The organism is Streptomyces meridianus, assembly GCF_023703325.1.
Classification (GTDB): Bacteria; Actinomycetota; Actinomycetes; order Streptomycetales; family Streptomycetaceae; genus Streptomyces; species Streptomyces meridianus.
Genome location: NZ_JAMQGM010000012.1, coordinates 1 through 57,671, shown reverse-complemented (window position 1 = coordinate 57,671; position 57,671 = coordinate 1). Strand labels below are relative to the sequence as shown.

48 protein-coding genes and 1 pseudogene (1 of these 49 running past the window's edge) are annotated in these 57,671 nt (G+C 70.6%); 41 read left to right on the top strand and 8 right to left on the bottom strand.

The annotated features are described in order from the left end of the window. The 9 genes from M1E25_RS05225 to M1E25_RS05185 all read left to right on the top strand — a co-directional run. On the top strand, positions 1 to 778 hold the 3' portion of the coding sequence (locus tag M1E25_RS05225) for an enhanced serine sensitivity protein SseB (protein ID WP_251410308.1). It extends 101 nt beyond the left edge of the window; 778 of the gene's 879 nt are visible here — the last part of the coding sequence; its start codon lies beyond the left edge, outside the window; the stop codon is at positions 776 to 778. Between the two features lie 130 nt (positions 779 to 908). Beyond that, entirely contained in the window at positions 909 to 1,718 is an 810-nt protein-coding gene (locus M1E25_RS05220) for an enhanced serine sensitivity protein SseB C-terminal domain-containing protein (RefSeq protein WP_251410305.1), read from the top strand. A 294-nt stretch (positions 1,719 to 2,012) separates the two neighbouring features. Next, positions 2,013 to 3,011 (top strand): ABC transporter permease, encoded by a 999-nt coding sequence (locus M1E25_RS05215; protein WP_251410303.1) that lies wholly within the window; start codon positions 2,013 to 2,015, stop codon positions 3,009 to 3,011. Positions 3,012 to 3,079: 68 nt separating this feature from the next. Beyond that, a complete protein-coding gene (locus M1E25_RS05210) occupies positions 3,080 to 4,855 on the top strand; it encodes an ABC transporter substrate-binding protein (RefSeq protein WP_251410347.1) in 1,776 nt (591 codons plus the stop codon). Between the two features lie 117 nt (positions 4,856 to 4,972). Then, positions 4,973 to 5,971, top strand: coding sequence for an ABC transporter permease (locus M1E25_RS05205; RefSeq protein ID WP_251410344.1), 999 nt, complete (start codon positions 4,973 to 4,975; stop codon positions 5,969 to 5,971). Beyond that, complete coding sequence (locus M1E25_RS05200; protein WP_251410300.1) at positions 5,968 to 7,104, top strand: ABC transporter ATP-binding protein; 1,137 nt, start codon at positions 5,968 to 5,970, stop codon at positions 7,102 to 7,104. The genes M1E25_RS05205 and M1E25_RS05200 overlap by 4 nt, the downstream gene beginning before the upstream one ends. Before the next feature lie 14 nt (positions 7,105 to 7,118). After that, positions 7,119 to 8,240, top strand: coding sequence for an ABC transporter ATP-binding protein (locus tag M1E25_RS05195; protein WP_285830398.1), 1,122 nt, complete (start codon positions 7,119 to 7,121; stop codon positions 8,238 to 8,240). 42 nt (positions 8,241 to 8,282) lie between these two features. Further along, positions 8,283 to 8,945, top strand: coding sequence for a trimeric intracellular cation channel family protein (locus M1E25_RS05190; protein WP_251410294.1), 663 nt, complete (start codon positions 8,283 to 8,285; stop codon positions 8,943 to 8,945). 132 nt (positions 8,946 to 9,077) lie between these two features. Next, positions 9,078 to 9,926 carry a thioesterase family protein gene (locus tag M1E25_RS05185; RefSeq protein WP_251410291.1) on the top strand — a complete coding sequence of 283 codons (849 nt, stop codon included), beginning with the start codon at positions 9,078 to 9,080 and terminating at the stop codon, positions 9,924 to 9,926. A 16-nt stretch (positions 9,927 to 9,942) separates the two neighbouring features. Here M1E25_RS05185 and M1E25_RS05180 read toward each other — a convergent pair whose 3' ends face one another. Beyond that, positions 9,943 to 11,262: a hypothetical protein gene (locus M1E25_RS05180; RefSeq protein ID WP_251410288.1), complete on the bottom strand. Its 1,320-nt coding sequence runs from the start codon at positions 11,260 to 11,262 to the stop codon at positions 9,943 to 9,945. Between the two features lie 40 nt (positions 11,263 to 11,302). Further along, positions 11,303 to 12,136, bottom strand: coding sequence for an alpha/beta fold hydrolase (locus M1E25_RS05175; RefSeq protein WP_251410285.1), 834 nt, complete (start codon positions 12,134 to 12,136; stop codon positions 11,303 to 11,305). 95 nt (positions 12,137 to 12,231) lie between these two features. Here M1E25_RS05175 and M1E25_RS05170 point away from each other — a divergent pair, with 95 nt between their 5' ends. Continuing rightward, on the top strand, positions 12,232 to 13,401 hold the full coding sequence (locus tag M1E25_RS05170; RefSeq protein ID WP_251410282.1) for a cysteine desulfurase family protein: 1,170 nt from the start codon (positions 12,232 to 12,234) through the stop codon (positions 13,399 to 13,401). A 45-nt stretch (positions 13,402 to 13,446) separates the two neighbouring features. On the opposite strand, the gene M1E25_RS05165 is transcribed toward M1E25_RS05170, so the two are convergent. Beyond that, positions 13,447 to 14,091, bottom strand: a complete 645-nt coding sequence (locus M1E25_RS05165; RefSeq protein ID WP_251410279.1) for an N-acetylmuramoyl-L-alanine amidase — start codon at positions 14,089 to 14,091, stop codon at positions 13,447 to 13,449. A gap of 193 nt (positions 14,092 to 14,284) precedes the next feature. Here M1E25_RS05165 and mnmA point away from each other — a divergent pair, with 193 nt between their 5' ends. The 16 genes from mnmA to M1E25_RS05085 all read left to right on the top strand — a co-directional run bounded on the left by mnmA (position 14,285) and on the right by M1E25_RS05085 (position 31,407). Further along, positions 14,285 to 15,439: a tRNA 2-thiouridine(34) synthase MnmA gene (gene mnmA, locus M1E25_RS05160; RefSeq protein ID WP_251410276.1), complete on the top strand. Its 1,155-nt coding sequence runs from the start codon at positions 14,285 to 14,287 to the stop codon at positions 15,437 to 15,439. A 30-nt stretch (positions 15,440 to 15,469) separates the two neighbouring features. Next, a complete protein-coding gene (locus tag M1E25_RS05155; RefSeq protein ID WP_251410273.1) occupies positions 15,470 to 15,931 on the top strand; it encodes a prevent-host-death family protein in 462 nt (153 codons plus the stop codon). A 152-nt stretch (positions 15,932 to 16,083) separates the two neighbouring features. Continuing rightward, entirely contained in the window at positions 16,084 to 16,281 is a 198-nt protein-coding gene (locus M1E25_RS05150; protein WP_251410270.1) for a hypothetical protein, read from the top strand. Positions 16,282 to 16,370: 89 nt separating this feature from the next. Further along, complete coding sequence (locus M1E25_RS05145; protein WP_251410267.1) at positions 16,371 to 16,877, top strand: GNAT family N-acetyltransferase; 507 nt, start codon at positions 16,371 to 16,373, stop codon at positions 16,875 to 16,877. Positions 16,878 to 17,012: 135 nt separating this feature from the next. Further along, a complete protein-coding gene (locus M1E25_RS05140; RefSeq protein ID WP_251410263.1) occupies positions 17,013 to 17,810 on the top strand; it encodes a VOC family protein in 798 nt (265 codons plus the stop codon). A gap of 72 nt (positions 17,811 to 17,882) precedes the next feature. After that, positions 17,883 to 18,407: an LOG family protein gene (locus tag M1E25_RS05135; protein WP_251410260.1), complete on the top strand. Its 525-nt coding sequence runs from the start codon at positions 17,883 to 17,885 to the stop codon at positions 18,405 to 18,407. 49 nt (positions 18,408 to 18,456) lie between these two features. Continuing rightward, positions 18,457 to 19,146 (top strand): SDR family oxidoreductase, encoded by a 690-nt coding sequence (locus tag M1E25_RS05130; RefSeq protein ID WP_251410257.1) that lies wholly within the window; start codon positions 18,457 to 18,459, stop codon positions 19,144 to 19,146. 19 nt (positions 19,147 to 19,165) lie between these two features. After that, a complete protein-coding gene (locus tag M1E25_RS05125; RefSeq protein WP_251410254.1) occupies positions 19,166 to 20,176 on the top strand; it encodes a methionine synthase in 1,011 nt (336 codons plus the stop codon). 23 nt (positions 20,177 to 20,199) lie between these two features. Beyond that, entirely contained in the window at positions 20,200 to 22,380 is a 2,181-nt protein-coding gene (gene ligA, locus M1E25_RS05120; protein WP_251410251.1) for an NAD-dependent DNA ligase LigA, read from the top strand. A gap of 218 nt (positions 22,381 to 22,598) precedes the next feature. Beyond that, positions 22,599 to 24,716, top strand: a complete 2,118-nt coding sequence (locus tag M1E25_RS05115; RefSeq protein WP_251410248.1) for a putative bifunctional diguanylate cyclase/phosphodiesterase — start codon at positions 22,599 to 22,601, stop codon at positions 24,714 to 24,716. A 79-nt stretch (positions 24,717 to 24,795) separates the two neighbouring features. Further along, entirely contained in the window at positions 24,796 to 25,092 is a 297-nt protein-coding gene (gene gatC / locus M1E25_RS05110; RefSeq protein ID WP_251410245.1) for an Asp-tRNA(Asn)/Glu-tRNA(Gln) amidotransferase subunit GatC, read from the top strand. A gap of 5 nt (positions 25,093 to 25,097) precedes the next feature. Then, positions 25,098 to 26,591 carry an Asp-tRNA(Asn)/Glu-tRNA(Gln) amidotransferase subunit GatA gene (gene gatA / locus M1E25_RS05105; RefSeq protein WP_251410242.1) on the top strand — a complete coding sequence of 498 codons (1,494 nt, stop codon included), beginning with the start codon at positions 25,098 to 25,100 and terminating at the stop codon, positions 26,589 to 26,591. After that, complete coding sequence (locus M1E25_RS05100; RefSeq protein WP_251410239.1) at positions 26,588 to 26,830, top strand: hypothetical protein; 243 nt, start codon at positions 26,588 to 26,590, stop codon at positions 26,828 to 26,830. The genes gatA and M1E25_RS05100 overlap by 4 nt, the downstream gene beginning before the upstream one ends. A gap of 14 nt (positions 26,831 to 26,844) precedes the next feature. Next, on the top strand, positions 26,845 to 28,350 hold the full coding sequence (gene gatB, locus M1E25_RS05095; RefSeq protein WP_251410236.1) for an Asp-tRNA(Asn)/Glu-tRNA(Gln) amidotransferase subunit GatB: 1,506 nt from the start codon (positions 26,845 to 26,847) through the stop codon (positions 28,348 to 28,350). A 274-nt stretch (positions 28,351 to 28,624) separates the two neighbouring features. Then, positions 28,625 to 30,838 carry an MMPL family transporter gene (locus tag M1E25_RS05090; protein WP_251410233.1) on the top strand — a complete coding sequence of 738 codons (2,214 nt, stop codon included), beginning with the start codon at positions 28,625 to 28,627 and terminating at the stop codon, positions 30,836 to 30,838. 14 nt (positions 30,839 to 30,852) lie between these two features. After that, complete coding sequence (locus tag M1E25_RS05085) at positions 30,853 to 31,407, top strand: GNAT family N-acetyltransferase (RefSeq protein ID WP_251410230.1); 555 nt, start codon at positions 30,853 to 30,855, stop codon at positions 31,405 to 31,407. Positions 31,408 to 31,431: 24 nt separating this feature from the next. On the opposite strand, the gene M1E25_RS05080 is transcribed toward M1E25_RS05085, so the two are convergent. Both M1E25_RS05080 and M1E25_RS05075 read right to left on the bottom strand, forming a co-directional pair. Continuing rightward, on the bottom strand, positions 31,432 to 32,595 hold the full coding sequence (locus M1E25_RS05080) for a PQQ-dependent sugar dehydrogenase (protein WP_251410226.1): 1,164 nt from the start codon (positions 32,593 to 32,595) through the stop codon (positions 31,432 to 31,434). Between the two features lie 134 nt (positions 32,596 to 32,729). Next, a complete protein-coding gene (locus M1E25_RS05075; RefSeq protein WP_251410223.1) occupies positions 32,730 to 33,776 on the bottom strand; it encodes an aldo/keto reductase in 1,047 nt (348 codons plus the stop codon). Positions 33,777 to 34,063: 287 nt separating this feature from the next. Between M1E25_RS05075 and M1E25_RS05070 the strand changes: the two are divergent. The 6 genes and pseudogenes from M1E25_RS05070 (at position 34,064) to serA (ending at position 43,895) form a co-directional block, all read left to right on the top strand. Then, a pseudogene (locus tag M1E25_RS05070) lies at positions 34,064 to 34,988 on the top strand (2-hydroxyacid dehydrogenase). A 281-nt stretch (positions 34,989 to 35,269) separates the two neighbouring features. After that, positions 35,270 to 38,236 (top strand): putative bifunctional diguanylate cyclase/phosphodiesterase, encoded by a 2,967-nt coding sequence (locus M1E25_RS05065; RefSeq protein WP_251410220.1) that lies wholly within the window; start codon positions 35,270 to 35,272, stop codon positions 38,234 to 38,236. Between the two features lie 240 nt (positions 38,237 to 38,476). Continuing rightward, on the top strand, positions 38,477 to 40,330 hold the full coding sequence (locus tag M1E25_RS05060; RefSeq protein WP_251410217.1) for an acetolactate synthase large subunit: 1,854 nt from the start codon (positions 38,477 to 38,479) through the stop codon (positions 40,328 to 40,330). A 35-nt stretch (positions 40,331 to 40,365) separates the two neighbouring features. Further along, the gene (gene ilvN, locus M1E25_RS05055; RefSeq protein ID WP_251410214.1) at positions 40,366 to 40,890 is read left to right on the top strand and encodes an acetolactate synthase small subunit; all 525 of its coding nucleotides are present in this window, start codon (positions 40,366 to 40,368) and stop codon (positions 40,888 to 40,890) included. An 87-nt stretch (positions 40,891 to 40,977) separates the two neighbouring features. After that, entirely contained in the window at positions 40,978 to 41,976 is a 999-nt protein-coding gene (ilvC, locus tag M1E25_RS05050) for a ketol-acid reductoisomerase (protein WP_251410211.1), read from the top strand. A gap of 326 nt (positions 41,977 to 42,302) precedes the next feature. Continuing rightward, complete coding sequence (gene serA / locus M1E25_RS05045) at positions 42,303 to 43,895, top strand: phosphoglycerate dehydrogenase (RefSeq protein WP_251410208.1); 1,593 nt, start codon at positions 42,303 to 42,305, stop codon at positions 43,893 to 43,895. Between the two features lie 66 nt (positions 43,896 to 43,961). On the opposite strand, the gene M1E25_RS05040 is transcribed toward serA, so the two are convergent. Together M1E25_RS05040 and M1E25_RS05035 are read right to left on the bottom strand one after the other, a co-directional pair. After that, complete coding sequence (locus M1E25_RS05040) at positions 43,962 to 44,546, bottom strand: Uma2 family endonuclease (RefSeq protein ID WP_251410341.1); 585 nt, start codon at positions 44,544 to 44,546, stop codon at positions 43,962 to 43,964. Between the two features lie 144 nt (positions 44,547 to 44,690). Further along, entirely contained in the window at positions 44,691 to 45,875 is a 1,185-nt protein-coding gene (locus M1E25_RS05035) for a PucR family transcriptional regulator (RefSeq protein WP_251410205.1), read from the bottom strand. A 206-nt stretch (positions 45,876 to 46,081) separates the two neighbouring features. Between M1E25_RS05035 and M1E25_RS05030 the strand changes: the two genes are divergently transcribed. The 7 genes from M1E25_RS05030 to M1E25_RS05005 all read left to right on the top strand — a co-directional run bounded on the left by M1E25_RS05030 (position 46,082) and on the right by M1E25_RS05005 (position 54,331). Continuing rightward, on the top strand, positions 46,082 to 47,008 hold the full coding sequence (locus M1E25_RS05030; protein ID WP_251410203.1) for a proline dehydrogenase family protein: 927 nt from the start codon (positions 46,082 to 46,084) through the stop codon (positions 47,006 to 47,008). A 53-nt stretch (positions 47,009 to 47,061) separates the two neighbouring features. Then, positions 47,062 to 48,693, top strand: a complete 1,632-nt coding sequence (pruA, locus tag M1E25_RS05025; protein WP_251410200.1) for an L-glutamate gamma-semialdehyde dehydrogenase — start codon at positions 47,062 to 47,064, stop codon at positions 48,691 to 48,693. Between the two features lie 357 nt (positions 48,694 to 49,050). Then, the gene (locus M1E25_RS25570) at positions 49,051 to 49,182 is read left to right on the top strand and encodes a hypothetical protein (RefSeq protein ID WP_285830396.1); all 132 of its coding nucleotides are present in this window, start codon (positions 49,051 to 49,053) and stop codon (positions 49,180 to 49,182) included. Between the two features lie 153 nt (positions 49,183 to 49,335). Next, entirely contained in the window at positions 49,336 to 50,373 is a 1,038-nt protein-coding gene (locus M1E25_RS05020) for a 3-isopropylmalate dehydrogenase (RefSeq protein ID WP_251410197.1), read from the top strand. A 206-nt stretch (positions 50,374 to 50,579) separates the two neighbouring features. Further along, positions 50,580 to 51,668 (top strand): branched-chain amino acid aminotransferase, encoded by a 1,089-nt coding sequence (locus M1E25_RS05015; RefSeq protein WP_251410194.1) that lies wholly within the window; start codon positions 50,580 to 50,582, stop codon positions 51,666 to 51,668. A gap of 377 nt (positions 51,669 to 52,045) precedes the next feature. Then, the gene (cimA, locus tag M1E25_RS05010) at positions 52,046 to 53,659 is read left to right on the top strand and encodes a citramalate synthase (protein WP_251410191.1); all 1,614 of its coding nucleotides are present in this window, start codon (positions 52,046 to 52,048) and stop codon (positions 53,657 to 53,659) included. A 162-nt stretch (positions 53,660 to 53,821) separates the two neighbouring features. Next, the gene (locus M1E25_RS05005) at positions 53,822 to 54,331 is read left to right on the top strand and encodes a hypothetical protein (RefSeq protein WP_251410188.1); all 510 of its coding nucleotides are present in this window, start codon (positions 53,822 to 53,824) and stop codon (positions 54,329 to 54,331) included. A gap of 96 nt (positions 54,332 to 54,427) precedes the next feature. On the opposite strand, the gene M1E25_RS05000 is transcribed toward M1E25_RS05005, so the two are convergent. Further along, positions 54,428 to 55,045, bottom strand: coding sequence for a YceI family protein (locus tag M1E25_RS05000; RefSeq protein ID WP_251410185.1), 618 nt, complete (start codon positions 55,043 to 55,045; stop codon positions 54,428 to 54,430). Positions 55,046 to 55,585: 540 nt separating this feature from the next. Here M1E25_RS05000 and M1E25_RS04995 point away from each other — a divergent pair. Beyond that, positions 55,586 to 57,181, top strand: a complete 1,596-nt coding sequence (locus tag M1E25_RS04995; protein WP_251410183.1) for an acyl-CoA carboxylase subunit beta — start codon at positions 55,586 to 55,588, stop codon at positions 57,179 to 57,181. Positions 57,182 to 57,192: 11 nt separating this feature from the next. Beyond that, on the top strand, positions 57,193 to 57,405 hold the full coding sequence (locus M1E25_RS04990; protein ID WP_251410180.1) for an acyl-CoA carboxylase epsilon subunit: 213 nt from the start codon (positions 57,193 to 57,195) through the stop codon (positions 57,403 to 57,405). Positions 57,406 to 57,671 lie beyond the last annotated feature (266 nt).

The window sequence follows — 57,671 nt, the reverse complement described above, 5'->3', positions numbered from 1 at the left end:
CGCGTCGGTGCCGGCGGCCGGGGTTGCTCACGGACCGGCGGAATCGGGGTTCCCCTGCAACGAACTCGAGGAGGCGCTCGCCGCCTCGGTCGGTGTCCCCGGCGCCGGCCCCCGGCTGATCGAGGTACTCGGCCGCAGCCACGTGTGGGTGCCGCTGCCCAACGGCGGCGGACCGGACAGCCGCGATCTCGACCTGCCCACCACGGACGTCGGCGGCATGGCCTGCGTCCCGGTGTTCAGCTCCGAGGACCAGTTCCTCCGGATCGCCGGCTCCCACATGTCGTTCACGGTCGCTCCGGCCCGCGAGTTCGCCCGCGGCCTGCCGCCCCAGCTCGGTATCGCGGTCAACCCGGAGGGGACGGTCGGCCTGCCGCTGCCGCCGGAGGCCGTGGCCGAACTGTGCCGGACCGGCCGCAGCGAGCTGGACGGGCCGGCGTCCGGCGGCCGCGTCCGGCTCTTCGAGCCCGACTGGCAGGACGATCCGGTCGACTTCCTCACCGCCGCGGCGGAGGAGTTCGCCGGCACCGGCCTCGTGATCGGCGCCCGGCGCTGTCTCGCCAGTGTCGAGGGGGACGAGCCGGCCCTGTTCGTCGGAGTCGAACTCGCCCGCACCGAACCGGAGGACCGGACCGCGGTCCTCGACGCACTGGGCCGTGCGCTCGGCCGGGCCGGCGTCCGGTGGCCGGTGCAGCTCGTGTTCCTCGACGTCGCGGCCCACGATCCGGTCGGCGACTGGATGCTGGGGAAGCTGCGGCCGTTCCACACCGCCGGGCGGTGAACGGCACAGCCCGCGCACGGGGATCTGTCGGATGCCGCCCGTAACCTGGTTGGATGGCGGTACGGGGCGCACGGGTCGCCCCACCGGTGCGCCGGGGCCGGGAGCGGAGCTACAGAAGGGGCGGGAGCCAGTGAGCGCGGGAGGCGGCAGCGGACGGGTCGGGCAGCTGCTGCGAGAAGTGACGCCCGGGCGGTACGACGCCTACGAGACGCTGTTGCGGGCGCTCACCGAGGACCGGGTGCTGATGCTGCTCTGGCAGGGCGAGGCCGGCTCGCCCGACGCCCAGTACGGGAACATCGAGGTCGGCGGTCTCGGATACGCGCCGTGCGTCACCTCCCCCCAGGAGCTCTCGGCCTGCGGCTGGACCCGGGGACACGAGAACGTCGGCGGCGTGGAGATCGCGCAGACACTCTTCCCCGACCGCTGGGGCCTGTGGCTCGACCCGCACGCCCCCGGCGGCGGCGTCGGCATTCCGTGGGCCGATCTGCGGCGCGTGGCCACCGGACTGGAACGCTCGCCCGCCGGACCGCTGCGCATCGTCGAACCGGCCGTCGACGTACCGCAGTTCTGGGCGCTGCTGACGCAGAACGCCCACCGCACTCCCGCCGTCCGGTCGCTGCGCCGCGCCTGGGTGCAGCCGGCCCTGGGAGCCCCCTACCTCGCGATCGGGCTGGACCTCTACGACACCGGGCCGCAGAGCGTGGAGGCGGTGCGGGTGATGATGCAGCAGTCGGTCACGGCTGTTCCCGAGGGCCTGCCGGTGTCGACCGTCGCGATGTCCGACGAGTACGACCCGGTCGCCCTGTGGATGCGGGCCCAGGCCCGTCCCTTCTTCGACCGGGACGCCTACGGGGGCGGCGCCCAGCAGGCCACGGCCCCCGGCTACGGCTATCCGCCGCCCCAGACGTTCCCGGGCGCCGCGCAGCCGGGTCGCTGGTAGCCACGCGGTTGCCCCGACCTGCCTTTTCGAGTGACGGGCGCCGACCGGACCGCAGGGTCCGGTCGGCGCCTTCTTCGTCCGGGCAGTCGCACCGGCTGTCCGGATAACGGAAGACCTCTGGTCACATCACAGTTGCGCATCCTTTCCCTGGGAGGTCTGGCGAGCGCTCGCGGACGGCATGAAGACTCGCGCCGCAAGGGCCATCGGTCCTGCGTACGACCGATGTGAACGAGCCGCTGTCCGCGGCAGGCACTGGCCGGCCAACCCGCCCGGCCGAGAGGGGTCTCCACCACGATGACGGCACCCATGCACGACACGGTCCCGGTCGAATCCGGGGATGCCGTTGCTGCCGCTGACGTCACCAAGAAGGATGTCGAGGGCCGTTCGCTCGGCCGCATCGCCTGGAACCGCCTGAAGCGCGACAAGCTGGCGCTCGCCGGCGGCGTGATGGTGATCGTTCTCGTCCTGGTCGCGGTGTTCGCTCCGTTCATCACCAGCGTCCTCGGGCACGACCCGGACGTGCGCAACGAGGATCTGATCGACCCTCTCTTCCAGACTCCGAAGGGCGCCTGGGGCGGCATCAGCTCCGAGCACCTTTTCGGTGTGGAGCCGGGCAACGGCCGCGACATCTTCAGCCGGATCGTCTACGGCGCCCGGATCTCGCTGCTGGTCGGTTTCCTCTCCGCCGTGGTCGCGGTCGTCATCGGCACCGTGCTGGGCATCCTGGCGGGCTACTTCGGCGGATGGCTCGACGCGGTGATCAGCCGGGTGATGGACATGCTCCTCGCCTTCCCCCAGCTGCTGTTCATCATCTCGCTGATCTCGGTGATGCCGAACCAGCTGATCGGTCTGCACGGCACAGGCGTTCGTCTGCTCGTCATGATCATGGTGATCGGGTTCTTCGGCTGGCCCTACGTCGGCCGCATCGTCCGCGGGCAGACGCTGTCGCTGCGCGAGCGGGAGTACGTGGAGGCGGCCCGCAGCCTGGGCGCCGGGCGGCGTTACATCCTCTTCAAGGAGCTGCTGCCCAACCTCATCGCGCCCATCACCGTCTACGCGACGCTCATGATCCCCACCAACATCCTCACCGAGGCCGCCCTAGGCTTCCTCGGAGTCGGCGTGAAGCCTCCGACGGCTTCCTGGGGAAACATGCTCTCCACTGCGGTGAGTTACTACGACTCCGACCCGATGTTCATGATCATCCCGGGTCTGGCCATCTTCATCACCGTCCTCTCCTTCAACCTCTTCGGCGACGGTGTGCGCGACGCACTTGACCCGAAGGGCTCCCGATGACCACCCCCCTGCAGGACCCGGCCCGGCGCAGCCGTGCGGGCCGCGACGAACACGGAGGATCCGAGATCGTGACAACTCAACGCACCCCGAGGCGCAGACTGGCCGCCATATCGGCCATCGTGGTCGCGACCCTGGTGTCCACCGCGGCGTGTGGCGGCGGCGGCACCGACGGCAGCGGTGGCGGCGGCGAGGCCGCGGGCTTCAACGCCGGCATCGAGAAGGTCGCCAACGCCTCCACGAAGAAGGGCGGCACCCTCAAGTTCATCGGAACCCAGGACGCCGACTCCTGGGACCCGACCCGCGGCTACTACGGCTTCGCGTGGAACTTCATGCGGTTCTACACGCGTCAGCTCGTCACCTCGGCCGCCGCCCCGGCCGAGAAGGGCCTGGAGCTGAAGCCCGACCTCGCGCAGGACCTGGCCAAGGTCACGGACGGCGGCAAGACGTACACGTACAAGCTCAAGGACGACATCACCTGGGAGGACGGCAAGCCCGTCACCTCGCAGGACATCAAGTACGGCATCGAGCGCCAGTGGGCGCAGGACGTGCTCTCCGGTGGTCCGGTCTACATCAAGGACATCCTGGACCCCGACGGCAAGTACAAGGGCCCGTACAAGGACAAGTCCAAGGACAAGCTGGGCCTGAAGGCCATCGAGACGCCGGACGAGAAGACCATCGTCTTCAAGCTCCCGAAGCCGAACAGCGACTTCGAGGAAATCCTCGCGATGCCGTTCGCGTCCCCGGTGCGCCAGGACAAGGACACCAAGTCGAAGTACGGCCTGAAGCCGTTCTCCAACGGCCCGTACAAGTTCGAGTCCTACACGCCGAACAAGGGCATCAAGCTCGTCCGCAACCCGGAGTGGAAGAAGTCCTCGGACCCGATCCGCAAGGCCCTTCCGGACAAGATCAACGTCACGCTGATCACCAACGCGGACGAGATGGACAACCGCCTCCTCGCCGGTGACTACGACGCCGACCTGAACCAGACCGGCCTGTCGCCGGCCGGTCGCACGAAGGCCCTCAAGCAGCACAAGGGCAACGTCGACAACCCGGTCATGGGGTACATCCGCTACGCGGCCTTCCCGCAGACGGTGAAGCCCTTCGACAACATCCACTGCCGCAAGGCCGTGATCTACGGCGCCGACCACAAGTCGCTGCAGACCGCCCGCGGCGGCCCGATGGCCGGTGGTGACATCGGCACCAACATGCTGCCGCCGGTGGTTCCCGGTTCCGACCCGAACTACGACCCGTACGGCACGCGCAAGAACGACGGCGCCGCCAACGTCAGCAAGGCCAAGGAAGAGCTCAAGGCCTGCGGCAAGCCGGACGGCTTCAAGACCACGATCGCCGTCCGCAACAACAAGAGCGTCGAGGTGGCCACCGCCGAATCGCTCCAGGCGTCGCTGAAGAAGATCGGCATCCAGGTCGAGATCGACCAGTACGACGGTGCGCAGACCTCGGGCATCATCGGCAACCCGGATGTCGTCAAGAAGAAGAACTACGGCATCATCATCATGGGTTGGGGCCCGGACTTCCCGACCGTCCAGGGCTTCGGCATGCCGCTGTGGGACAGCAGCTTCATCCTGCCGAACGGCAACAACAACTTCGCCATGATCGACGACAAGTCGATCGACGCGAAGTTCGACGACTTCGTCAAGGAGCTGGACGACAGCAAGCGGGAGCAGATCGCCTCCGACATCAACAAGAAGGTGATGGAGGGCGCGTACTACCTGCCCTTCGTCTTCGAGAAGATCGTCACCTGGCGTTCCAGCCGGCTGACCAACGTCTACTCGACCTACACGTACAGCGGCCAGTACGACTTCGCCTCGCTGGGCGTCAAGTAATCGATTCGCCGGCGCACCCGCCGCTAGGCACGAAGGGCAGGTGAAGGCCGCGACGGTGGCCCGGTGACCCCCCGATTCCACTGGGGGGTCCACCGGGCCACCGGGGGCCCGAGAGCAGTGCTCACTTACATCATCAGGCGGCTGTTTGCCGCCGCAGTCATGCTGGTCGTCATCATGCTGGCGGTCTTCAGCATCTTCTTTCTGATACCCAAGTGGACCGGTGTGGACCCGGCCACCATGTACGTCGGCAAGCAGACCGATGCCGCCGCGCTCGAGGGCGTCCGGGAGAAGCTCGGGCTCGCGGATCCGATCCTGGTCCAGCTGTTCGAGTTCTTCAAAGGCATCCTCGTCGGCCGGGACTACACCGGCGGGGGAGACACCTACCACTGCTCGGCACCTTGCTTCGGGTACTCCTTCAAGACCGAGCAGGCCATCTGGCCCATCCTGGCCGACCGTCTTCCGGTGACACTCGGCCTCGCGGCCGGCGCAGTGATCATCTGGCTGCTGATCGGTCTCACGGCCGGCGTGGTCTCCGCCCTCAAGCGGGGGTCGATCTGGGACCGCGGCGCGATGATCCTCGCGCTCGGCGGCGTCTCACTGCCGATCTACTTCACCGGTCTGATCTCCCTGGCGGTCTTCTCCTACGGACTGGGCCTGGTGGCCCACCAGTTCACGCCGATCGAGGAGAATTTCTCCGCCTGGTTCAGCGGCATGATCCTCCCCTGGGTGACCCTGGCCCTTCTCTTCGGTGCGATGTACGCGCGCCTGACCCGGGCGACCATGCTCGAGGTCATGGGCGAGGACTACATCCGCACCGCCCGGGCCAAGGGGCTGCGGGAGGGTGTCGTCATCCGCAAGCACGCCATGCGCTCCACCATGACACCGATCATCACCCTGCTCGGAGTCGACCTGGGCGCCCTGATCGGCGGCGCGATCCTGACGGAGACCACCTTCAGCCTGCCCGGCCTCGGCCAGGCGGTGCTCAAGGCGATCGGCGAGCGCGACCTGCCGCTGATCCTCGGCGTCACGCTGATCACCGCCAGCGCCGTCGTCATCGCGAACCTTCTCGTGGACGTGCTCTACGGCGTGATCGACCCCCGAGTGAGGCTCGCATGACCACAGCATCCGTTCCCGGGGACGCCCCCGGCACCCCGACGGTCACCACCGGAGCGCTCGGAGAACCCGTGGCCGGCGGCGGTACCGCCGCGCCGCCCAGGGCATTCCTCGAAGTGCGGGACCTCAAGGTCCATTTCCCCACCGAGGACGGTCTCGTCAAGGCCGTCGACGGGCTCTCCTTCTCGCTGGAGAAGGGGAAGACGCTCGGCATCGTCGGCGAATCGGGTTCCGGCAAGTCCGTGACCTCGCTCGGCATCATGGGCCTTCACCGGGTCGGCCAGTACGGGCGTCAGAAGACGCAGCTCTCCGGTGAGATCTGGCTGGAAGGCAAGGAGCTGCTGTCCGCCGCGCCCGACGAGGTCCGCAAGCTGCGCGGCCGTCAGACGTCGATGATCTTCCAGGATCCGCTCTCGGCGCTGCACCCCTATTTCACGATCGGCCACCAGATCGTCGAGGCCTACCGGATCCACCACAACGTGGACAAGAAGGTCGCGCGCAAGCGGGCCGTCGAGATGCTCGACCGGGTCGGGATCCCGCAACCCGACCAGCGGGTGGACAGCTACCCGCACGAGTTCTCCGGCGGCATGCGCCAGCGGGCGATGATCGCGATGGCTCTGGTGAACAACCCCGAGCTGCTGATCGCGGACGAGCCGACGACCGCCCTGGACGTGACCGTCCAGGCACAGATCCTCGACCTCATCCGTGACCTGCAGAAGGAGTTCGGCTCCGCGGTCATCGTCATCACCCACGACCTGGGCGTCGTCGCCGAGCTGGCCGACGACATCCTCGTCATGTACGGCGGGCGCTGTGTCGAGCGCGGTTCCGCCGAGAAGGTGTTCTACGAGCCGCAGCATCCCTACACCTGGGGGCTGCTCGGTTCGATGCCGCGCATCGACCGCGAGCAGACCGAACGCCTCATCCCGGTCAAGGGCTCGCCGCCCAGCCTCATCAACATCCCGAGCGGCTGCGCCTTCAACCCGCGTTGCCCCTACGCGGACGTGCCCAAGGGCGGCATCACCCGCACCGAGCGTCCCGAGCTGCGCGAGGTCGACGGCAACCACTTCTCGGCGTGCCACATGTCGCCGGAGGACCGGGAGCGGATCTGGACCGAAGAGATTGCGCCGAAGCTGTGAGCGAGGACGAGACGATGACGACCCCCGAACAGCCCGGCACGGCCGGGCCTGCGACCGGGAGCGCCGGAACCTCTCCGTCGCCGGCGCCCGGTGAGTCCCTGCTCCGGGTGACCGGTCTGACGAAGCACTTCCCCATCACCAAGGGGCTGCTCAAGCGGCAGACCGGGGCGGTGCGGGCGGTCGACGGAATCGACTTCGACGTGCGGGCGGGCGAGACCCTCGGTGTCGTGGGCGAGTCCGGCTGCGGCAAGTCGACCATGGGGCGGCTGATCACCCGGCTTCTGGAACCCACGGACGGACGCGTCGAGTTCGAGGGTCAGGACATCACCCACCTGGGCACCGGCGGGATGCGCCCGTTGCGCCGCGATGTCCAGATGATCTTCCAGGACCCCTATTCCTCGCTCAACCCGCGGCACACGGTCGGCGCCATCGTCAGTGCCCCGTTCAAGCTCCAGGGGGTCCGCCCCGAGGGCGGGGTGAAGAAGGAGGTCCAGCGGCTCCTCGAGGTCGTCGGACTCAACCCCGAGCACTACAACCGCTATCCGCACGAGTTCTCCGGCGGCCAGCGGCAGCGCATCGGTATCGCCCGGGCCCTGGCGCTCAACCCGAAGCTGGTGGTGGCGGACGAGCCGGTGTCGGCCCTGGACGTGTCGATCCAGGCCCAGGTGGTCAACCTCCTCGACGACCTCCAGGACGAGCTGGGTCTCACGTACGTGATCATCGCCCACGACCTGTCGGTCATCCGGCACGTCTCCGACCGGATCGCGGTCATGTACCTGGGCAAGATCGTCGAGCTCGCGGACCGGGAGTCGCTGTACCGGGCTCCGATGCACCCGTACACCAAGGCCCTGATGTCGGCAGTGCCGGTGCCGGATCCCAAACGGCGTGCCGAGCGGGACCGGATCCTGCTCAAGGGCGACGTGCCCTCGCCGATCTCGCCGCCCTCGGGCTGCCGCTTCCACACCCGGTGCTGGAAGGCGACCGAGGTCTGCAAGACCCAGGCGCCGCCGATGCTGGAGCTGAAGACGGGGCACCAGGTGGCCTGCCATCACCCGGAGAACGCCCCGGACCAGAAGCAGGGCGACACCCCCCTGCCCGGTGCGGACGCGGCGGTGGTCCAGAAGTCCGACGGCTGAGACCGGTCCGACGTATCGGTGAGCACCCGGCACAATTGCCGGGTGCTCACCGATCTGTTCAGCCCCTCCGTCCAGCACTCGCTCGATCTCGCCGGCATCTTCGTCTTCGCGATCTCCGGCGGTCTGCTCGCCGTGCGCAAGAACTTCGACGTGTTCGGGATCGCGGTGCTGGCGGAGGCCACGGCGCTGGGCGGCGGGATCATCCGCGACGTGATCATCGGGGCGGTGCCGCCCGCCGCCTTCACGGATCTGGGGTACTTCCTGACCCCGCTGGTCGCCGCGGTGTGCGTGATCTTCCTGCATCCGCAGGTGGAGCGGATCAACGGCGCGGTCAACGTGTTCGACGCGGCGGGGCTCGGCCTGTTCTGCGTGGCGGGCACCACCAAGGCGTACGCGTACGGGCTGGGGCTGACGTCGTCGGTGGCGCTCGGCCTGGTGACCGCAGCGGGCGGCGGTGTCCTGCGCGACATCCTCGCCAACGAGGTGCCGTCGCTGCTGCGCTGGGACCGGGACCTCTACGCGGTTCCGGCGATCATCGGCGCCACGATCGTGGCCCTGCTGATCAGGCTCGAGGAGCTGACCGTGGTCACCGGCAGCGCCGCCGCGGCCACCGCCTTCGTGCTGCGGCTGCTGGCCATGCACTACGGCTGGCGGGCACCACGGGCCTACCACCGCCGTTCCTCGGCCACCGAGGAGCAGATCTGAGGGAGCGGTGGGGAGGGACCGACGGGCGGCCGACCGGATGCGAACCCGGTCCGTGGGCGGGGCCGTTGGGTGTGAGCAACGGCGCAACAGGTGCTCTACCGGCGAGTAACTTCGCGGTGTAGCGTTCGCCGCATGGCACAGGCATCCATCGGGAACAGCGAGTTCGACCGGGACACGGCCGTGGTCCTGCGGGAGCCCGGCGTCTACGACACCGACCTGCCCGCGGGCTGGACGGTCTTCAACGCCGTGAACGGCGGATTCCTCCTCGCGGCGGTGGGCCGCGCACTGGGCGACGCACTGCCCCACCCCGACCCGGTGACGATCACCGCGCACTACCTCACGGCCTCCGTCCCGGGACCCGCCGTGATCCGGACGGAAGTCGTCCGCTCCGGGCGCACCATGTCCACCGGCCAGGCGTCCCTCCTCCAGCACGACGAGGACGGCAACGAGGTCGAACGGATGCGCATCGTCGCCGGCTACGCGGATCTCGGCGCCCTGCCCGACGACGTCCGCACCACCGCCAAGCCCCCCGCCATCCCGCCCTACGAGCACTGCCTCGGCTCGGACGCGGCACCGGACGGTGCCCCGCCGATGGCCGATGCCGCGCCCATCATGGAGCGCCTCGACCTCCGGCTGGACCCGGCGACCGCGGGATGGGCCGTGGGCGCTCCCTCGGGACTCGGCGAGATGCGCGCCTGGTTCGGTCTCGCCGACGGCCGGGACAGCGACCCGCCGGCCCTGCTCCTCGCGGTGGACGCGCTGCCCCCGACCGCGTTCGACCTCGGGCTTTCCGGCTGGACGCCGACCCTCGAGCTCACCGTCCACCTGAGATGCCGGCCCGCGCCCGGGCCGCTCCGGGTCTCGGTGACCACCCGCAACCTCGCCGGCGGCTTCCTCGAGGAGGATGCCGAGGTCTGGGACAGCGACGACCGGCTCGTCGCGCAGTCGCGCCAACTGGCCCGGGCGCCCAGGGGGGCGTGAGCGGCCGGGCTCGGGGTCAGACCTGGGGCGGCGGCCCGAACCCGCCCTGCGGAGCCGGGGGCTGCGGGCCTGGCGGCTGCGCAGGGGGCGGCGGCCAGCCGTATCCGGGCGGGGTCTGCTGCGGAGGCACCGGGCCGGGCCGAGCGGGCTGCGGCTGCGCGGGCCCGGATTGCGGCGCTCCCTGGTCCGGCCCCCACGCCGGGGGGCCGGAGGGCTGCACCGCACCGCCGGGCGCGGGCCGTCCCCAGCCCTGCTGCCACCCCCCGGCACCCTGCTGTTGTCCCGGGAGAGCCCCGGCCGCTGCTCGCTGGAGGACCGGCGCCCCCTGCGCGTCGACGGGCGCCCCCGCCCGCCCCATCAGCACGAGTACGGCGACGCCTCCCACCAGGGCGACGAACGTCTGGAGCCGGCTCACGACCCCCGTCGCACCCGAGTTCCCCAGCTCGAGCAGCAGGCCCCGGTCGAGGTACCACACGGTGGTCAGGACACTCTCCGGAACCAGGAGCAGTGCGGCACCCAGGGTGAAACCCCGCGCCGCGGTGGACCGGGTGCCGGCCAGGACCGCGCCCATCCCGCACAGCGCCGCGAGCACCAGCCAGCGCAGCGCGGGCGGCACCGCGAGGACCGAGGCGACCGTGCCCGACCCGGTGAACATGCCGCCCCAGAAGCCGATCCCTCCCTGGGCCACCAGGTACCCGTTCCAGGCGAGGTTGGCCAGCGCGAGGAGGGCCAGGACGAGCGCCGAGACGACCGCGGCCGCACCGGCCGGTCGTACCGGCGCCTCGGCGGGCTCCGGTGCCTGCGGCGGCACGGACGGCGGACCGGGCTGCCCGGGCCACCCCGGGACAGCGGTGTCCACGGCGGGTGCCGGCGGCCACTGCCGGGTGCCGGCGATCAGCGCGATGCCGGCGGCCACGGCCAGCAGTACGGTGAGCACGGCCAGCAGGATCGCGGGGACCACGGCCGTGTCGTCGCCGGTCCCCGCGTACCAGGGATCGTCCGCGGTGTGGTTCCCGCCGATCCAGAGCACCGGCAGCCGGTACAGGAGTGTCGTGGTCACGGCGGCAGCCAGCAGGCCGCCGGCGGCCCGGGACGCGGTGAACGCGGCGAAGACCGCGCCGATCTGGAGCACCAGGAGGGCGAGGTCGGTGGCGGTGGTCGCGGGAATCGCGTCCAGCCTGCTCGCGTCCGTGGAACCGAGCCACAGGTCCCAGGCACCCGCGATGCCGAGTCCGCCCACGTCGTAGAAGAGCCAGCCGCACGTCTGGAGGGCGAACAGGCCGACGAGCACGCCGCCTGCAATCCGGCCCCCCTTGCCCAGTACCCGAATCGGCATCGTCCTCAATCCCCTCCGGCTCCCTGCCCGTTCGAAGGGTTCACTCTAGGCCGTGGAAGAACTCCAGGAGCTCGCCGAGCAGTTCGGACGGGGTGTCCTCCTGGACCAGGTGGCCGGCGCCCACGACGATCCGGAGCCGGGACCCCGGGACCGCCGCGTGCAGCTCGTGCGCCTTGACCACGGGGATCCAGGTGTCGTCCGCACCCCAGCAGATCAGAACCGGAACGCGGATCGAGTCGTAGCGGTGCTGGATCTCGTCGGTGAACCGCTGGTCGTTCTGCGCGATCTGCCGGTGGAACGCCGGACGTCCCTCGTCCCCGCACCACGGCTCGACCAGCCGGTCGAGGACCTCCGGCCGCAGACCCGGGCTGCTCGCGGAACTCACGTACTCCCGGACCAGGGCGCGGTGCAGTGCGGGAGGCAGGGCCGCGAAGACCTCCGCGTGCTCGCCGAGCAATCGGTACGCGGGCGAGCCCCAGGGCGCCAGGGCCACCGGGTCGGCCAGTGCGAGCCCCCGGTAGCGGGCCCCGTGCAGCAGGTGCGCCCGCAGGGCCACCGCGCCGCCGAAGTCGTGGGCGGCCACCAGCGGTTCGGACAGGCCCCAGTGGTCCAGCAGCTCGGTGAACACCCGCCCCTGGGAGGCCAGCGACACGTCCTGGCCGGCGAACTTCGCGGACGCACCGTAACCGGGCATGTCCCAGACGTGGACGTCGTACCGCCGGGCCAGGGCGCGGGCGGCGCCGCGCCACACATAGGAGGAGAACGGGGTGCCGTGCAGCAGGACGACGGGCGGCGCCCCCGGTTCCCCGAGGCGCGCCCACCGGACGTCGCCTGCGGAGCTCGTGAACGTGCGGTCCAGTGTCCAGTCGGTCATCGGGCGACGCTAACGACGCGCTCCCGTGGTGTCGAGGGGCCTGATGCACCGGCCCCGCACGCGTTCCCGCCGCGGCTCGTAGAATCGGTCCCACCATGGCCTACCTCGACCACGCCGCCACCACCCCGATGCTCCCCGAGGCGGTGCGGGCGATGACCGCCCAGCTGACCGCCGCCGGCAACGCGTCCTCCCTCCACGCGGCAGGCCGGCGGGCCCGCCGGACCGTCGAGGAGTCCCGCGAGAGCCTGGCCGTCGCACTCGGGGCACGACCGAGCGAGATCGTCTTCACCGGGGGCGGCACCGAGTCCGACAACCTCGCGATCAAGGGCCTGTACTGGTCGCGCCGGGCGGCCGACCCGCGCCGCACCCGGGTGCTCACCAGCCCGGTCGAACACCACGCGGTCCTCGACGCCGTCCACTGGCTGGCCGAGCACGAGGGTGCCTCGGTCGAGTACCTGCCCGTCGACGAGCTGGGCCGGGTCAGCCCCGACGCCCTGCGCGAGGCGATCGCCCGGGACCCCTCGGACGTCGCCCTGGTCACGGTCATGTGGGCCAACAATGAAATCGGCACGATCATGCCGGTCATCGAACTCGCCCGAATCGCCCGGGAGTTCGACGTCCCCATGCACGCGGACGCCGTCCAGGCCTTCGGTCAGCTGGAGCTCGACTTCTCCGCCACCGGTCTCGCAGCCCTGACCGTCTCCGGCCACAAGGTCGGCGGGCCCTACGGGATCGGGGCCCTGCTGCTGCGCCGCGAGTACGCCCCCGTGCCGCTGCTGCACGGGGGCGGTCAGGAGCGGCACGTCCGCTCCGGAACCCTCGACGTCCCCGCCATCGCGGGATTCGCCGTCGCCGGGCGGATCGCCGCCGAACGCCGCAAGGAGTTCGCCCGCGAGGTCGGCGCCCTGCGCGACGACCTGGTGCGGGCGGTGCAGACGGCCGTGCCCGACGCCGTCCTGGGCGGCGACCCCGACCCTGCGGGGCGCTTGCCCGCCAACGCACACTTCTCCTTCCCCGGCTGCGAGGGCGACTCGCTGCTGCTGCTCCTCGACGCCCAGGGCATCGAGTGCTCCACGGGTTCGGCGTGCACCGCCGGCGTCGCCCAGCCCAGCCACGTCGTGCTGGCGACCGGCAGCAGCGCAGACCTGGCCCGCGGCACCCTGCGGTTCAGCCTCGGGCACACCTCCACCCGGGTCGACGTGGACGCCCTGGCCGACGCCATCGGCCCTGCCGTCGAGCGGGCGCGTACCGCCGGACTCAGCTGAGCCCCGCCCCGAGGGGGCGCGTGGCGGCGCTCGGCGGCCTTCCGGTCAGGCCGTCCGGACCATCCGCAGATACCGGCCCCAGTCCCACAGCGGCCCGGGGTCGGTGTGGTCGGCCCCCGGGACCTCGTGGTGCCCGATGATGTGCCGGCGGTCCACCGGGATTGCGTACCGGCGGCAGATGCCTGCGGTCAGCCGTGCCGAGGAGCGGTACATCGTGTCGGTGAGGTAATGGGGACGGTCCACCCAGCCCTCGTGCTCGATGCCGACGCTGCGCTCGTTGTACTCGCGGTTGCCGGCGTGGTGGGCGACGTCGAGCTCGCGCACCATCTGCGCGACGTGCCCGTCCGAGGACCGCACCACGTAGTGCGAGGCCGCCCCGTGCCCGGGGTCCTGGAACACCTTCAGCGTGACCGGGTAGGTGGCCTGCGGCAGGTGCACGACGACCCGGTCCACCACGTAGTCCCACGGCCTGCTGGCCCGGCGCAGATTCGCGTCCGACGCAGGTATCCACTCCGCACCGGCGTGGTCGACGGCGCCCTCCGTACGCGGCTTGTCCGTGCCCGGCAGCCGCCAGTACCAGCGCTCGAGGTGGTCCGAGCCCAGGTGGCCGCCCACCCCCAGCCCGGCGGCCGCACCGCCCGCGACCAGCAGGCGCCTCCTGCTGATCCCCCGGCTCCGGCCCTGCGCCACGGCGCCCCCGTTCGGCTCTGCTCGTTCGGTTCCGTGCGGACGCGGGGCCGGGGTGCGGAGATTCCCGGGGCGGCGTCCCGGACGGGAAACGCGTGTGCGGCCCCGGATGGTTCCACCCGGCCGGAACCCGCCTGCACCCCGCCCCGACCGATCTGCACCCGGGGCTCGGGCGCCCCCGTACCCTGGTAGGGCTATGACTGACTTCCCCGGTGCTCCCACAGGTCCCCGCGAGGGACGCCGCCTGCGCGTTCTCGCCGCCATGTCCGGCGGTGTCGACTCCGCCGTCGCCGCCGCCCGCGCGGCCGAGGCGGGCCATGACGTGACCGGCGTGCACCTCGCCCTGTCCGCCAATCCGCAGTCGTTCCGCACAGGGGCCCGCGGCTGCTGCACCGTCGAGGACTCCCGCGACGCCCGCCGGGCGGCCGACGTCATCGGCATCCCCTTCTACGTATGGGACCTCGCCGAGCGCTTCCGCGAGGACGTCGTCCAGGACTTCGTCGACGAGTACGCGGCCGGCCGTACCCCGAACCCCTGCCTGCGCTGCAACGAGAAGATCAAGTTCGCGGCGCTGCTCGACAAGGCCCTCGCCCTCGGGTTCGACGCGGTGTGCACCGGCCACTACGCCACCGTCGTGCTGCGCGAGGACGGCAGCCGTGAGCTGCACCGGGCCTCCGACATGGCCAAGGACCAGTCGTACGTCCTCGGTGTTCTGGACGAGCGGCAGCTGGCCCACGCCATGTTCCCGCTCGGCGACACCCTCACGACCAAGGGCGAGATCCGCGCGGAGGCGGAGCTCCGCGGCCTGGCCGTCGCCAGGAAGCCCGACAGCCACGACATCTGCTTCATCGCCGACGGCGATACCCAGGGCTTCCTCGCCAAGCACCTCGGCGAGGCCGAGGGCGACATCGTCGACGAGGACGGCACGAGGCTGGGAACCCACACCGGCACCTACGGTTACACCATCGGCCAGCGCAAGGGGCTGCGTCTCGGTGTCCCGGCCCCGGACGGCAAGCCGCGCTACGTCCTGGACATCTCCCCGGTGAACAACACCGTCACCGTCGGCCCCTCCGAGGCACTGGACGTCACGGGCCTGACCGCGATCCGGCCCCGCTGGTGCGGAACGGCCCCCTCCGGTCCCGGCACCTACACCGCACAGCTGCGGGCGCACGGCGGTGAGACCGAGGTGACGGCCGAGCCCGTCGGGGAGGAGCTGCGGGTGGAATTCACGGAGGCCGTGCGCGGGGTCGCCCCGGGCCAGGCGATCGTGCTCTACGACGGCACCCGCGTCGTCGGTTCGGCCACCATCGCGACCACGGAGCGTGCGCGGGAGGCCACCCGCCCGATTTGAATTCGGAACACGTTCCGAATTACGTGAGGCATGTCCACTCCCACTGTCTCGTTCTCCGAGCTGTCGAAGAACTCGAAGCGCGTCGCCGACACGCTCGACCGTGCTCAGCGCGTGCACATCACGCGCCGCGACGGGGAGGACCTTTTCCTCACCACCGCGCGGCACGATCAGCAGCGCGAGGAGACCGCCGACGTCACGGCCGGGTTGTTCTCGGCGCTCATCGGCAAGGACGACGGCGCGAGAGCCGTACTGGTCGCGCTGCCGGTGGTCTTTCCTTGGGTTCGGCACCTGTCGGCGGAGGAGGTCCGGCAGTTCGTGCTCGACCTCGTCGATGCGACGCAGGACGCGGTCGAACTGGACGTGCACGCCAACCTGCACCGCGTCATCGTCGAATGGCGGGCCACGGCGCGGATCCTTGCCGACCCGGAACTGACCGCGAAGCTCACCCGCGAACTGCCTGCTGAGGATCACGGAGAGGTCGCCGCTCCGTGAGCCCGAAGCGCGGTGACGACGTCGCTCCACCCTGCATCGGCAACGAATGGCGGCTTCGGTTCGCAACCAATGAAGCGGCCGGCTGGGGTGACTTGGTCGCGGAAGCACCAGGAAATACGCGCTGCTGTTTCGAGGCATTGCGCACCGACTCCATGTCCACGTCCGATCCCTATCGGCAGCACCGTCTGCGGGGACGCCTGGCCACCGCTGTCCTGGGGGGCTTCGCGTATCCCCAGTGGGAGTACGAGGTGACGTCCGGCGGGCGGGTGCGTTACCTCGTGGATCAGCCGCATTGGACCGTTCACCTCGTCCAGGCGTCCACGCGGCATCCGAAGGACACCGACAGCTGACCCCGGACCGCGAATGATGTGACCCCGGGTCAGAATCGAGAAGCTGCTTTCGGGGTACCGAAACCGGCCAAGAGGGGTACGGTCGCGGGGTGATCGAGACCGAACGCCTTGTCCTGCGTCCGTTGACGACAGCCGATGTGGACCTGATCGTCGAGCTGCATGCGGACCCGCAAGTCCACCGCTTCGTCCCGCACTTCACCCCCGACCAGGCCCTGGAGCGGCTCACCCAGGTCGAGTTGCAGTGGTCCGGGCGCGGTCACGGTCTCTGCGCCGTCGAGTCGAAGGAGACGGGGGAGTTCCTCGGCCGGTGCGGGCTGCACTACTGGCGGCAGTTCGACGAGATCGAGATCGGCTGGGTCCTCAGGCCCGGGGCCTGGGGCAACGGGTACGCCACCGAGGCCGCCCGGGCCTGCGCCGAGTGGGGTTTCGACCGGCTGGACGCCGACTACTTCACTGCGATGATCGATCCGGCGAACCAGGCGTCGCTCAAGGTCGCCGAGCGCGTGGGGTTCTCCCAGCGCCGCATGGACACCCTGTTCGGCAAGAAGATCACGGTCCTGGGGCTGGAACGGGAAGCCGCCGCGGGCAGGGCCTGACCGTACCGGTACCCCCGCCACGGCCCGCCCGGCCCGGCTGTCCGAGCGCCCTCGTGACCCGATCGGACCGCATGACGGGCGCACCCCGGGGAGCGGTGCCAGGCTGCTCGTACCGCCACCGGGAAGGGAACCACCATGCTCTCGACCGAGTACGTCCCGGGCGCGCCCTGCTGGCTGGATCTGGGCGCTCCCGACGTCACCGCCGCGGCCGACTTCTACGCCGAGGTGTTCGGCTGGGAGCCCGAGTTCATGGAGATGGACGAGGGCCGGTTCGGCCTCTTCAGGAGCGGCGGACGCATCGTCGGCGGTGTCGGACCGCTCACCGAGAAGGGTGCGCGCTCGGCCTGGATGCTGTACTTCCACACTCCCGACGCGGACGCCGTGGCCGCCGCTGTGGAGCGGACGGGCGGCACGGTCCGGGTTCCGCCGACCGACGCCGACGGCCAGGGCCGCATGGCGCAGTTCAGCGACCCGCAGGGCGGGCAGTTCGCCGTGTGGCAGCCGGGGGAGACCCGGGGCGTCGAGAAGCTGAACGAGCCGGGGACGCTGTCCTGGACCGAGCTCTACACGACCGACGGCGAGGCCGCGAAGGCTTTCTACGGCGATCTCTTCGGCTGGACGTTCGACGGCATGCCGGTGCCGGGCGATGCCTCGACGACCTACTGGATGATCACTCCCCAGGGCCAGGGGCAGGAGTGGATGCAGGGAGGGCTCATGCAGGTGCCGGGGCAGGCGCTCGCCCCGGCCGGCGGCCGGCCGTACTGGCACCCGGTGTTCGCGTCCGCGGACTGCGACGCCACCGTCGCCGAGGTCACCGCGAACGGCGGCACCGTGCAGATGGGGCCGGAGACCGCGGAGGGCGTGGGGCGGCTCGCGGTCTGCCTCGATCCCTCGGGTGCCGACTTCGTCGTCCTCACCCCCGCGCGGAGGTGAGCCCCGCGGCGTGGCCGGTCCGTGCCCGGAGGCCGCGCACCGGCCCGGACGGCGGCTTCCTAGAGTGGCTGCATGAATATCACCGTCTTCTGCTCGGCCGCCGACCTCGACGAGCACTACGTGCGCCCCGCCCGTGCCTTCGCCGAACTCATCGGCAAGGCCGGCCACACCATGATCTGGGGCGGCTCGGACACCGGCCTGATGAAGGTGATGGCGGACGGTGTGCAGGCCGCGGGCGGCCGGCTGGCCGGCGTCTCCGTGGACTTCCTCGCCCACAAGGCACGCCAGGGCGTCGATGAGATGGTGGTCGCCCGCGACCTCGCCGAGCGCAAGGCCCAGCTGCTCGACCGGGCCGATGCCGTCGTGGTGATGGTGGGCGGCCTCGGCACGCTCGACGAGGCGACCGAGATCCTCGAACTGAAGAAGCACGGCCTGCACGGCAAGCCGGTGGTGCTGCTGAACGCAGCCGGCTTCTACGACGGTCTCCAGCAGCAGCTGCGACGCATGGACGCCGACGGATTCCTGCCGCTGCCGCTGGACTCCCTCGTGCACTTCGCCGACGACGGAGCCGAGGCCCTGACCCTGCTCGAGGCGTGAGCACACGGCTCGTGAAACCCGCTCCCGCACCGTGAGGCAAGCTGGGGACATGACTGCACATCTGATCACCGGAGCGGGGTCTGGCATCGGCGCCGCCGTCACCCAGCGGCTGGCCGAGCGCGGCGACGACGTCTGGCTGCTCGTCCGCGACGCCGCACGGGGCAAGGAGCTCAGGGAGCGTTTCCCCGCCGCGCGGACGCTCGTCGGTGACCTGGCGACCCCCGACAAGCTGTCCTGGGCGTTCGGCCACCAGGAGCTGCCGGACCGGCTGGACTCGCTCGTGCACTGCGCGGGCGTCGTGGACCTCGGCACGGTGGCGGAGCTGGCCCCGAGGACGTGGACCGCCCAGCTGGCCGTGAATCTCGTCTCCCCCGCCGAGCTGACCCGGCTTCTGCTGCCCCAACTGCGGCTTTCCCAGGGGCACGTGGTGTTCGTGAACTCCGGCGCGGGGCTGCGGGCGAACGGCCAGTGGGGCGCGTACGCGGCGAGCAAGCACGGACTCAAGGCGCTCGCCGACGCGCTGCGCCTGGAGGAGCACGACAACGGCGTCCGCGTCACCTCGGTCTACCCGGGCCGGACGGCCACCCCGATGCAGCAGAAGGTCCACCAGCAGGAGGGCAAGCCGTACGACCCGTCGCGCTGGATCCACCCCGGTTCGGTGGCCACCACCGTGCTCACCGCCCTGGACCTGCCGCGCGACGCCGAGATCACCGACCTCTCCGTGCGACCGGGCGGCTGAGAGCTCGTAGGCTTCCGGGGTGAGCGAGACAACCAAGCGCAATTGGGGGCCCGGCGCCGCGACCGGCGTGGGCTCGATGCCGGGCGGGGACGCCCGGGAGGCCGCGAAGACCGTCACCGGGTCGTTCGAGGCGTTTCCGTACCTGGCCGAGCTCCCGGGCCGCGGCCCGGGAGCGGACATGACCGGACGCAGCCTCGGCCTGCTCGTCGAGATGTACGGGCACGTCGAGCCCAGTGGCTGGCGCATCAGTGACCGGCCCGGGCGGGACACCCGGCGGTCATGGGCCTGGATGCGGGAGGACCTCGACGCCCTGGAGGAGTTCACGCAGGGGTGGACCGGTCCGCTCAAGGTGCAGGCCGCCGGCCCGTGGACCCTCGCCACCGCCCTCGAACTGCGCGGCGGGGAGGCATTCCTCTCCGACGCCGGGGCCTGCCGGGATCTGGCGGCCTCGCTCGCGGACGGCCTGCGGGCGCATCTGGCCGAGGTGCGCAGGCGGGTGCCCGGCGCCGACGTGGTGCTCCAGCTCGACGAGCCCTCGCTGATCGCGGTTCTGCGCGGGCAGGTGCGCACGGCCAGCGGCTACCGCACCCACCGCGCCGTGGACCGGGCGGTGGTCGAGGGCGCCATGCGCGACGTGATGGCGGTGTCCGGCGGACCTGTGATCGTGCACTCCTGTGCCCCGGACGTCCCGTTCGCCCTGATCCGACGGGCCGGAGCGGCGGGCGTCTCTTTCGACGCGTCGCTTCTCACCGAGCGTGACGACGAGCAGATCGGCGAGGCCGTCGAGGGCGGGACGACCCTGTTCGCCGGAGTCGTCCCGGGCACCGACACCCCGTTGTCGGACCCGGCCGGTAGCGTCATGGGTGTCAGGACGCTGTGGCGCAGGCTGGGGCTGTCACCGGGGACTCTCGCCGAGTCCGTGGTCGTCACTCCGTCGTGCGGGCTCGCGGGGGCGTCCCCCGCCTACGCCCGCGCCGTGCAGGCCCATTGCGTCCGTGCGGCGAGGTCGCTCGCCGACAACCCTGAGTGACGGTGGGAACGGGAGGACGTACGGTGGCCGGCGAACAGGACGCATCAGTCCCTGCGACGGAGCGGGAGCAGCACGCACGCCTCGCCGAGCAGGTCGAGGAGCACCGCTTCCGGTACTACGTGAAGGACGCCCCGGTCGTCAGCGATGCCGAGTTCGACCGGCTGATGCGCGCCCTGGAGGAGCTCGAGGCCCGGTACCCGCAGCTGCGCACCCCGGATTCGCCGACGCAGAAGGTGGCCGGGGCGTACGAAACCGAGTTCACGGCCGTGCAGCACCGAGAGCGCATGCTGAGCCTGGACAACGCCTTCGACCAGGAGGAACTCGCGGTCTGGGCCGAGCGCATCGCCCGGGAGCTGGCCGGCACCTCGTACCACTTCCTGTGCGAGCCGAAGGTTGACGGTCTCGCCGTCAACCTCACGTACGAGCACGGCCGGCTCACCCGGGCGGCGACCCGGGGCGACGGCCGCACCGGCGAGGACATCACCCCCAACGTGCGGACCATCGCGGACATCCCGAACCGGCTGACCGGGGAGCGGATCCCCGAGCTCGTCGAGGTCCGCGGCGAGGTGTTCTTCCCGATGGAGCGGTTCGAGGAGCTCAACGCCCTCCTGGTGGAGGCGGGCAAGCCGCCGTTCGCCAACCCCCGCAACGCCGCGGCCGGTTCGCTGCGCCAGAAGGACCCGAAGGTCACCGCCGGCCGGTCGCTGCGCATGGTGGTGCACGGCGTGGGCGCCCGTGAGGGTTTCGACATCGACCGCCAGTCGCAGGCCTACGACCTGCTGCGCGAGTGGGGTCTGCCGGCGCCCGGTCACAGCCGGGTGGTCGACTCGCTGGAGGGCGTGCGGGGGTTCATCGCCCACTACGGCGACAACCGGCACTCGCTCGAGCACGAGATCGACGGCGTCGTGGTGAAGGTCGACGAGATCCGCCTCCAGGGGCGGCTGGGCTCGACGTCGCGTGCCCCGCGCTGGGCGATCGCCTGGAAGTACCCGCCGGAGGAGGTCAACACCCGGCTGGTCGACATCCGGGTGGGCGTCGGCCGCACCGGCCGGGTCACGCCGTACGCGGTGGTCGAGCCGGTCACGGTCGCCGGTTCGGAGGTGGAGTTCGCCACCCTGCACAACCAGGACGTCGTCAAGGCCAAGGGCGTTCTCGTCGGCGACACCGTGGTGCTCCGCAAGGCGGGTGACGTGATCCCCGAAATTCTCGGGCCCGTCACCGAGCTGCGGGACGGCAGCGAGCGGGAGTTCGTCATGCCCGCCGAGTGCCCGGACTGCGGGACGGCGCTGCAGCCGATGAAGGAGGGCGACGTCGACCTGCGTTGCCCCAACGCCCGCTACTGCCCGGCCCAGCTGCGGGAGCGCATCTTCTACCTCGCGGGCCGCAAGTGCCTCGACATCGAGAACCTCGGCTATGTCGCTGCGGCCGCGCTGACCCAGCCCCTCGAGCCCGCCGAACCGCCGCTGAAGGACGAGGGCGACCTGTTCGACCTGGACGTCGAGCAGCTGCTGCCCATCAAGTCCCACGTGCTGGACCCCGACAGCGGGCTGCCCAAACGCGACCCGAAGACGGGGGAGGAGAAGGTCGTCACCTTCTTCGCCAACCAGAAGGGCGAGCCGAAGAAGAACTCCCTCGCCATGCTGGAGAACATCGCGGCGGCCAAGGAACGTCCGCTCGCCAGGATCATCACCGGCCTGTCGATCCGTCACGTGGGTCCGGTCGCCGCCGACGCGCTGGCCCGGGAGTTCCGGTCGCTGGACCGGATCGCGGAGGCGAGCGAGGAGGAACTCGCGGCGGTGGAGGGCGTCGGCGGCATCATCGCCGCCTCCGTGAAGGAGTGGTTCGCCGTCGACTGGCACCGCGACATCGTGGACAAGTGGCGAGCGGCCGGCGTGCTGCTCGAGGAGGAGGGCGCCGAGGACGAGGGCCCGCGCCCGCTGGACGGCGTCACGGTCGTCGTCACGGGGACGCTGCAGTCCTACACCAGAGATGGCGCGAAAGAGGCGTTGCAGAGCCGTGGAGCCAAGGTGACGGGATCGGTTTCGAAAAGAACCGGTTTCGTGGTCGTGGGTGACAGTCCTGGATCCAAGTACGACAAGGCGGTCCAGCTGAACGTGCCGGTCCTCGACGAATCGGGCTTCGCCGTGCTGCTCGAACAGGGTTCCGACGCCGCTCGGGAGGCTGCGCTTCCCGCACCCGAATGAGTGTCAGGTCTCACTCGTTCGGCCCGTACCAGATAGGACGGATTGCCGGGTCGTCATCCGGGCAACACCCTTCAGACGCTGCCTCTTTGGGCTCCGGCGGCTTACTGTGGGGAACGTGTGTGCGTCGTGCACGGATGCGTGCCGGACCTCGGACGTGATGGCATCGGATCGGATGTCATGAGAGGGCCCGGGCGGCGTCTGCTGTGAGAGGGACCGGAATGAAGCCGATCGAGAGTGCCGATCCGGCCTCCTGGCTGCGCCGGGCCGCGGCTCTCGCGTCCCCGGTGCTGCCGAACGCCGTGATCCTCGGGGCCGCGCTGGCGGTGGCGACCGCCCTGTGCCACGCAGTCGTCGCCGCCCCGGAGCCCTTCCTCGAGGCATCGGTCCTCTGGCCGCTCGTCGTCCTCATCGGCGCCGTGGTGGTGCACCTGCTGGCCCTGGGCGGTGCGCGCTCCTGGGGCGGCACGGGTTCCGCCGCATCCCTCACCCTCGGTGTCCAGTTCGCCTACGGGTGGCTGCCGGCCGTCTTCGTCGGTCTCGCCGTCGTCGTGCCGGTGGGCGTGGCCCGCCACCACCGCTGGCGCGAGAGCCTGCTGCACGGCTCGGTCGACGTCATGGGAACCGGCGCGGCGGCCCTCGCCCTGGCAGGATTCGGCACCGTCCCGAGTATCGCCCGGCCCTGGGACCCGGCCTTCTGGGACGCCTGGGTCGTCCCCGAGATCATCACGGCCGCCGCCTGCTATCTCGGGGTGACCCGCGCCCTCCTCTGGTACTGCACCCGGCCGCACGGCCGCCCGCTGCGCTCGGTTTCCCGCACCACTCTTCTCCGCCAGGCGCTCGTCGGTGTCGCCCTGATCGGCAACGCCCCGCTGATCTGTGTCGTCGCGATCAACAAGCCGGTCCTGCTGCCGCTGTTCGTCGTGCCGCTCATCGCCATCGACTCCACCCTGTGGATCGCCCGCGCCCGCGCCGAGGAGCAGCTCCGCGACCCGCTCACCGGACTGCCGAACCGCCAGTGGCTCCTCGACCGCACCCGGACCGCGCTCGGGGAAGCCGAACGGCAGGGCGTCCGCTCGGCGCTCGTCCTGATCGACCTCGACCGGTTCCGTTCCGTCAACGACACCCTCGGACACCTGGCCGGGGACCGGCTGCTGCTCCAGATCGCCGAACGGCTCCGGCGCGCCCTGCCCCGTGACGCCGAGTCCGCTCGCCTGGGCGGGGACGAGTTCGCCGTGCTTCTCCCCTCGGCCGGCTCCGCGACCAGCGCCAAGCGCGTGGCCCGCGAGCTCGTCGGCGCCCTCGGCTCTCCCCTCGACATCGACGGACTGACCCTGATGTTGGAGGCCAGTGCCGGGGTCGCCGTCTTCCCCGACGACGCCCTCGACCCCGAGGGCCTGCTGCGCCGCGCGGACGTGGCGATGTACCAGGCCAAGCGGGACCGCAGCGGTGTCGAGGTCTACGAGGCCAAGCGGGATGGCAACACACCCGACCGCCTCGGCCTCCTCGGCGATCTGCGCCGGGCGCTCGACGCCGGCGACGTCGAACTGCACTACCAGCCCAAGGTCGGCTTCGACGGCCGGGTCGCCGGCCTGGAGGCGCTCGTCCGCTGGGTGCACCCCGATCGCGGGCGGGTCAGCCCGGAGACGTTCATCGCGATCGCCGAGTCGTCCGGGCTGATGCCCCAACTGACCGACTACGTCCTGGAGAAGGCCCTCGGCCAGGTGGCCCGGTGGCGGGACGAGGGGCTGGACGTCCCGGTGGCCGTCAACGTCTCCCCGCGCGACGTGCACTCCCCGGGCTTCGCCGGATCGGTCGCGGCACGCCTGGCCCGGCACGGCGTACCCCCTGCCTCGCTCCAGCTGGAGATCACCGAACACGTCCTGCTCGAGGACCCGCAGCGGGCTGCCGACACCCTGGCCGCGCTGGCCGGGCACGGGGTGCGCATGTCCCTGGACGACTTCGGCACCGGCTACTCGTCACTCGTCCACCTGCGACGGCTGCCGGTGAGCGAACTCAAGATCGACCGTTCCTTCGTGGCACGCCTCGCGGTGGACGCGCAGGACGCGGAGATCGTCCGCTGCACCGTGGACCTCGCCCACTCCCTGGGCCTGCGCGTCGTCGCCGAGGGCGTCGAGGACGACGAGACCTGGGAGCGGCTGCGCGACCTGGGCTGCGACGCCATCCAGGGCTGGTTGGTCGCGGCCGCGATGCCCCCCGAGGAGGCGACCGCCTGGCTGCAGCTGCGGGGCGAGAGGGACCGTCCCCGCGGGGCCCGGGACGCGCGACCGCTCCGCAGCCGGAGGCAGGCCTCGGCGCTCCCGCCGGGCCGCAGCTGAGGCGACCGTTTCGCGAGGCGGGCCGCCGGAGCCATAGGATTGGCGGCGATACCCGAAAACTGACCCTGAGGATCGCTGCATGCCTGGCATCACGCGCGAGGAGGTCGCCCACCTCGCACGGCTGGCACGTCTGGAGCTGCAGGCCGAAGAGCTGGACCACTTCGCCGAGCAGCTCGACGACATCATCGGCGCGGTCGCCCGCGTTTCCGATGTGGCCGACGAGGACGTACCGCCCACCTCCCACCCGCTTCCGCTCACCAACGTGATGCGGGCGGACGAGGTCCGTCCGTCACTGACCCCGCAGCAGGCACTGTCCGGAGCCCCGGCACAGGAGCAGCAGCGTTTCAAGGTGCCGCAGATCCTGGGCGAGGAGTGACCGACATGACCGATCTCACCAGGCTCACGGCTGCGGAGACCGCTGCCAGGATCGCCTCCGGCGAGGTGACGGCCGTCGCGGTCACCGAGGCCCATCTGGCCCGTATCGACGCCGTGGACGAGAAGGTGCACGCCTTCCTGCACGTGGACCGCGAGGGCGCGCTCGCCCAGGCGCGTGCCGTCGATGCCAAGCGCGAGCGCGGCGAGGAGCTCGGGCCGCTGGCCGGCGTGCCGCTCGCCCTCAAGGACATCTTCACCACCGAAGGCGTGCCGACCACGGTCGGCTCCAAGATCCTCGAGGGCTGGATCCCGCCGTACGACGCGACGCTGACCAAGCGCCTCAAGGACGCCGGCGTCGTCATCCTCGGCAAGACCAACATGGACGAGTTCGCCATGGGGTCCTCCACCGAGAACAGCGCCTACGGCCCCACCGGCAACCCGTGGGACCTCACCCGTATCCCCGGCGGCTCGGGCGGCGGCTCCTCGGCCGCCATCGCCTCGTACGAGGCCGCGCTCGCCATCGGCACGGACACCGGCGGCTCCATCCGCCAGCCGGCGGCCGTCACCGGCACCGTCGGCGTCAAGCCGACGTACGGCGCGGTCTCCCGCTACGGCATGGTCGCCTTCTCCTCCTCCCTCGACCAGGGCGGGCCGTGCGCCCGTACGGTCCTGGACGCCGCCCTGCTGCACGAGGTGATCGCGGGGCACGACCCGCTCGACTCCACCTCCATCGACGCCCCGGTTCCGCCGGTCGTCGAGGCCGCCCGCAACGGCGACGTCGCGGGCATGCGCGTCGGCGTCGTCAAGGAGTTCGGCGGTGAGGGCTATCAGGCCGGAGTCATGCAGCGGTTCAACGAGTCCGTGGAGCTGCTGCGTGAGCTGGGCGCGGAGATCGTCGAGATCTCCTGCCCGTCGTTCGACCTGGCGCTGGCCGCCTACTACCTGATCGCCCCGTCCGAGTGCTCCTCGAACCTCGCCCGGTTCGACGCCATGCGCTACGGCCTGCGGGTCGGCGACGACGGAACCCGCTCGGCCGAGGACGTCACGTCGCTCACCCGCGCAGCGGGTTTCGGAGCCGAGGTCAAGCGCCGGATCATGCTCGGCACCTACGCGCTGTCGTCCGGTTACTACGACGCCTACTACGGCTCGGCGCAGAAGGTCCGCACCCTGATCACCCGGGACTTCGCCCAGGCCTTCGAGCAGGTCGACGTGCTGGTCTCGCCGACCACCCCGACCACGGCGTTCCCGATCGGCGAGCGCGCCGACGACCCGATGGCCATGTACCTTGCCGACCTGTGCACCATTCCGGCGAACCTGGCCGGCAACGCCGCCATGTCCCTGCCCTGCGGACTCGCTCCGGAGGACGGGCTGCCGGTGGGTCTCCAGATCATCGCCCCCGCCATGGCTGATGATCGGCTCTATCGGGTAGGCGCGGCAGTCGAGGCCGCGTTCCAGGCCCGCTGGGGACATCCGCTGCTCGAGGAGGCACCGTCGCTGTGAGCAACAAGCTGCAGAAGGCCAAGGGCTTCAAGAAGTCCAAGCCCGGCCTGTACCTGTCCATCGGCACCTCGCTGTTCGGGGCGGTCAGCGTCGTGAAGCAGGTCAAGAACGCCCGTGCCGAGAGCGACCGGCTGATGCTCGCCGACGCCGCGGTGTCGGCCGTCGCCATCGTCACCGGCGTCGCCCTGCTGGTGCGCGAACTGCGCCGCCTGGGCGACGACGACGTCCTGTTGGGCTGAGAGGTAAGTTTTCCGTGACCGTCACTGAACTGGTGTCGTACGAGGACGCCCTGGCGTCCTACGAGCCCGTGATGGGCCTCGAGGTCCACGTCGAGCTCGGCACCGCGACCAAGATGTTCTGCGGGTGCTCCACCGCCCTGGGCGCCGAACCCAACTCGCAGACCTGCCCCACCTGTCTCGGCATGCCCGGCTCGCTCCCGGTGGTGAACGCCACCGGCATCGAGTCCGCCGTCCGGATCGGCCTCGCACTGAACTGCAAGATCGCCGAATGGTGCCGCTTCGCCCGGAAGAACTACTTCTATCCGGACATGCCGAAGAACTTCCAGACTTCGCAGTACGACGAGCCGATCGCCTTCGACGGCTACCTCGACGTCGAGGTCGAGGGGGAGACCTTCCGGGTCGAGATCGAGCGTGCCCACATGGAGGAGGACACCGGCAAGTCCACGCACGTGGGCGGTGCCACCGGCCGCATCCACGGCGCCTCGCACTCGCTGCTCGACTACAACCGGGCCGGTATCCCGCTCATCGAGATCGTCACCAAGCCGATCGTCGGGGCCGGGGACAGGGCGCCGGAGGTCGCGAAGGCCTACGTCGCCGAACTCCGCGAGCTGATCAAGGCGCTGGGTGTCTCCGAGGCGCGCATGGAGATGGGTCAGATGCGCTGCGACGTCAACCTGTCGCTGCGCCCGAAGGGCCAGGAGAAGTTCGGCACCCGCTCGGAGACGAAGAACGTCAACTCGCTGCGGTCGGTCGAGCGGGCCGCTCGTTACGAGATCATGCGCCACGCCGCCGTGCTGGGCGACGGCGGGACGATCGTCCAGGAGACCCGCCACTTCCACGAGGACGACGGCTCGACCACCTCGGGCCGGGTCAAGGAGGAGGCGGAGGACTACCGCTACTTCCCCGAGCCCGACCTGGTGCCGGTGGCCCCGTCCCGTGAGTGGGTCGAGGAGCTGCGGAACACGCTGCCGGAGCTGCCCCGCGTGCAGCGTCAGCGGCTGAAGGCCGAGTGGGGACTGTCCGACCACGAGATGCAGTCGGTGCTGAACGCCGGCGCGATCCCGTCGATCGTGGCGACCATCGAGGCCGGTGCCGCCGCCGACCAGGCCCGCAAGTGGTGGATGGGTGAGCTGGCCCGCCGGGCGAACGAGGACGGCGTCGAACTGTCGGCCCTGCCGATCACCCCGGCCCAGGTGGCCCGGGTCGCCGCGCTGGTGTCCGAGGGCTCGCTGAACGACAAGCTGGCGCGCCAGGTCATCGAGGGCGTGCTGGCCGGCGAGGGCGATCCGGACACGGTCGTCGAGAAACGCGGTCTGAAGGTCGTCTCCGACGACTCCGCACTCGGTGCCGCCGTCGACGAGGCCATCGCCGGCAACCAGGCCGTCGCGGACAAGATCCGTGGCGGCAAGGTGCAGGCCGCGGGCGCTCTCGTCGGCGCTGTGATGAAGGCCACGCGCGGCCAGGCCGACGCGGCCCGGGTCCGCGAGCTGATCCTCGAGAGGCTCGGCGGCCAGGGCTGAGCCGGACGGCTTGAGCCGGAAACACCGCCGCGTGGCCGCCCCTCACCGCGAGGGGCGGCCACGCGGCATTGTGCGCCTGGCGGCCCGGCGCGTGAGCGCCGCGGCGGTTCCCGGGTGACGCCGCCCACACCCGCCGGGTTTCCGCTGTGACGATGCCCACGAAGCGCCCAAATCGGTCAGATCGCATGTCAGGGTGATTCCGGCACATCCTGCAACCCCCCCACGAGGCCTGCCGGCCGGAAGGGGTCTTCGAACGTTCAGGGAGAAGTGGCGTATGGGCTTTCTCGCCCAGTGGTGTCTCCGGCGGCGTCTCGTCGTCGTGCTCATGTGGCTCGCGGCGTTCGCGGGGGTCGCGGTGGCGTCGGTGGTGGCCGGTTCGTCGTTCTCGAACAACTACGACGTCCCCGGCACCGAGGCCGGCAAGGCCGGTCGCATGGTCCAGGAGGCCTTCCCCGGTCAGAGCGGCAACACGGACACGATCGTCTGGCAGACCGACAAGGGCACCGTGAGGGCCGCCGGCGTCGAGGACCGGATGGCCGAGACCCTCGACAAGGTCGAGGCATTGCCCGGTGTCAGCGACGTCAAGAGCCCGTACGGTGCCGACGGCGCCGCGCAGGTGAGCAAGGACGGCCGCACGGCCTACGCCTCCGTCACCTTCGACAAGCCCTCGGACGACCTCCAGCGCGGTGAGGTGCAGAAGGTCGTCGACACCGCCGAGGACGCCGAGACCGGCAGCCTGAGCGTCGACGTGGGCGGGGCCGGCGCCGCACTCACCGAGAAGACGACTGCTCACACCAGCGAGATCGTCGGCATCCTGGTCGCGGCCGTGGTGCTCTTCCTCGCCTTCGGCTCCGTCGCCGCGATGCTGCTGCCCATCGCCACCGCTCTGGTCAGTGTCGGAACCGCCTATCTGGGCATCGGCCTGCTCGGCCACGCGATGACCGTCGCCGACTTCGCCCCCATGCTCGGCACCCTCATCGGACTCGGCGTGGGCATCGACTACGCCCTGTTCATCGTCACCCGGCACCGTCGCGGACTGCGCCGGGGCCTGCCCGTCGGCGAAGCGGCCCGGCAGGCCGTGGCCACCTCGGGCCGCGCCGTGGTGTTCGCCGGCGCGACGGTCTGCATCGCCCTGCTCGGCATGCTGGTCCTCCGGCTGAACTTCCTCAACGGCGTGGCCATCGCCGCATCGCTCACCGTGGTGCTGACCGTTGCTGCCTCGGTCACCCTGCTCCCGGCCCTGCTCGGCATGATCGGGATGAAGGCGCTGGGCCGGCGCGACCGCCGGGCCCTCACCGAGCACGGTCCCAAGCCGGAGATCCCCACCGGCTTCGCCGCCCGATGGTCGGCCTTCGTCGAACGGCACCCGAAGGTGCTCGGCGTCACGGCGATCGCGCTCATGGCCGCGCTCGCCCTGCCCACGCTGTCCCTCAACCTCGGCAGCTCCGACCAGGGCAACAATCCGCAGACCAGCACCACGCGGCAGGCGTACGACCACCTCGCCGAGGGCTTCGGCCCCGGTACCAACGGCCCGCTGACCCTGGTCGCCGATCTCGACGGCCAGAAGGAGAAGGCCGATTTCCAGCAGCTGACCGAGACCCTGAACGCCACCGACGGGGTCGCCCAGGCCTCGCCGGGCGAGGTCAGCCCGGACGGCGGCACCGGAACCATCACCGTCATCCCGGAGAGCGCTCCCCAGGACCAGGAGACCGCGCAGCTCGTCGACCACCTGCGGGAGGACGTGCTCCCCGACGCCACCGACGGATCCTCCCTCGACGTGCTCGTCGGCGGCCCGACCGCCTCCCAGCAGGACTTCGCATCCGTGATCATCGGGAAGCTCCCGACCTTCGTGGGCGTGGTGGTTGCCCTCGGCTGCCTGCTGCTCCTGCTCGCCTTCCGCAGCATCGGCATCCCGCTCAAGGCGGCGGCCATGAACATCATGGCGGTGGCCTCCTCGTTCGGCATAGTCGTGGCGATCTTCCAGTGGGGCTGGGGGAGTGAACTCCTGGGCCTCGGGCAGGCCGGCCCCATCGAGCCCTTCCTGCCAGTGATCATGGTCGCGGTGCTGTTCGGCCTCTCCATGGACTACCAGGTCTTCCTGGTGAGCCGGATGTACGAGGAGTGGCAGGAGACGCGGGACAACCGGCGCGCGGTCCGGGTCGGTCTCGCCGAGACCAGCCGGGTGATCAACTCTGCCGCAGTGATCATGATCGCGGTCTTCTCCGCCTTCGTGCTCTCCGGCGACCGGATCATCGCGATGTTCGGCATCGGACTCGCCAGCGCGGTCGCCCTCGACGCGTTCGTGCTGCGGACGCTCCTCGTGCCGGCGCTCATGCACATGCTCGGCGGCGCCAACTGGTGGCTGCCCCGCCGGCTGGACCGGATCATGCCGAAGTTCAGCATCGAGGCACCGGAAGAGCTGCGGCATGCGACGATTCCCGCGCAGCGGCCGAGCGACACCGAGCCGCTCGTGACCAACCGCGACTGAATCACGAGGACGGCATGTTCACCGTGGATCTCGGCGACGGAGCCGAACTCCGGCCTCTCGAACCCTGGCAGGCGCCGGAGTTCCTCGCCCACATCGACCGCGCCCGCGCGGGGGTCGACCCGTGGATCCCGTGGGCGACCCGGACGACCGACCTCGAGTCGGCGGTGAAGGTCCTGCGTTCCTATGCCGACCGGCAGGCCGCCGACACCGGACGGATCTACGGGATCTGGCTCGACGGCTCACTCGTGGGCGGCGTCATGTTCCCGGTGTTCGACACCGAGTCGGGGGTGTGCGAGATCGGCTGCTGGCTCGAGCCCGCGGCCGAGGGCCGGGGGCTGGTCGTCCGGTCCGCCCGGCGGCTGGTCGACTGGGCTTTCGGGGAGCGCGGTATGAGCCGCATCGAGTGGCGGGTCTCGCCGGACAACATCCGCAGCATCAATGTCGCCCGGAGGCTCGGCATGACCTGTGACGGTGTGCTCCGCGAGAACTTCCCCTACCGCGGGGTCCGGAGGGACATGGCGGTCTGGTCGCTGCTCGCCAGCGAGTGGCGACCTGCGGACAGCGTCTGATCCGACCGGCCGTCCGGTCGGCGGTCAGGTGACCTCGAGCAGCAGGATGCGGTCGTCCCCGGCGCCCGGCGACCCCCGCCCGTCCGTCTCGCTGGTGACGAGCCACAGCTTCCCCGGGCCGTCCGCGACCACCGTGCGCAGCCGCCCGTACCGCCCCTCGAGGAACGCCTGCGGCGGTGCGGACGGGCGTTCCTCAGCGCCCCCGCCCGTCAGCGGTACCCGCCACAGCCGCTCACCGCGCAGCGCGGCGATCCAGAGTGATCCGGCGGAGAACGCGATCCCGCTGGGGGACGCCTCGTCGGGCCGCCACTGCTCCACGGGGTCGATGAGACCGCGCTTTCCGGCCTTGCCCTCGGCTTCGGGCCAGCCGTAGTTGCCTCCCGGGCGGATGGAATTCAGCTCGTCCCAGGTGTTCTGTCCGAACTCGGAGGCCCACAGCCGCTTTCCGGTGTCCCAGGCCAGGCCCTGCACGTTGCGATGGCCGTACGAGTAGACGACGGAGTCGGCCTCCGGGTTGCCGTGCACCGGCTCGCCCTCGGGCGTCATCCGAAGGATCTTGCCGCCGAGCGAGGACGTGTCCTGGGACAGTTCTCCGTCGCCGCTCTCGCCCGTGCCGGCATAGAGCATCCCGTCGGGGCCGAAGGCGATCCGGCCACCGTTGTGGATCGCGCCTTTGGGGATGCCCCTGAGCACGGTGTCGGGGGCGCCCAGCTGGCCCCCGGGCGGCTTCTTCGCGTCGTAGGCCATCCGCACGATGCGGTTGTCGGATTCCGTGGTGAGATATGCGTACACCATCCGGTTCTTGCCGAAGTCCCGCGGCAGGGCGATCCCGAGCAGACCACCCTCGCCGTCCGCGGAGACACCGGGCACGGAGCCCAGCTCGGTCTTCTTCCCGTTCCGGCCGGAGATCCGGAAGATCTTCCCGGTGTCGCGGGAGGAGACGAGCAGGTCGCCCCCGGGCAGGGGCGCCAGGCCCCACGGTGAGTCGAGGTCGTCCGTGACCGTCCGGACCACCTTCACCGTGCCCCTGGCCGGAGGCGTGGACGCCGAGGTCCCGGTCGCGGACGGCAGTGTGCGGCCGGTGCCGGACGGTTCGGGGGAGGGCCGCGCCTCGCCCCCCGACGTGCAGCCTGCGGTGAGCAGCAGTGCAGCGGCTGCCAGAGCAGCAGTAACGGCGGTGGCTCGCACGGGTCGCGTCCTCTCCTCGGACCCGGGGCGCCCGCGCCGGATCCTCCAGCAGGACACCACCGTAACCACAGTGACGGGCTGCCGGGGCGATCGCGCGGCCCGGCTGCGTCCGGTCCTGGGCCCCGGCCCGGGGCTCAGTCCCAGGAGCCGACTGCGGCCGGCAGTGCTGCGATCTCGCTCATCTCGTCGGCGTCCAGCGCCAGTTCCGCGGAGCGGCTGTTCTGCACGGCCCACCGTTCCTTCTTCGTCCCCGGCACCGGAACCACATGGCGTCCCAGAGCCAGCAGCCACGCCAGGGCCACTTGTGCCGGGGTGGCCGCGTGCCGCGCCGCCACCCGGCGCAGTCCGGCGACGATCGGCTGGTTGGCCGCCATCATCTCGGCCGTGAACCGGGGGTGGCGAGCCCGTACGTCGTCCGGCTCGAACCCTTCGCCCGGGGTGAGGGTGCCGGTGAGGAAGCCGTTCCCGAGGGGCATCGCGGCCAGGAAACCGATCCCGCGCGCCTCGCACCACGGAACGAGGGAGTCCAGCGCATCGCGGGACCACACCGACAGTTCGGCCTCGACAGTGGTGACCGGAAAGACCTGCTGGACCCGCTCCAGCAGGCTCACGGTGTGGTCGTGATCGTCCGTCCGGCCGCGGCGCGCGGATCGGTACGCCCCGGCGCTGCCCGGTGCGGCGACAGGACGGCCGGTGCGGCGTCCGGTCTTCTGCAGCGCGCAGAGCCCCAGCGCCCGTACCTTGCCCGCAGTGACGAGCTCGGCCATCGCACCCCAGGTCTCCTCCACCGGTACTTCGGGGTCCGGACGGTGCAGCTGGTAGAGGTCGATGACGTCGGTCTGGAGCCGGCGCAACGACGCATCGCAGGCCCGCTTCACATAGCCCGGCCGGCCGTTGGCGACGACGTGCTGATCGCCCACCAGCAGACCGCACTTGGTGGAGACGAAGGCGTCCCGGCGCCGTTCGCGCAGCACCCGGCCGAGCAGCAGTTCGTTGGTGAAGGGCCCGTACATGTCGGCGGTGTCGAGCAGGGTGGTGCCCCGGTCCAGGGCGGCGTGGACGGTGCGCAGTGCACTGTCGCCGTTCTGCTGGGAGCTGGTGTAGGCCCAGCTCATCGGCATGCATCCCAGTCCGATCGCGCCCACGGAGAGAGCACCCGCACCGATAGTCCTGCGCTCCACCTGGTCTCGCACCCCTCCGTCGCCCGACCCCAAACTAACGCCCGGCCGGAACGGGCGGTCACCAGGCCCTCTTCCCCGGATCCCGTCCGCACTCGGCGGTTCCCCACCCCATCACCCGCCTGAACGTCGCTCCGGGTCGGTACACCTGGGTTCTGTCTCCCAGATGGCGTCGTCCGCCGCAAGGCGCTCGGGGCGTCGGCCTCCGGCCGGGGAGCGCGTGCCGGACGGCGGGCCGAACCAGGCGGGCAGTGAGCGGCAGGTCCTGGCGTGCTCCCGTGAACGACGACGTGTGGCTGTCCCTTCCCCCCACCGCATCGAGGGCCTCCCCGACGGCTTCGACTACCACTTCTGGGGCGGGGAGCCGGAGTTCCCGCCGGTCCCGCCCGGTGCGTCTTCTATGCGGCCCCCTACATGAAGAGCCGGCCGGCGAACCTCAGGCCACTGCCGTACATGACGAACCTCCGGGTCGTCCAGACGCGCACCGCCGGAGTGGACCGGTTCCTCCCCGCGATCGGAGGCCTGCCGAGCGGGGCGGTGCTCTGCAACGCCCGCGGTGTGCACGAGGTGAGCACGGCCGAACTCGCCCTGACGCTCACTCTGGCGGTGCTGCGCGACATCCCCGGCTTCGTCCGCGCACAGGACGAGGGGGAGCGGCGGCCCGTCCTCCGGCCCGCCCTCGCCGACAGGTCGGTGCTGATCGTCGGGTACGGGGCGATCGGCAGCGCCATGGAGGACCGGCTCGTACCCTTCGAGTGCGCGCGGGTCTCGCGCGTCGCGCGCTCCGCCCGCACCACCGGGCGCGGTCCGGTGCATCCGGTCACGGCACTGCCCGAACTGCTCCCGAACGCCGACGCCGTCCTCCTCTCGACCCCGCTGACCGATACCACGCGTGCGCTGGTGGACGCCGGTTTCCTGGCCCGGATGAAGGACGGAGCGCTGCTCGTCAATGTGGCACGTGGTGCTGTTGTGGAGACAGAGGCTCTGCTGACGGAGGTCGCAACAGACCGGTTGTCGGCGGCACTCGATGTCACCGATCCGGAACCGCTGCCTGCCGGGCACCCGTTGTGGCATGCTCCGGGCGTCCTCGTCACCCCTCACGTCGGCGGGCCCTCGTCCGCCTTCCTGTCGCGTGCCGAACGCCTGCTCCGCGAGCAGTTGCAGAGGTTCGCCGCCGGCCGGCCGCTGGCCGATGTCGTTGCGCGTTCCGGCTGAGGCAGCTCGGCTCGGAGCGTCCGGGGCCGGGCGGAAGGCCCGGCGAAGTCCGATAACGCTGTGTAGAGAACTTATGTCACTGAGTGACGGAACTGGTGTATCGTCCGAGCGGGGATCGCGCGACCGAGGTTCGCCGGCGCGGGACGGACCGGAAATGCGAGGGGGCGACGGGCAATTCACAGCACACGGACGGACAACCCGGCGCGGCATGACGCGGAAACCGGGTCCTCGCGTACGCACGCGCTCCTGTCGACGGGCAGGGCGCCACGGCGGTCGGTGCGATGAGTGCGCCCGGGATGACCGTCACGCAGCAGGCGGTCCCGGAGGACGAGGTCACGGCGGGCATCGTCCCCCAGGCTCTGCTCACGGTGCTCTGCGGCACCTACGCAGTCGGCGCGGCGCTCGGCTGGGGCTCTCCCCGGCTCGCGCTCGTCATGGGCGACTTCGGACTCAGCGCTGCGGCGGTCGCGGCCGCCGTCTCGTGCCTGTGGTACGCGCGTTCGCCGTCCTGCTGCTTTCCCACCGCCTGGCTGCTCTTCGCGCTGTCCTCCGCCATGGCAGGCGCCGGCAACGCGGTCTGGGGCTGGTACGAGGTCGTGCTGCGGCAGCCCGTTCCCGGCACCTCGGTCGCGGATTTCTTCTTCCTGCTCTTCGCCCCGCCCGCCATCGTGGGTCTGCTCGTCCTCGCCAAACGCCCGTCGAACCGGGCGGGCTGGGTGTGCCTGGCCCTGGACACCTGGCTGATCGGCGGTTCGCTGCTCACCCTGTCGTGGAGCCTCGCCCTCGCCCAGGCTGCCCACTGGGACGGCGAGAGTGTGGGCCGCGCCGCCCTCTCCCTGGCCTATCCGCTGCTGGACATCGTGCTGGTCAGCATGGTGCTGGTGCTGCACTTCCGCCGGACGTCCTCCAACCGCTCGGCCATCAACGCCGCGATCGCGGCGCTGGCGCTCACCGTGTTGTGCGACGCCCTGTTCAGCGCGCCGCCGATGCGTGAGCACTACCGATCCGGCCAGCTTCTCGACGCGGGCTGGTTCGCCGGGTCCATGCTGCTGGCCTACGCGCCCTGGGCGGTGTCGCGGGAGCGCGTCGCCGGCGAGGACTCCGCCGCGCCGGCGCCCCGGGCCGGCCCGCCGATGGGCGGATCGCTCGGTGCCCTCACGCCCTACCTGGCCGCTGCTGTGTGCACCCTGGGCGTGCTGTACAACGTCATCGACGGACACCGCATCGACCGCGTGGTGATCTTCACCGCCTGTACCGTCGTACTCGCCCTGGTCGTACGCCAGGGCATCATGCTCCTCGAGAACATCGCGCTCGCCCAGGAACTGGCCCACAAGGAGAACCACTTCCGCTCCCTGGTGCAGGGTTCGAGCGACGTGATCATGATCGCCGAGCCCGATGGGGTGCTGCGTTACGTCAGCCCGGCCGCGGCCGGTGTCTACGGCATCGATGCCGTAGACCTCGTGGGAGCCGAACTGGCGTCCCTCATCCACCCCGCGGACCTCGGCGGGGTCGTCCACGAGGTCCGGCGCTTCCTCGCCGCGGAGCCGGCGGACGAGCCCACGACGCGGATCGAGTGCCGGTTCCGGTCGGGCGAGGGAGGCTGGCTCAACGTGGAGTCCACCGTCAACCGGCATCACGGCGGGCTCATCTTCAACTGCCGCGACGTCACCGAACGGGTGCGACTTCAGGCCCAGTTGAGGCACAGCGCCGAACACGATCCGCTCACCGACCTGCCCAACCGTGCGCTGTTCACCGAACGGGTGCGGCAGGCGCTCGCCGGCCGCCGCAGCTCCGATGCCGGGCCGGCCGTCCTCTTCATCGACCTCGACGGCTTCAAGGCGGTCAACGACACCATCGGCCACCAGGCGGGCGACGAGCTCCTCGTCCACGCCGCCCGTCGGCTCCAGGAGTCGGTGCGGGCCGTGGACACCCCGGCCCGGCTCGGCGGGGACGAGTTCGCGGCACTGATCCTCACCGGCGAGCCGGACGGTGCGGCGCGCGAGTACCGCATCCAGGAGATCGCCGAGCGCCTCCGGGTGACCCTCTCCCACCCCTACCGGATCGCAGGCGCCGACCTGCGGGTGACGGCCAGCATCGGCGTCGCCTTCGCGGGACCCGGGTCCACCCCCACGGACCTGATGCGCAACGCGGACCTGGCCATGTACCGGGCGAAGGCGTCGGGCAAGGGCCGCGTGGAGCTCTACGTCCCGCAGATGCAGGCCGAGGTGGTCAGGCGCAGCCAGTTGACCACCCGGCTGCGCACCGCTCTGCGCGACGGCGAGTTCGCCGTGCTCCACGAGCCGGTGGTGGAGCTGGCCACCGGACGGATCAGTGCGGTCGCCGCCCAGGCCCGCTGGAGGTCGGCGCAGGGAATGCTGTTCACCCCGGACGAGTTCCTCCGGGTCGTGGACGCCCCGATCGAGGACTCCGGCACCGGCGATCTCAGCCGCTGGCTGCTGGACGAGGCGGTGCAGCAGGCCGTGGCCCGGCACCTGGCGGGGCACCCCACACCCGTTGCCGTACGGCTGCCCGTGCAGCGGCTGATGGACCGCGCCATGCCGCCGAGGGCGATCGAGGCGATGCTGACGCGACACGGCCTGGCGTCCGGCTCTCTCGTCCTGGAGCTGGCCGACGACGAGCCGCGGACTCCGCTCGACGAACTGGAGCAGCGGCTGTCGGCATTGCGGCGTATCGGCGTCAGGATCGCTCTCGACGGTTTCGGCAGCGGCTACGCCGCCATAAGCGCGCTCCGGCGGCTTCCCGCGGATGTGCTGAGGATCGACCGGGGGCTGGTCGAGGGCGTCGTCGAGTCCGCCCGGCTCCACAAGATCACCGCGGGCCTGCTGCGGATTGCGGCAGACCTCGGGATGCAATCGGTGGCCGACGGCGTGGACCGCCCGGACCAGGCCGCAGCCCTGCGGGCGATGGGCTGCACGCACGGGCAGGGCAAGGCATTCTCGGGCCCGCTCGATGAACACCGTCTGCGGCGCGTGCTCACCCGCGGCGGGTATCCGCCGCCGGGACCGGCGGACGGGCGCGGCTCCGGACGTGCCCGCAGTGCGCTCCCGCCGCGCCGGCGGCCCGAACTTCCCGCGCGGCGGCTGGAGGGGCGGCAGTCGCTGCCGAAACGCCTGCCCCGGCAGCCCGCGTCCTCCGACGCGGCGGACGACCGGGAAGGAGCCGTCGCGGAATCGATCACCTATCCGCCATTACGCTCGAATGATGAGACGCCCGTCCCACCCACTTGACACCCAGCATGCGACGGAGGGATCGTCAATGCCATGCGCACCCGAATTCTCGTACGTGGAAAGCGCGTCGGCTGACGCCGGGCTGTTACCCATCGCCCTGCGGACCGCACCCGACGCGCTCCCCTCGCTTGCCTCCCGGCACGAGGGGTTTTTTGTTGCACCGATACGTCGCAGAGCACCGCACCACCTCCCTCGGGGGCGGTCACCCCGCCCCCGGAAACCCTCATCTTCGAGAAGAGAATGTCGATGACCGAGCAGGCCACCGGGGCCCACCATCCGCAGCCGCGGTCCCGTAACGGCGGACAACAGGCCGCCAACGTCGAGCACGTCACGGGCGCGCAGTCGCTCATCCGCTCGCTCGAGGAAATCGGCGTCGACACGGTATTCGGGATTCCCGGGGGCGCCATCCTGCCCGCCTACGACCCGCTGATGGACTCGCCGAAGGTTCGCCACGTCCTGGTCCGGCACGAGCAGGGCGCCGGCCACGCCGCCACGGGCTACGCCCAGGCGACGGGGAGGGTCGGGGTGTGCATGGCTACGTCCGGTCCGGGTGCCACCAACCTGGTCACCCCGATCGCGGACGCGCACATGGACTCCGTGCCCCTGGTCGCGATCACCGGCCAGGTCGCGTCGAAGGCCATCGGCACGGACGCGTTCCAGGAAGCGGACATCTGCGGCATCACCATGCCGATCACCAAGCACAACTTCCTGGTGACCGACCCGGCCGAGATCCCGCAGACCATCGCCGAGGCGTTCCACATCGCGGCCACCGGGCGCCCCGGTCCCGTCCTGGTCGACATCGCCAAGGACGCGCTCCAGGCACAGACCACGTTCCGCTGGCCGCCGGTGACGGACCTGCCGGGGTACCGGCCCGTCACCAAGCCGCACGGCAAGCAGATCCGGGAGGCGGCACGGCTGATCGCCGAGGCCGAGCGCCCGGTCCTGTACGTCGGCGGCGGTGTTCTCAAATCCGGGGCCACGGCGGAGCTGCGGATCCTCGCAGAGCTGACCGGCGCCCCGGTCACCACTACCCTGATGGCCCTCGGCGCGTTCCCCGACAGTCACCCACTGCACGTCGGCATGCCGGGCATGCACGGGTCCGTCACAGCGGTCACGGCCCTGCAGAAGTCGGACCTCATCGTCGCGCTCGGCGCCAGGTTCGACGACCGCGTCACGGGCAAGCTCGACAGCTTCGCCCCCTTCGCCAAGATCGTCCACGCCGACATCGACCCCGCCGAGATCGGCAAGAACCGCGCCGCGGACGTGCCGATCGTCGGGGACGCACGGGAGGTCATCGCCGATCTCGTGGTCGCCGTGCAGGCCGAGCACGAGGAGGGACGCACCGGCGACTACCGCGTCTGGTGGGACAACCTCAACCGCTGGCGCGAGACCTACCCGCTGGGCTACGACCTGCCCGAGGACGGCAGCCTCTCTCCCCAGCAGGTCATCCAGCGTCTGGGCGAGCTCGCCCCGCAAGGCACCGTCTATGCGGCGGGCGTCGGCCAGCACCAGATGTGGGCATCGCACTTCATCAACTACGAGCAGCCCGCGACCTGGCTGAACTCCGGCGGGGCAGGAACGATGGGTTACGCCGTCCCCGCGGCCATGGGTGCCAAGGCCGGCCGGCCCGACCGGACCGTCTGGGCGATCGACGGCGACGGCTGCTTCCAGATGACCAATCAGGAACTCGTCACCTGCGCGCTCAACAACATCCCGATCAAGGTTGCGGTCATCAACAACGGCGCGCTGGGCATGGTCCGGCAGTGGCAGACCCTGTTCTACAACCAGCGGTACTCGAACACGGTGCTGCACTCCGGTCCGCAGGCCCCGGCGGAGACGGCGGGCACGCGCTGCCCCGACTTCGTGAAGCTCGCCGAGGCCATGGGCTGCGTCGGCATCCGCTGCGAGGACCCGGAACAGCTCGACGCGGTCATCGAGAAGGCCAACGCGATCAACGACCGTCCGGTGGTCGTCGACTTCATCGTCCACGAGGACGCCATGGTGTGGCCGATGGTCGCCGCCGGCACCTCCAACGACGAGGTCATGGCCGCCCGCGGCGTCCGGCCCGACTTCGGCGACGCGGACGAGGACTGAGACCGGGACACGGAAGAGAAGAGAGTAAAGAGTCCATGACCAAGCACACGCTCTCCGTCCTGGTGGAGAACAAGCCCGGTGTCCTCGCCCGGATCACCGCGCTCTTCTCCCGCCGCGGCTTCAACATCGACTCGCTCGCGGTCGGCACCACCGAGCACCCGGACATCTCGCGCATCACCATCGTGGTGAACGTCGAGTCGCTGCCCCTGGAGCAGGTGACCAAACAGCTCAACAAGCTCGTCAACGTGCTGAAGATCGTCGAGCTGGAGCCCGGTTCGGCCGTTCAGCGGGAACTCGTTCTGGTGAAAGTCCGCGCGGACAACGAGACGCGTTCCCAGATCGTCGAGATCGTCCAGCTCTTCCGCGCCAAGACGGTCGACGTCTCGCCCGAGGCCGTCACCATCGAGGCGACCGGCGGGGCGGACAAGCTCGAGGCCATGCTCAGGATGCTGGAACCGTACGGCATCAAGGAGCTGGTGCAGTCCGGCACCATCGCCGTAGGGCGCGGCGCCCGTTCCATCACCGACCGGTCGCTGCGCGCGCTCGACCGGACCGCATAGCAAGACCCCAGACCCTGCCTCGCCCGGCCGTCATACGGTGGGCGTCACGCGGACCCCCGCAAGCGCACAAGCAAGGAGATACCCCAAGTGGCCGAGCTCTTCTACGACGACGACGCCGACCTGTCCATCATCCAGGGCCGCAAGGTCGCGGTTCTCGGCTACGGCAGCCAGGGCCACGCCCACGCGCTGTCGCTGCGGGACTCGGGCGTGGACGTCCGCGTGGGTCTCCCCGAGGGCTCCAAGTCCCGCGTCCGGGCCGAGGAGCAGGGCCTGCGCGTGACCACCCCGGCCGAGGCCGCGGCCGAGGCCGACGTGATCATGATCCTGGTTCCGGACCCGATCCAGGCCACGGTCTACGAGGAGTCCGTCAAGGACAACCTGAAGGACGGCGACGCGCTGTTCTTCGGTCACGGCTTCAACATCCGCTTCGGCTTCATCAAGCCCCCGGCCGGCATCGACGTGTGCATGGTCGCTCCCAAGGGCCCGGGCCACCTGGTCCGCCGCCAGTACGAGGAGGGCCGCGGCGTTCCGTGCATCGCCGCTGTCGAGCAGGATGCGTCCGGCAACGCTTTCGCCCTGGCCCTCTCGTACGCCAAGGGCATCGGCGGTACCCACGCCGGCGTCATCAAGACGACCTTCACCGAGGAGACCGAGACCGACTTGTTCGGTGAGCAGGCTGTGCTGTGCGGTGGCACGGCCGCCCTGGTCAAGGCCGGATTCGAGACGCTGGTCGAGGCCGGCTACCAGCCGGAGATCGCCTACTTCGAGTGCCTGCACGAGCTGAAGCTGATCGTGGACCTCATGTACGAGGGCGGCCTGGACAAGATGCGCTGGTCGGTCTCCGAGACGGCCGAGTGGGGCGACTACGTCACCGGTCCGCGCATCATCACGGACCGGACCAAGGCCGAGATGAAGAAGGTCCTGGGCGAGATCCAGGACGGCACCTTCGCCCAGCGCTGGATGGACGAGTACCACTCCGGTCTGCCGAAGTACAACGAGTACAAGAAGGCCGACTCCAACCACAAGCTGGAGACCACCGGCAAGGAGCTGCGCAAGCTCATGAGCTGGGTGAACGAAGAGGCCTGACCGCCTCGGCGTGTGGTCCGCCCTTGGCACCGCACGGCCGGCGGGCGGGGACCGACACGGCCCCCGCCCGCCGGCGGAGCTTCGCCGGCCGCCCGCACGCGGCTTGTCCACGGCGTCGAGCCCCGACCGGGTGATCATTCCGCGGAGGCGTGATACGGGATCATCGCCGCCGATACACTCGTGACAACAACGCGTTCAGGCTCACAGCGTCGTGCGTCTTCCACGCGGCTGCCCCCTTCACCGCCTCCGGCCGTCGGGACGGCCGTCCTCCCCCGTGCCCCCCGGGGAACGGGAGGAGCCCAGGACTAGTGAGGACTGAGGAACTCGTGAGCCCCAAACCTGTCGTACTCATCGCTGAAGAGCTCTCGCCCGCCACCGTCGACGCCCTGGGACCGGACTTCGAGATCCGGCACTGCAACGGCGCCGACCGGGGCGAACTGCTGCCCGCCATTGCCGACGTCGACGCGATCCTGGTCCGCAGCGCGACCAAGGTGGACGCCGAGGCGATCGCCGCGGCCGGCAAACTGAAGGTCGTCGCGCGCGCGGGCGTCGGACTCGACAACGTCGACGTCTCCGCCGCCACCAAGGCCGGCGTGATGGTCGTGAACGCCCCCACCTCGAACATCGTCACCGCCGCCGAACTCGCCTGCGGGCTGATCGTCGCGACCGCCCGCAACATTCCCCAGGCCAGCCAGGCGCTGAAGAACGGCGAGTGGAAGCGCAGCAAGTACACCGGCGTCGAACTCGCCGAGAAGACGCTCGGCGTCGTCGGCCTCGGCCGCATCGGGGTGCTGGTGGCCCAGCGGATGTCTGCGTTCGGCATGAAGATCGTCGCTTACGACCCCTATGTGCAGCCCGCCCGCGCCGCCCAGATGGGTGTCAAGCTGCTCTCCCTCGACGAACTGCTCGAGGTCGCGGACTTCATCACCGTCCACCTGCCCAAGACACCGGAGACGGCCGGGCTCATCGGGGACGAGGCACTGCACCGGGTGAAGCCCGAGGTGCGCATCGTCAACGCGGCCCGCGGCGGCATCGTCGACGAGACGGCGCTGGCCGCCGCCCTCAAGGAGGGCCGGGTCGCGGCCGCCGGCCTGGACGTGTTCAGCAAGGAGCCGTGCACCGACTCGCCGCTGTTCGACTTCGACAACGTCGTGGCCACCCCGCACCTCGGTGCCTCGACCGGTGAGGCGCAGGAGAAGGCCGGCATCGCCGTCGCCAAGTCCGTACGCCTCGCGCTCGCCGGCGAGCTCGTGCCCGACGCGGTGAACGTCCAGGGCGGGGTCATCGCCGAGGACGTCCGCCCCGGCCTGCCGCTGGCCGAGAAGCTCGGCCGGATCTTCACGGCGCTGGCCGGCGAGGTCGCCGTCCGGCTGGACGTCGAGGTCTGTGGCGAGATCACCCAGCACGACGTCAAGGTGCTCGAACTCTCGGCGCTCAAGGGCGTGTTCGAGGACGTGGTCGACGAGACCGTGTCCTACGTCAACGCGCCCCTGTTCGCGCAGGAGCGCGGCGTCGAGGTCCGGCTGACCACCAGCTCGGAGTCCCCGGATCACCGCAACCTGGTCACCGTGCGCGGCACGCTCGCCGGCGGTGAGAACGTCGCGGTCTCCGGCACCCTCACCGGCCCGAAGCACCAGCAGAAGATCGTCGCAGTCGGGGAGCACGACGTCGACCTGGCGATGGCCGACCACCTGGTGTTCCTGCGGTACGCCGATCGCCCCGGCGTGGTCGGGACCGTCGGACGCATCCTCGGCGAGGCAGGGCTCAACATCGCCGGCATGCAGGTCTCGCGGGCCACACAGGGCGGTGAGGCGCTCGTGGTGCTCACGGTGGACGACAACGTCCCGGCGCCGGTGCTCAACGAGATCGCGCAGGAGATCGGTGCGACCTCGGCCCGTACGGTCAACCTCCAGGACTGACCGGCAGCCTTCGCGCAACATGACGCGGGCCCGGCCCCCGATCGGGGGCCGGGCCCGCGACTGTGATCAGAGGCGGTCGATCTCGGTGAGGTCGATGTCGATCGTGAAGGGAACGGATACCTTCAGCCGATCGTGGTGGATGCCGGTCGGCACGTACGTCCGGGTCGCCGGGTCGAGTTCGTAGACGTAGACGACCGGCCGCCGCCCCTCGCCCTTCTCCACGCGCCAGAAGTGCGCGATGCCCGCCTCGGCGTAGAGCTGGGGCTTGCGTTTGCGGTCCCGTTCCTCGGACTCGGGGGAGACGACTTCCACGGCGAGGGCGACGTCGGCGGCCTCGTACCCGGTCTCGTCGGCCTCGTCGGTCACCGCATCGGCCCGCAGCACCGTGATGTCGGGCTCCGGCCGGTTGCGCGGGCCGAGGACGACACTCATCTCGCGCCGCACTCGCAGGCTCTCCGGGGCACGTGCGCGCAGGGCATGCTCCAGGAGATACACGACCAGAGAGTGGAAACTCTTCTGCGGGCTCACGAAGACCAGGCTCCCGTCGATCAGCTCGGTGTGCGGCGGGAGTTCCGGAATGCGGTCGAGGTCGTCTGCGGTGAACCCACCCCGGGGCGGGACGGCCCAGGCCGGCAACGGTTCGGCGGTCATGGTGGTGATTCCTCCCATGGACGGGATTCTGTCCGCGAGACCGAGCGTAGCGGCACGGAACGGCAGGAACACCCTCCGAACGAGTGAGCGGATCCTTGGTCGTTGACGCTCAGCAAGGCTCAGGGCACAGGCCGGTTTCCGGGCTCAGGGCAGGCCCCGGCCGAGCCGGGCCGCCTTCAGCGCCATGTGCAGCAGCAGCCGGTCCTCGCCCTCGTCGAGATCGAGCCCGGTCAGGGCCTCCACGCGCGTCAGCCGGTAGTACAGCGTCTGCCGGTGGATACCCAGAGCGGCGGCGGCCCGCCCCGCCTGGCCGGAGCAGTCGAGGAACACCTCGGCGGTCCGGGCGAGCCGTGCGTGGGCGGGTTGCAGCAGCGGGCCCACGGCCGGGTCAGTGGTGTGCGCGAGGCCGGTGAGCATCCGGTACGGCCCGATCCCGGACCACTCGGCGACCGGTCCCAGCCGGTCCTCCGCCCGGGCCGCCCGGGTCGCGGCGACCGCTTCGGCCCAGGCCTGCGGCAGGTCGTCCAGGCCCTGCCGGATCGTGCCGATGCCCGCCGCTGCCTGACCGGCCCGCGGCGAGCGCAACAGCCGGGAGGCGATCGAACGGGCCGGTTCCACGGACGCGGACGTCCTGAGCCGGACCAGAACGGCGAGTCCCGTACCGGGGACCGCGCAGACGGCGGCGGCTCCGGGGATGCCGGACAGTGCGGGGACGGGTCCGGCATCGTCGGCCGCGTCCAGCGACCAGGGGGCGACGGCGACCAGCGCCAGACTGTCCTCGGCTGCGGGACCGAGCGCCGCGAGCAGCCCGGCGCGGGCGGTCTCACGATCGGACGGCGTCCCGGTGAGCAGTTCCCGGAGGAACTCCCCGACTTGCGCCCCGGCGCGCGACTCCGCCGCCAGCAGCGCCCCGATACGTGCGGCGGTGTCCATCGCCTGGGCCAGGCGCGGGTCGGGCGGAGTGCCGGGTCCGCCGGTCTCGACTCCGGCCAGATGGCCGTCGTCGAGCAGCCAGACGTAGCCGCGCACCACACCCCGGTGACGCGTCGGCAGGCAGATCCGGCCCATGCGCACGCCGGCCGCGGGGTCGGGGGGAATCCGGACGGGCCCGGTGGCGTGGGCGATCCCGAAGGCCTCGAACCAGTCACGGACGGCCTGGGTCGACCGGCGGTGCAGGATCGAGCGGGTGCGGACCGGGTCCATGGCCAGATCGTCCTCGCTGTCGTGCGCACCGAACGCGATGAGCCCGAAGTCCCGGTCCTCGAGGGTGGCCGGGGCGCCGAGCACGGCCGAGATCTCGTCCAGCAGTTGCTGGTAGTCGTCGCGCATCGGTCCGTTCGGTCCTTTCCTGTCGTCGACGGCCCGGCCCGTCGTCGGGGCGGGCACCATTCTCATACAGTTGTCTGAGATCCGGGACACGGATGCGTGACAGCTGTCGATGGCGGAACACCGGGGCGAACCCTAGGTTTCACGGTGGTCCCGTCGCCGTTCCGGTTGTCCCGATGCGGCTGTCCGTTCTCATGTGGAGGTGCCCCGTGCTGGGTCCCGTGCTCCTCGCCGCCGCACGCAGCGAAGGCATCCGCCGTCTTGTCTCGGCGGCTCCGGTCACCCGTCCGGTGGTCGACCGTTTCGTCGCGGGCGAGCATCTCGACGACGCCGCCGACGCCGTGCGCAAGCTCACCGGCCAGGGTCTGCAGGTCACGCTGGACCACCTGGGCGAGGACATCACCGACCCGGCCGAGGCGCTGCGCAACCGCGACGCCTACCTCGCGCTGGCCGACGTGCTGGCCTCGGAGGGCCTGGGTATGCGGGCCGAGATGTCGGTGAAGCTCTCCGCCTTCGGCCAGGCGCTCCCCGGCGGCCACGACCTGGCGCTCGCCAACGTCGCCCCCGTGGTCGAGGCGGCCGCCGCCGCGGGCACCGCGGTTACGCTGGACATGGAGGACCACACCACCGTGGACTCCACTCTCGCCATCCTCTCCGAGCTGCGCGAACGGTTCCCGCAGACCGGCGCCGTCCTCCAGTCCTACCTGTTCCGGACGGAGGACGACTGTCGTGCGCTCGCCGGGGAAGGATCCCGGGTGCGGCTGGTGAAGGGCGCCTACAAGGAGCCCGCGACGGTGGCGTTCCAGGACAAGCGCGAGGTGGACCGGGCGTATGTCCGGTGCCTGAGGATCCTCATGTCCGGCCAGGGTTACCCGATGGTCGGCTCGCACGATCCGCGCATGGTCGCCATCGCCCAGGAGCTGGCCCGGCAGACCGGCCGCAAGCTCGACGAGTACGAGTTCCAGATGCTGTACGGGATCCGGGAAGCCGAGCAGAAGCGGCTCGTGGCGGAGGGCCACCGGATGCGGGTGTACATCCCCTACGGGACCGACTGGTACGGATACTTCATGCGGCGGCTCGCGGAGCGGCCGGCCAACCTCGCCTTCTTCCTCCGCTCGCTCGCCACCCGCGGTTGAGCACCGGAAACCCCAGACGCACGAACCGACCGATCGAAGGAGAAACGGCCACCATGGACGCTGTGACCCAGGTCCCCGCGCCGGTGAACGAGCCGGTGCACACCTACGCACCCGGCAGCCCCGAGCGGGCCCGGCTCGAAGCCAAGCTCAAGGAGCTGGCGGGCAACCCGATCGACCTGCCGATGACCATCGGCGGCCAGAAGCGCATGGGCGGCGGCGAGCGCTTCGACGTGGTGCAGCCGCACAACCACTCCGCGCGGCTCGGCACCTACGGCAACGCCACCACGCAGGACGCCCAGGACGCGGTCGACGCCGCCCTGGCCGCGGCCCCGGCCTGGCGCGCGCTGTCGTTCGACGACCGCGCCGCCATCATCCTCAAGGCGGCCGACCTGCTGTCCGGTCCGTGGCGCGAGACCCTGGCCGCGTCCACGATGCTCGGCCAGTCGAAGACCGCGCAGCAGGCCGAGATCGACACCCCGTGCGAGCTGATCGACTTCTGGCGCTTCAACGTGCACTTCGCGCGTCAGATCATGGCCGAGCAGCCGATCGCCAACTCGCCGGGCGTGTGGAACCGCAGCGACCACCGGCCGCTCGAGGGCTTCGTGTACGCGATCACGCCGTTCAACTTCACGGCGATCGCGGGCAATCTGCCCACCGCACCGGCCCTGATGGGCAACGTCGTGGTGTGGAAGCCGTCCCCGACGCAGACCCACGCCGCCGTGCTGCTGATGGAGCTGCTGGAGGAGGCCGGGCTGCCCAAGGGCGTCATCAACCTGGTCACCGGCGACGGCAAGGATGTCTCGGAGGTGGCGCTCAACCACCCCGACCTCGCGGGCATCCACTTCACCGGCTCGACCAGGACCTTCCAGTACCTGTGGAAGACGGTCGGCAACAACATCGAGAACTACAAGACCTACCCGCGACTGGTCGGCGAGACCGGCGGCAAGGACTTCATCGTTGCCCACCCGTCGGCCGACCGCGGCATCCTGCGGACCGCGATGACCCGTGGCGCCTTCGAGTTCCAGGGGCAGAAGTGCTCGGCCGCCTCGCGTGCCTACGTCCCCCGCTCGCTGTGGGAGTCCGGGTTCAAGGAGGAGTTCGCGGCCGAGGTGGAGTCGCTCACCATGGGTGACGTCACCGAACTCGAGAACTTCATGGGCGCCGTGATCGACGAGCGTTCCTTCGCCAAGAACAAGGCCGCGATCGACCGGGCGAAGTCGGACCCGACGATCGAGGTCGTCGCCGGCGGCACGTACGACGACAGCAGCGGGTACTTCGTCCGCCCGACCGTTCTCGTCTCCACCGACCCGGAGAACGAGATCTTCAAGGACGAGTACTTCGGCCCGATCCTCGGCGTCCACGTCTACGACGACGAGAAGTACGACGAGATGCTCCAGCAGATGGAGTCGGCCTCCGCCTACGGGCTGACCGGCTGCGTCATCGCCCAGGACCGTGCCGCCGTGGCCGCCACCAGCGAGGCACTGCGCTTCGCGGCCGGCAACTTCTACATCAACGACAAGCCCACGGGCGCGGTCGTCGGCCAGCAGCCCTTCGGGGGCGGCCGGGCGTCCGGCACCAACGACAAGGCCGGCGCCAAGCAGAACCTGATGCGCTGGACGTCGACCCGCTCCATCAAGGAGACGCTGGTTCCGCCGACCGACTACCGCTACCCGCACATGGGCTGACGGTCCGCACCGTCCGGCCTCGAAGGGCCCGGTACCTCTCGTCCACGAGAGGACCGGGCCCTTCGTGTTCCGTCTCGTATGGCGGCGGCTCCGGTCCGCCCGCGCGATGCCACTCCGCTGGGGCCGATGGGGTGGATGAGGCGCCGCCGTCTCAGATATTAGGACGTCCGACTAATTGTGGAGACAGCTGCGCCGGTACTGCCTTAGCTTTGTAGGAGCCGAACGTCTCGCTCGATCCAGCGATCGGCGGATGAAGGCGCGTGCCCCTGCAGGAGACCCCTGTCGCACCCCGCCTCCCGCCGCTTCCGGCGATTTCTGAATCCGCATTCGGAACTCTGGCATTGGAGACGCGAACTCATGGACACCAGCGCCCGCAAGACCCGTCACGCCTCGGTTCGTCAGGCCGACAGCAACGCCCGCCGCAACGCCGCCGCTGCGCTGCAGCGCGCTCTCGACCGTCGGGACAACGGCGGCTCGACCGGTCACTGACCGACGGCGGGCCGCCCGCTCGTACCACCTCCGCCGAGGCGGCCGTTTGCACGGCGTCCCGGCGGATGTGCGGTATCGGCGGGCGGCTCCGCCCTCCGTCCGTATGGCGGACGGCGGGTGTCATTGGGTGGGACGCAGCGTTAGGGTTCCGGCATGTCTCGTGCCATCAATCTCGCAGTGATCCCCGGTGACGGCATCGGGCAGGAAGTCGTCGCCCAGGGCCTCAAGGTCCTCTCCGCGGTCCTGCCGCGCGACGTGAAGCTCGAGACCCGGGAGTACGACCTCGGCGCTCGTCGCTGGCACGCCACCGGCGAGACACTGCCGGACGAGGACCTGGAGTCCCTGAGGGGCCACGACGCGATCCTGCTCGGTGCCATCGGCGACCCCTCGGTTCCCTCGGGCGTGCTCGAGCGGGGCCTGCTGCTCAAACTCCGGTTCGCCTTCGACCTCTTCGTCAACCTGCGGCCGTCCAAGCTCTTCCCCGGAACGGCGACACCGCTCGAGGGCCGCCCGGACATCGACTTCGTCGTGGTCCGCGAGGGCACCGAGGGCCCCTACGCCGGCAACGGCGGCACCCTGCGCACCGGTACCCCGGCCGAGATCGCCACCGAGGTCAGCGTCAACACCGCGTACGGCGTCGAGCGGGTCGTGCGGGACGCCTACGAGCGCGCGTCCGCCCGCCCGCGCAAGAAGCTGACCCTGGTCCACAAGAACAACGTCCTGGTGCACGCCGGTCACCTCTGGAAGCGGATCTTCGACCGGGTCGGCGCCGAGTACCCGGATGTCACCACGGACTACCTGCACGTCGACGCGGCGACGATCTTCTTCGTCACCCAGCCCGAACGGTTCGACGTGATCGTCACCGACAACCTCTTCGGCGACATCCTCACCGACCTGGCTGCGGCCGTCACCGGCGGCATCGGCCTCGCCGCCTCGGGCAACATCAACCCCACCGGGAATTTTCCCTCGATGTTCGAGCCGGTCCACGGTTCCGCCCCGGACATCGCGGGCCAGGGCAAGGCCGACCCGACCGCGACCGTGCTGTCCGTCGCGCTGATGCTCCAGCACCTCGGCCACACCGAAGAGGCCGCCCGCATCGAGGCCGCGGTGACCGCGGATCTGGCGGAGCGTGACGCAGTCCGCACGACCGACGAGATCGGCGACGCGCTCGCGGCACGAGTAGCGGACTGACCCCGCCGCACGGCGGGTCCCGCACCCGCTGCTGCGGCGCACGGCGGTCGGGTGCGACCATCTTCCAGGGCCGCACACACGTTGCTTCCGTCCTCGGCCCCGCGCACGGGATAATCGGGCGTGGGGCCGCGGGTACGCCAGGGAACGTCCTCATGCAGGAGGGCGCGCGTGCGGTTCGCATCAATCTCAGCGAAGGACACGCAGATATGACGACGCCCACGATCGAACTCAAGCCCTCGGCCCATCCGCTGTCCGACGCGGAACGCGAAGCCGTCCTGGCGACTCCCGGGTTCGGCCGTCACTTCACCGACAACATGGTGACGATCAAGTGGACCGAGGGCCGCGGCTGGCACGACGCCCAGCTCGCCCCGTACGCGCCGCTGTCGATGGACCCGGCGAACATGACGCTGCACTACGCGCAGACGATCTTCGAGGGCCTCAAGGCATACCGTCAGCCCGACGGCACCGTCGCCACCTTCCGCCCGGACCGCAACGCCCGCCGCTTCCAGGCGTCCGCGCGCCGGCTCGCCATGCCCGAGGTTCCCACCGACCTGTTCATCGCGGCGTGCGACGCCCTGGTCGCCCAGGACCGGGCGTGGGTGCCGGCCCACGGTGGCGAGGAGTCGCTCTACCTGCGTCCGTTCATGTTCGCCACCGAGGTCGGGCTGGGCGTGCGGCCCGCCAACGAGTACCTCTTCATGGTCATCGCCTCGCCCGCCGGCGCGTACTTCCCCGGAGGTGTCAAGCCGGTCTCGATCTGGCTTTCCGAGGACCGTGTGCGCGCCGTCCCCGGCGGCATGGGTGACGCCAAGACGGGCGGCAACTACGCGGCGTCGCTGCTCGCCCAGAAGGAGGCCGCCGCGCAGGGCTGCGACCAGGTCGCCTACCTCGATGCCGTGGAGCACCGGTGGGTCGAGGAGCTCGGCGGCATGAACCTGTACTTCGTGTACGGCAACAGGATCGTCACCCCGGAGCTGACGGGTTCGCTGCTCGCCGGAATCACCCGGGACTCGTTGCTCACCGTCGCCCGGGACCTCGGCTACGAGGCGGAGGAGGGCCGGGTCTCCATCGACCAGTGGAAGCGTGACACGGAGAACGGCACGCTGACGGAGGTCTTCGCCTGCGGCACCGCGGCCGTCATCACGCCGGTCGGCACGGTCAAGTCCCGGGGCGGCGAGTGGACTCAGGGCGACGGGGGGCCCGGCGATGTCACCATGACGCTCCGCCGGGCACTGCTGGACATCCAGCGCGGTATCGCGGAGGACAAGCACGCCTGGATGCACCGGCTGGGCTGACGGCCGGCCCGGGAGCCGGATCCGCCGGGACTCCTGTCGCGGACCGGTGCCGGGACGGGCTCTCGCATCCTGAGACGAAATCTCGCACGGAGGCGGTTTGTGTCAAACTGCCTCCGTGCTTTCGTTTGCCATGATTATCGGCAGCAGGCGCGCCGGTCCGCAGTGACCGCCTCCGTGAACCCCGTACGGAGCGGCACCGTGCCCCAGACCCGCGCGCAGACCTCTCGCATCCGCGAGGGGTCTTTTCGTTTCCGGACCACCCGCAGCCGGGACACTCGGCGCACGGGACCCCGGGGACGGTCGAACGGGCTGCCCCACGTCCCCGGCGTGGGGAACCACAGGTAGACCGAGATCCCGACAGGAGTGCAGGAACAGCCATGACGGACGCAGCAGGATCCTCCGCGGTCGACGACAGTTTCCACGTGTTCGACACGACGCTGCGGGACGGTGCCCAGCGTGAGGGCATCAATCTGACGGTCGCGGACAAGCTGGCCATCGCGGGGCACCTGGACGACTTCGGGGTGGGGTTCATCGAGGGCGGCTGGCCCGGGGCGAACCCGCGTGACACCGAGTTCTTCGCCCGGGCGCGGACGGAGCTGGAGTTGCGTCACGCGCAGCTCGTGGCGTTCGGCTCGACCCGCCGGGCGGGCCTGCCGGCCGCTGAGGACCCCCAGGTGCGGGCGCTCGTGGCGTCGCAGGCTCCGGTGGTCACGCTGGTGGCCAAGTCCCACGACCGCCACGTGGAGCTGGCCCTGCGGACGACCCTCGACGAGAACCTGGCCATGGTCCGCGACACCGTCGTGCACCTGCGCGAACAGGGGCGCCGGGTGTTCGTCGACTGTGAGCACTTCTTCGACGGCTACCGGGCGAACCCGGGGTACGCCAAGCAGGTCGTGCGCACGGCCCACGAGGCGGGGGCCGACGTGGTGGTGCTGTGCGACACCAACGGTGGGATGCTGCCCGCGCAGATCCAGGCGGTCGTGGCGACGGTGGCCGCCGACACGGGTGCGCGGCTGGGCATCCACGCTCAGGACGACAGCGGCTGTGCGGTGGCCAACACCCTCGCCGCCGTGGACGCCGGGGCCACGCACGTGCAGTGCACGGCCAACGGTTACGGCGAGCGGGTGGGAAACGCCAATCTGTTCCCGGTGGTGGCGGCGCTGCAGCTGAAATACGGGCGCCGGGTGCTGCCCGACGGAGCGCTGGCGGAGATGACCCGGACCTCCCACGCGATCGCCGAGGTGGTCAACCTGACGCCCTCGACGCACCAGCCGTACGTCGGCCTGTCCGCCTTCGCACACAAGGCCGGGCTCCATGCCTCGGCGATCAAGGTCGACCCGGACCTTTACCAGCACATCGACCCCGAGCAGGTCGGCAACACCATGCGCATGCTGGTCTCCGACATGGCGGGACGCGCGTCGATCGAGCTCAAGGGCAGGGAACTCGGGATCGACCTCGGCGGCGACCGCGACCTGGTCGCCCGGGTCGTGGAGCGTGTCAAGGAGCGGGAACTGACCGGGTACACCTACGAGGCCGCGGACGCGTCGTTCGAACTGCTGTTGCGCGAGGAGGTGGAGGGGAAGCCGCGCGAGTACTTCCGGATCGAGTCCTGGCGCGCGATCGCCGAGCACCGTCCGGACGGTGTCCACGCCAACGAGGCCACCGTCAAGCTGTGGGCCAAGGGTGAACGGACCGTGGCCACCGCGGAGGGCAACGGCCCCGTCAACGCCCTGGACCGGGCCCTGCGGTTGGCGCTGGAGCGGATCTATCCCGAGCTGGCCCGACTGGAACTGGCCGATTACAAGGTGCGCATCCTGGAGGGCGCGCACGGCACGTCGTCCACGACCCGGGTGCTGATCTCCACCAGTGACGGCCGCACCGTGTGGTCGACGGTGGGAGTGGCGGAGAACGTCATCGAGGCGTCCTGGCAGGCCGTGGTCGACGCCTACACGTACGGCCTGCTGCGGGCCGGCATCGATCCGCAGCGCTGACCGAAAGGCCAACGGGGTCCGTCACAGGCCGGATTGACGGGTTGACTGTGTACCGGGCTCTGGCGGATCCGGTCAGAACCGGGCACCATCCTCTTGCTCGACCTGCACTGCCGATGCGCTTCGCATCTCCTACAACGGTCCCCAGCAGGAGGGTTTCCCCCCATGAGATTCCGTTCTGTCCTCAGCGCGCTGGTCCTCGTCCTGGGCGTGCTGTTCGCGCCCGGTGTCGGCCTGGTGTCCTCCTCCGGCGAGGCCCAGGCCGTCACCAAGCTGACGCACTCCCAGGCCACGTCGATGTTCAGCTCGTCCGGCATCACCTGGTCCTCGTCCGGCGGCTGTTCGGACCGGAACAACCCGACGTGCACGTCCTTCGAGCAGCTCAACCTCTCCTCGGCGCAGGGTGCCCAGACCTTGAAGTCGGCCTCCGGCTGCGCCCTGAACATCACCGGTGGCACCGAGACGGGGCACGCGAGCGGAACGTACAGCCACTGGAACGGCTACAAGCTGGACTTCGGCAAGAACAGCTGCATCAGCGGCTACGTCACCGGTCACTTCGCCTACATAGGCGTGCGCGGTGACGGTGCCCCGATGTACCAGTCCGGTTCGGGGAACGTCTACGCAGACGAGGGCAACCACTGGGATGTCCTGTACTACAACTGCGGCGGCTGCTGAGCCCGTTGCCGCAGGACGGGACCGGACCGGCCGGTGAGAGGCCGGTCCGGTGGGCCGTCTCGTTGGGGCGGGCGGGTGACCCCGACCGGACCGACGTCACCCGGATCCGGGGGAGCCCGCCCGGATCGCGGAGATGTCGAAGGTCAGCCGGACCTTGTCGCCCACCAGGACACCGCCGGTCTCCAGGTTGGCGTTCCACGTCAGGCCCCAGTCCGAGCGCAGGATCTGGGCGGTTCCCTCGAAGCCGACTCGCTCGTTGCCGAAGACGTCGGTCGCCGCCCCGTTGAAGGTGAGGTCGAGCGTCACCGGGCGCGTGGTGCCCTTGATCGTGAGGTCGCCGGTGAGGCGGTAGGTGTCCTCGCCCCTCGCCTCGGCCGACGTGCTGCGGAACGACATGGCGGGGTGGGCTGCTGCGTCGAAGAAGTCGCCGCTGCGCAGGTGCTCGTCCCGGTCGGCGTTGCCGGTGTCGATGCTCGGGATGCTCACGGTGAGTTCGGCGCCGGAGCGTGCGGGGTCGGTGCCGTCCAGCGACAGTGTGCCGTCGAACTCCTGGAAGGAGCCCCGGACGTTGGTGACCATGGCATGACGGACGGTGAAGCCCAGGCTGCTGTGGGCGGGGTCGACGGTGTAGTCGCCGGTGAGGGCGGCCAGTGCCGGGTCGGTCGCGGCGGTCGTGGCGGAAGCCGGGGTCCGGGTGCGCTGGAAGAAAGTCATGATGCCTCCTCGACATGTTGTTCAACGTTCAACTGATTCGACCGTACTGCGCTATCGTTAAACATTCAACTTCTTCCTGGGGTGGTGCGGGATCCGCCGGGACGCCGGCGGGCGTGGAGCGGGGCGCACGCCCCTCGGCGGCACGTGCCGGGCCGGGTCGGGAGGCGCAGGGGGGCGACGGCCAGGCTGCACTTCGGCGATCCGTCCCGTGTGCACGAATGGGTGGAGACGCTCGAGCCATCCGATCCGTTCGGTCGCTGCCGTGGACGCCGCGATCGAGGTGCTGGAGGCCGGTCGCCACGCTGTCTGTGCGCGGCGCCGAATGTCGCCGGATTGACCCATGGGTGTGATGTCGTGATCCGGGATTGACCGGAAGAGAGAGCGGCCGCTTTTGTGAGGACTCCACAACCGTGTGCCGGTCGTGGATGTGGCAGTCCGCTTAACGGGTGGTAGTTCTGTCCAGCCCGGCCAGGAAAACGGCCCGGAGACTGTGCGAAGTCAACGGCCGCATTCGGGGCCTGCTGTTCGTAGGGTCGATACATGACGCTTCTGGACGAGACGCCCAACGAGACGCCCGCCGTCGCGAGCGACGCCCGTGGACGGGTCGCCGAACTGCACGCGATCCGCGACCGGGCCCGGCGCGGGCCCAGCGAGCGCGCGACCGAGGCCCAGCGGGCCAAGGGCAAGCTCACCGCACGCGAGCGTATCGAGCTCCTGCTGGACGCCGGCTCCTTCAACGAGGTCGAACCGCTGCGGCGGCACCGGGCGACCGGATTCGGTCTCGATGCCAAGCGGCCGTACAGCGACGGTGTCATCACCGGCTGGGGCACTGTCGAGGGCCGTACGGTCTTCGTCTACGCGCACGACTTCCGGATCTTCGGCGGCGCTCTGGGAGAGGCCCACGCCACCAAGATCCACAAGATCATGGACATGGCCATCTCGGCCGGCGCCCCACTGGTGTCGCTGAACGACGGCGCGGGAGCGCGGATCCAGGAGGGCGTCTCCGCCCTCGCCGGCTACGGCGGCATCTTCCAGCGCAACACCAGGGCCTCCGGTGTCATCCCCCAGATCTCGGTGATGCTCGGCCCGTGCGCCGGCGGCGCCGCCTACTCCCCGGCGCTCACCGACTTCGTCTTCATGGTCCGTGAGACCTCCCAGATGTTCATCACCGGCCCGGACGTCGTCCAGGCGGTGACCGGTGAGAAGGTCTCCCAGAACGGCCTCGGAGGCGCGGATGTGCACGCCGAGACCTCGGGCGTCGCGCACTTCGCCTACGACGACGAGGAGACCTGTCTCAACGAGGTCCGCTACCTGCTGGCGATGCTGCCCGCGAACAACCGCGAGAACCCGCCGAGCCACCCGGCCGAGGACCCCGCCGACCGCAAGGGCGAGACGCTGCTCGACCTGGTCCCCGCGGACGGCAACCGCGCCTACGACATGCGCAAGGTCATCGAGGAGATCGTCGACGACGGCGAGTACCTCGAGGTCCACGAGCGCTGGGCGACCAACATCATCTGCGCGCTGACCCGCATGGACGGCCAGGTCGTCGGCATCATCGCGAACCAGCCCGCCTCGCTGGCCGGCGTGCTGGACATCGAGGCCTCCGAGAAGGCGGCCCGCTTCGTCCAGATGTGCGACGCCTTCAACATCCCGATCGTGACCCTGCTCGACGTGCCCGGCTTCCTGCCGGGCGTGGACCAGGAGCACGGTGGCATCATCCGACACGGCGCCAAGCTGCTCTACGCCTACTGCAACGCCACGGTCCCCCGGATCTCCCTGATTCTCCGCAAGGCATACGGCGGCGCCTACATCGTCATGGACTCCCAGTCCATCGGCGCGGACCTGACCTACGCCTGGCCCACCAACGAGATCGCCGTCATGGGCGCCGAGGGCGCGGCCAACGTGATCTTCCGCAAGCAGATCGCCGAGGCCGACGACCCGGACGCGATGCGCGAGGCCATGGTCAAGGAGTACAAGGCCGAGCTGATGCACCCCTACTACGCCGCCGAGCGCGGACTCGTCGACGACGTGATCGACCCGAGCGAGACCCGAGAGGTCCTCATCCGCTCGCTCGCCATGCTGCGCACGAAGCACGCCGACCTGCCGTCGCGCAAGCACGGCAACCCGCCGATGTGACGGAGAACCCGATGAACACGACCACCCACAACCTCGTACGCGTCGAGCGCGGCCACGCGGCTCCCGAGGAACTGGCCGCTCTCACGGCCGTGCTCCTGGCCCGCGCCGCCGCGGGTTCGCACCACCACGCCGCCGCGGCGGCCCGTCCCGGCCGCTCGGCCGCCCGCTGGCGCCGGCTCGAGCGGACCCCCGGCTTCCGGGCTCCGCACAGCTGGCAGGGCTGAGCAGGGAGCAACAGGCGCCGTCGGTCCCCGCCGGCGCAGCACACCCCGGGAAGGTCCCGCACTCCGGTCACGGAGTGCGGGACCTTCTCTGCGTCCGAAGACCTGCGGATCCGTCGCCGCGGCGGAACAGGGTTGCGGTCTCTCCCGGTTCAGCCGGCCGGAGCGCCGCGCTCCGACGGCCGGCCCCGCGGCGAACCCTCCGGGGTCCGCCGGGCCCTCGCCGTCGAGCGCAGAGGGCGGTCGCATCCGTGCACCGGGCCCCGTAC

Bases quoted from the DNA above. Each gene is read 5' to 3' on its own strand.
- M1E25_RS05215 (WP_251410303.1), top strand. From the start codon at position 2,013: ATGACGGCACCCATGCACGACACGGTCCCGGTCGAATCCGGGGATGCC.
- M1E25_RS05200 (WP_251410300.1), top strand. From the start codon at position 5,968: ATGACCACAGCATCCGTTCCCGGGGACGCCCCCGGCACCCCGACGGTC.
- M1E25_RS05195 (WP_285830398.1), top strand. From the start codon at position 7,119: ATGACGACCCCCGAACAGCCCGGCACGGCCGGGCCTGCGACCGGGAGC.
- M1E25_RS05185 (WP_251410291.1), top strand. From the start codon at position 9,078: ATGGCACAGGCATCCATCGGGAACAGCGAGTTCGACCGGGACACGGCC.
- M1E25_RS05180 (WP_251410288.1), bottom strand. From the start codon at position 11,262: ATGCCGATTCGGGTACTGGGCAAGGGGGGCCGGATTGCAGGCGGCGTG.
- M1E25_RS05175 (WP_251410285.1), bottom strand. From the start codon at position 12,136: ATGACCGACTGGACACTGGACCGCACGTTCACGAGCTCCGCAGGCGAC.
- M1E25_RS05170 (WP_251410282.1), top strand. From the start codon at position 12,232: ATGGCCTACCTCGACCACGCCGCCACCACCCCGATGCTCCCCGAGGCG.
- mnmA (WP_251410276.1), top strand. From the start codon at position 14,285: ATGACTGACTTCCCCGGTGCTCCCACAGGTCCCCGCGAGGGACGCCGC.
- M1E25_RS05155 (WP_251410273.1), top strand. From the start codon at position 15,470: ATGTCCACTCCCACTGTCTCGTTCTCCGAGCTGTCGAAGAACTCGAAG.
- M1E25_RS05150 (WP_251410270.1), top strand. From the start codon at position 16,084: ATGTCCACGTCCGATCCCTATCGGCAGCACCGTCTGCGGGGACGCCTG.
- M1E25_RS05140 (WP_251410263.1), top strand. From the start codon at position 17,013: ATGCTCTCGACCGAGTACGTCCCGGGCGCGCCCTGCTGGCTGGATCTG.
- M1E25_RS05135 (WP_251410260.1), top strand. From the start codon at position 17,883: ATGAATATCACCGTCTTCTGCTCGGCCGCCGACCTCGACGAGCACTAC.
- M1E25_RS05130 (WP_251410257.1), top strand. From the start codon at position 18,457: ATGACTGCACATCTGATCACCGGAGCGGGGTCTGGCATCGGCGCCGCC.
- M1E25_RS05115 (WP_251410248.1), top strand. From the start codon at position 22,599: ATGAAGCCGATCGAGAGTGCCGATCCGGCCTCCTGGCTGCGCCGGGCC.
- gatC (WP_251410245.1), top strand. From the start codon at position 24,796: ATGCCTGGCATCACGCGCGAGGAGGTCGCCCACCTCGCACGGCTGGCA.
- gatA (WP_251410242.1), top strand. From the start codon at position 25,098: ATGACCGATCTCACCAGGCTCACGGCTGCGGAGACCGCTGCCAGGATC.
- M1E25_RS05090 (WP_251410233.1), top strand. From the start codon at position 28,625: ATGGGCTTTCTCGCCCAGTGGTGTCTCCGGCGGCGTCTCGTCGTCGTG.
- M1E25_RS05085 (WP_251410230.1), top strand. From the start codon at position 30,853: ATGTTCACCGTGGATCTCGGCGACGGAGCCGAACTCCGGCCTCTCGAA.
- M1E25_RS05065 (WP_251410220.1), top strand. From the start codon at position 35,270: ATGAGTGCGCCCGGGATGACCGTCACGCAGCAGGCGGTCCCGGAGGAC.
- M1E25_RS05060 (WP_251410217.1), top strand. From the start codon at position 38,477: ATGTCGATGACCGAGCAGGCCACCGGGGCCCACCATCCGCAGCCGCGG.
- ilvN (WP_251410214.1), top strand. From the start codon at position 40,366: ATGACCAAGCACACGCTCTCCGTCCTGGTGGAGAACAAGCCCGGTGTC.
- M1E25_RS05040 (WP_251410341.1), bottom strand. From the start codon at position 44,546: ATGACCGCCGAACCGTTGCCGGCCTGGGCCGTCCCGCCCCGGGGTGGG.
- M1E25_RS05035 (WP_251410205.1), bottom strand. From the start codon at position 45,875: ATGCGCGACGACTACCAGCAACTGCTGGACGAGATCTCGGCCGTGCTC.
- pruA (WP_251410200.1), top strand. From the start codon at position 47,062: ATGGACGCTGTGACCCAGGTCCCCGCGCCGGTGAACGAGCCGGTGCAC.
- M1E25_RS25570 (WP_285830396.1), top strand. From the start codon at position 49,051: ATGGACACCAGCGCCCGCAAGACCCGTCACGCCTCGGTTCGTCAGGCC.
- M1E25_RS05020 (WP_251410197.1), top strand. From the start codon at position 49,336: ATGTCTCGTGCCATCAATCTCGCAGTGATCCCCGGTGACGGCATCGGG.
- M1E25_RS05015 (WP_251410194.1), top strand. From the start codon at position 50,580: ATGACGACGCCCACGATCGAACTCAAGCCCTCGGCCCATCCGCTGTCC.
- cimA (WP_251410191.1), top strand. From the start codon at position 52,046: ATGACGGACGCAGCAGGATCCTCCGCGGTCGACGACAGTTTCCACGTG.
- M1E25_RS05005 (WP_251410188.1), top strand. From the start codon at position 53,822: ATGAGATTCCGTTCTGTCCTCAGCGCGCTGGTCCTCGTCCTGGGCGTG.
- M1E25_RS05000 (WP_251410185.1), bottom strand. From the start codon at position 55,045: ATGACTTTCTTCCAGCGCACCCGGACCCCGGCTTCCGCCACGACCGCC.
- M1E25_RS04995 (WP_251410183.1), top strand. From the start codon at position 55,586: ATGACGCTTCTGGACGAGACGCCCAACGAGACGCCCGCCGTCGCGAGC.
- M1E25_RS04990 (WP_251410180.1), top strand. From the start codon at position 57,193: ATGAACACGACCACCCACAACCTCGTACGCGTCGAGCGCGGCCACGCG.